The organism is Kitasatospora sp. NPDC001132 (assembly GCF_053598415.1).
On sequence record NZ_JBSFKF010000048.1, the window covers coordinates 1 to 50,697 of the forward strand.

Here is a 50,697-nt window from a genome sequence, read left to right on the forward strand (position 1 = left end):
CTGATCACCCGCGGCGCGCTGACCACCTTCTCGATCGCCAACGACGTGGCCAAGTACTTCGCGATCATCCCCGCGATGTTCGCCGGGGTCTACCCCGGCCTGAGCCACCTCAACATCATGGGCCTGCACAGCCCCCAGTCCGCGATCACCTCGGCGATCGTCTTCAACGCCCTGATCATCATCGGCCTGATCCCGCTCGCCCTGCGCGGCGTGCGCTACCGGCCCTCCTCGGCCTCCGCCCTGCTGCGCCGCAACCTCGCCCTCTACGGCGCGGGCGGTCTGGTCCTGCCGTTCGTCGGCATCAAACTCATCGACCTGGTCACCCAGTTCCTCTACTAGCCGTGCCCGTCGGACACGGTCCGACGGGCGGCCGTGAAGGAGAGTTCCCATGAGGACGTGGCTCCGGCTCCACGCGACGGCCCTGCGCCTGCTGCTGGTCTTCACCGTGCTCTGCGGTCTGGCGTACCCGCTGCTGCTGACGGGGTTCGCCCAGCTCGCCCTCTCCCACCAGGCCAACGGCTCGAAGGTCCGGCTGAACGGGCAGGCGGTCGGCTCCGCCCTGCTCGGCCAGGCCTTCGACCTGCCGAAGCGGAACCCGAACGACCCGAAGGAGCAGCCGCAACCGGACCCCAGGTGGTTCCAGCCCCGCCCGTCGGCGGCGGGCACCGGCTACGACCCGAGCGCCTCGGGCGCCTCCAACCTCGGCCCGAACAGCGGCGTCCTGCTGAAGGCCGTCGAGGACCGCCGCGCCGCTGTCGCCGCGTTCGACGGCGTCGACCCGGAGCTGGTCCCGCCGGACGCGGTCACGGCCAGTGGGTCGGGCCTCGACCCCCACATCTCCCCGGCCTACGCCGAGGAGCAGGTCAACCGTGTCGCCCGGGCCCGCGGCCTGGCACCGGAACTGGTCCGCCGGCTGGTGGACGAGCACCGGCAGGACCGCACCTTGGTCTTCCTGGGGCAGCAGCGGGTGAACGTCGTCACCCTCAACCTCGCCCTCGCCCGGATCGATTGACCGGCGGGCCCCGAAGCGAGGCCATGCGGTGGGCCATCGGACCACATCCGGCCCGCCGACCGGGTTCGGCCCCGCCCGCGGCCGGTGCAAGGTGTACCTGGGCGCCGCGCCAGGCGCCGGCAAGACCTTCCGTCCGGCTGCTGGAGGAGGGACGGCGGCGCTGACGGCGCTGTTCCGGCAGGTTCAGGGCATCGGGACGGCGTGCAAGCAGGGGTGGTGGCCGACGTATTCCGCGGGCGCGGACAGCACGGTCGCTACCTCGTCTTCGATCCGCAGCCGCCACTGACCCGCGGCGTCCGTCCAGACGTGGCCTCCTCCCGGAGCGACATCGTTGCTCAGGTGCACCAGGAGCACCAGGGGGCGGCCGTGCGCGCCGACCGGTCCGGGCAGGGTCACCGCGTAGCGCTGGTGAACGGGCATGGCCACCGCCTCCTCGCCTGCGCGGGCGCCCGAACACCGCCCACGGCCCTCGGAGAGGTGCCCGGCCGTCCAGGCGCGGGCCGCGCGCCCGTTGATCACGCTCACCTCACCGGGCAGCCAGACCTGTTCGCGCCCGCACACCTCGCACGGGGGAGGCGGGGCTACGGACGCACACCGGCGCTTCTGGCCGCCCATATCCCCACCGTACGCCGCGACCGGGTCCGGTCCCGGAGGAGAAGGTCCCGTGCCGACCCTCGGGGGGAGTTCAGGAGCGGCACGGGACGGTCCGGGTGCTGTCGATCAGGTCTGGATCTCCTTGCGTTCCCCGCTGTGGCCGATGGCGATCTTGCGGGGCTTGGCCTTCTGGGCGACCGGGATCTTGAGCGTCAGCACGCCGGCGTCGTAGTCGGCGGTGATCCCTTCGGGGTCGAGGGTGTCGGAGAGCATGACCTGCCGGGAGAACACGCCGAGGGGGCGCTCCGTGAGCTCCCATTTCACGCTCTCGCCCTCGTGGCGGGGGCGGCGCTCGGCCTTGACGGTCAGCATGTTCCGCTCGACGTCGATGTCGATCGCCTCCGGGTCCACCCCGGGCAGGTCGAAGCAGATCACGTACTCGTCGCCGGCGCGGTAGGCGTCCAGCGGCATCGGGGTCGGCCGCGACCAGGTGCCGGTCGTGTTGAGGAACTGCTGGGTCAGCCGGTCCAGTTCGCGGAACGGGTCAGTGCGCATCAGCATCGCGGAACACCTCCACGGATCGATGGGTGCCAGTGCGCTTCACCTGATATTTGTTGTAGCACGTCGTCCACCCAATGACAAGTGGCGCCTGTCGTCCATAGGATGACGCCGTGGGTGAGAAGCTCCTGGCCCGCATGCGGCCCCTCCTCGAAGCCGCCCACCCAGACCCTCGGGGCATGGCCTCGCGTACGGCGGGTCCTGCTCACTGGCTGGTTCAGCTTTAGGAACTGGCCGACTCGCTCGGCGCCTGGCTGCGCGGGCTGGACGGGGCCCGGATCGAGCTCGACACCCGGCTGTCGAGCGAGGACTGGCGCCTGCCCGCGACCCCGGCCCAGCTCCGCGCGCAACTGAGCCGGCTCGACGTCGTCCTCATCACCCGGCTGCACGGCCTCGTCCTGACTCTGGAGGCGGGGGTTCCGGCTCTGGCGGTCGACCCTCCGGTCGCAGGACCCGGCTGTGCTCCGCGGGCGGAGGCGGGTGCCGTGTGGGATCGACGCCCGGGGCACGCTGGACGGCGCAGGCTGGGAGGCCGCCGGCCGGAGCCACCGCGCCGCCTCGGGGCGCCGCGGACCTGACCGGCGGACGCTCCGCGGCCGGGCGCCCGTCTGCCGGCCGGTCTCAGCCGACGTAGCGCCGTGCCCGCGAGGCGCGCTGCGGGCCCTCCAACAGTCGCAGCCCGTGCTCGACCCGGTCCGGCAGCAGACGGCGCTCGCGGAGCACCCAGGGCAGTCCGGCGGCGGCGTCGGCGAAGGCGCGGACCGAGACGGCGTCCCGCGGCACGGTGCACGCCAGTCGCGCGGTGCGCAGCAGCGCCCGCCCGGCCGGTCGCCGTAACCAGCTGAACCACAGCGTGTTGCGGATGCCGTGGCGCCGCCGCAGGGTTGCGTCCCGGGCCGCGGAGGGGCGGTGGTGGACGGTCAGCTCGTCCGCGTACACCAGCCACCAGCCGGCCGCGGCGAGATCGGCGGCCAGCAGCTCCTCCTCGCCGCCGAGCCACAGGCGTGGCGAGAAGCCGCCCGCCGCCCGGAAGGCGGTGGCCCGGACCACCGTCGCGCCGGCCAGGAACGAGGCGAGCACCGGCCGGTGCAGGCCGGGCGGCCCGGGAACCGGCGAGTCGCGCAGTTCCGCCACGATCGGGTCCTCGACCAGGGGCCGGCCCGGGAGGTCCACGACGATCCGCGCGGTCACCGTGGCGACCGACGGACGGGCGTCGAGCAGGTCCGCGGCCCGACCCAGCGCCCCCGGTTCCCACCAGGTGTCGTCGTCGCAGAACGCCAGGTACCGCCAGTCGGCTGTGCGGGCGGCGAGGTTGCGGCCGCAGGCCCCGAGGTTGCGGCCCGGCTGGAGCAGCCGCACCCCGGGGAACCGGTCGAGCACGGCCCCGGCGGTGCCGTCCGCCGAGCCGTTGTCGACCACGACCACCGGCGGCCGCTCCGGGAGCGCGGACAGCCGGGCCAGCGTGTGCAGCACCTCGTCGCGGCGGTTGTGGGTGATCACCACGACGCCGATCCGGGCGGCGGGCGCCGTCACCGGTCCGGCTCCGTTCGGGTCGTCCCGCCGCCCAGGAGCAGGAGGGCCTCCTCCAGCTCCGGCGGCAGCGCCCGGCGCTGCAGCGCGGCCGCCGGCAGCCGGGGCAGGGCCGACAGCAGCGCGCTGGCCGCTTGGCGGTCACCCCCGGCTGCCCTGACCAGCGCATGGGTCTCCCTGATCACATGCGGCCAAGGCCGGCGCAACCAGCAGGTCAGCAGGTCGTTGCGGCGCACCCGGGCGTTCCGGCCCGGGCGGGGGTCGTCGCCGGGCTCGTGGTGAGCCACCACCTGCGGGCAGTGTGCGACGCCCCAGCCGGCCGCGGTCAGGTCCAAGGCCAGCAGCGTCTCCTCACCGCCGAAGTGGAGTAGCCGGTGGAACCCGCCGACGCCCAGGAACGCACGTCGACGCACCACGCTGGCGCAGGCGAGGAACCCGAGGACCGAAGGGCCCGGCAGGTCGGCCCCGGTGCCGAGCGGGGAGGCGGCCAGCAACCGGTCGATCGGATCGCGCTGCGCGGACGGGCCCACCTCGGTGGCCGCCGCGAGCAGGCCCAGCCGCGGATGGCGGTCGAAGAGGGACTCCGCGGCGGCCAGCGCCCCGGGGCGCCACCAGGAGTCGTCGTCGCTGAACGCGACGTAGGGGGTGTCGAGCCGGGCCACGCCGAGGTTGCGCGCCACCGCGCCCAGGTTGTGGCGCAGCCGCCCGACGGTGATCCCGGGGTGCCGCCCGCGCACGGCCGCGGCCGTGCCGTCCCGGGAGGCGTTGTCCAGGACGACGATCCTCGGCCGCTCGGGCAGGGCGGTGAGCCGGTCGAGGGTGTGGAGCAGGCGGTCGCGGCGGTCACGGGTGATGATGACCAGGCCGACCCGGCTCCCCGCCGCCGTCACGGCTCGCCCCGCCCGGCCGCGGTGGACGTCCGCTCCGGCAGGTGCCGCAGCGCCTCCAGTACCGAGCCGTGGCCCGGGGCCGCGATCCCGTGTTCGATCACCGGGGTCGGGGTCCGTCCGCGGTCCCGGAAGAGCCGGTCGGACCCGGTGACGTGGACGAGCGTCAGGTCGTCCCGGTCGGCCACCGGGTGCCGGGTGTCCGGCACGTCCCCGGGCGGGCAGTTGTGTTCGAGGTACACCGCAGGCATGTCGCGGCCCGGACGGCGCCCGGTCCAGCGTGCGGCCGGCTCCTCCTCGTGCGGACGCTGCGGCACCACCGGGTCGATCGGTGCCTCGCGGAACCGCTCGGGTGGCAGCTCCACGCCGGACGCCGGCCAGTCGACGGTTCGGGCGCGGCCGAGGCCGTCCGGCCCGCGGTCGGCGGTGGCGGGTACCAGGTACGTGTGCGGCCCCTGCACGAATGCGGTGGTCCACGAGCCGTGCACGTGCCAGAGCAGGATGTTCACGGTGTCACCTTCTCCTCGGTGCCGCGGGACCGGTCCTGCACGCTGCCGGAACGGGCCCGCGGCCGGGCCGACGGTGCGCCGGCGGATTGCGGGGGCCGGCCGTCAAGGCCGCCCGGAAGGTCATCCGGTGCTATCGGGGGCGGTGGAGCGCGGGGCGAGCGGTACGGGCGGAGGGTCCGGCAGCGGGCCGCAGGGCGTCGCGCGGGCGCCGCCGGCGGCACTGGTCCAGGCCGGCACGTGTCGGTGGCGCAGTGAGCCGCGGGCCCAGTGCCAGACGGCGGCGGGCGGGATCAGCGCGCTGGTGGCGAGCATCGCGCGGACCTCGGCGCCGGTGCGCGGGCCGGGCGCGATGCGGGCGGTGGCGAACTCCGCGGTGCCCAGCAGCCAGGCGGCGGCGAGCAGGCCGGCGGCCTTGGGACGCCGGGCGAGTCCGGCGGTGACCGCGGCGGCCGCCGCCGCGGTCACCGCCAGGTGCCGGGGCAGCCGGCCGCGGGCGGCCTCGGCCCGCTGCCACCAGTCGCGGCCGTGCAGACGGGTCATCAGCACGTCGTCGGCGTTGCCGGCCTGGAGGCGCAGTGAGACCCAAGGGTCGGCGGGTCGCACCGGATGGGTGGTGGTCCGCTGCCCGGTGGTGAGCCGCCAGCCCCGGTCGAGCAGCCGGAGCGCGAGGTCCGCGTCCTCCCGGAACGCCCGGCGGAACCGCTCGTCGAACCCACCGACCTCGGCCAGCGCCGCCCGGCGGAGGGCCATGTCGGCGGTGATCCAGCGGGCGGTGGCCAGGCCCGCGGTGGTGCGCTCCCAGTCCGTCGGTCGTCGGCCGGCCGGGGCGGGGACCACGATCCGCCCCTGCACGCCGGCCGTCCGCGGATCCGCCGCGCAGAGGTCGGCGACCAGGTCGGAGGCCCAGGTCGGACCGGGCACGGTGTCGTCGTCCAGGAACGCGATCCACGGCTCCGGGGCGTTGCGCCACCCCGCGTTGCGCGCGGCGGCCGGGCCGTTGCCGCAGCCCGGCACGACGGCCAGCCGGTCCCGGAGGGCGGCGGGCACCTCGACCGGCAGCGGCCGGCAGTCGCTCAGCGGGCGGTCGTCCACCAGCACGACGCGGGCCGGCAGCGGTCCCGCGCCGGCGGCCAGCGCGGCCAGGCAGGTGGTCAGGGACGGACGCCCCAGGGTCGGGACGACCACCGCGTAGTCGATCCGGTTCACCGCCGCGCCCCCTTGCCGCCCGCCGCGAACAACGCCTCGCGCCGGACCGCGGAGGGCCCCGGAGCCAGGAGGTCCACGGGTGAGGACCCGAAGCACTCCGGCGCGTCCCGGATGTCGTCGGCCATCGGGCGGCCCGCCGTGTCGAGGCTGGTGTCGACCACCACCGGCAGGCCGGTCAGCAGCTCGGACTCCTCCGGCTCCCGGGCGGAGGAAGGTAGCGGCCGCTTGCCGCGCTTGCGGCGGCTGAACCGCTCTTCCCCGGCCGCCGCGCCGGTGGTGCCGTCGACGAGAAGGGCGGCGGCGGGGTCGTGGAAGACGGCGTCGATGCCGAGGACACGCATGGTTCCACGCCTTTGCTCGGGAGACCGGGTCTCTGTGCGCTGCCGGTCGGATGACAGCTGCGGCCTCTGCCAGAGCTTCACGGCTCCCCTGGGGAACCGCGACCCGGGCGGGCGCCGAAGCTGTCACCGACCGTTCCGGCCGGGGTCTCCCGGCCGGCGCGACGGCACCAGCCGCTGCCGCGGGCGGCGGGCCGATGGCTCACGCCGGCGGTGTTGCGGCGCCGCTCGGAACGGCGGCGCCGACGGATACGACCGTTCGAGTGCGGCCGAGACGGAGGGAGCCGGAATGGGTCAGGGGCGCCCGGGGCGCGCTGGCCTCCGCCGGGCTGGTCACGGCCGCGGTGGTGGCCGCCGCGGTGCTGGTCCTGCTCCTGCGCCGACCCGCCCGGGCCCCGTAGCTCGCCCGCGCCCCGGCACAGTGCATGGAACGCCGCTTTTCGGGCACACGGATGCGTCGGAAGGAAGGCACCGACCGTCCTGGAGGCTCCCATGACCGAGATCAGCCCCGTCGAACTGCAGAAGGCGCTCAAGGGCGCCCACTACCCTTCCAGCCGTGACGAGCTGGTGCGCTGCGCCCAGGACAACGGCGCGGAGCAGATGATCATGGATGAGCTGGAGCACCTGCCGTCCGGCGAGTTCGACAACCCCAGCGACGTCCAGAAGGCCGTGTTCCCGACCGGCTGACCCGGCGGGACCCGAGACGACGAACCCGTGCCGCCACCCCACCGGGTGGCGGCACGGACGGTGCCCGTCTGCCCCGCGGCCTCGATGCGAAGCCGCACGGCCCCGGTGCCGAAGCCGCCCTCACCCGCCCGACCACCCCCGTGCCCCGGCCACCGCGATGGCGTGGCCGTGGGGATCGGCGGACTCCGGGTGGACGCTCAGGCGTGGGGCGTCAGGCGGGCGGCGGTCTCGATCATGAGGGCGTGGACGAAGGACTGGGGGAGGTTGCCGCGCAGCTGGCGCTGGGCGACGTCGAACTCCTCCGCGTACAGGCCCGGCGGTCCGCAGGCGGCGCGGTTGCGTTCGAACCAGCGCAGCGCCTCCTTCTCGTTGCCCTGCTGGTGGTGGGCGAGGGCGACGAGGAACCCGCACAGCAGAAACGCTCCCTCCGCGTCCCGAAGGGGCCGGCTGTCGTGCCGGAAGCGGTAGCAGTAGTGGTCCTCGCACAAGTCGGCCAGGACGGCGTCCAGAGTGGCGCGGGTGCGGGGGTCGTCGGCCGGGATCGCGCCGCGGAGCGCGGGCAGGAGCAGGGCGGCGTCCACGCCCGTCCTGGACGGCGAGCGCTGCCAGCGACCGGTGGGGTGCAGGCAGTCGCGGTCGGCCTCGGCGACGATCCGGTCGGCCAGCGCCTCCCAGTTCGCAGCCCGGCCGCTGCCGGACGCGGGCTCGACGCCGGCGAGGGCGCGCAGTCCGGCCGTGCAGGTCAGCCGGCTGTGGGTCCAGCGGTCGGAGTCCAGTTCCCAGATCCCGGCGTCCTGCTCCCGGTGGCGGGTGGCGATGGCGTCGGCGGCCACCTGCGCGGCGCGCCGGCCGTCGGTGTCGAGCCGGTCCCGGCGGGCGGCAGCCGCGAGCAACAGCAGGCTCTCGCCGAAGCCGTCGAGCTGGAACTGGCGGTTGACCCGATTGCCGACGACGTCGAACCCGCCGGGGTAGCCGGGCAGGTCCAGGGTGCGCGGGTCCGGGACGGGACCGCCGGTGACGGTGTAGGCGGGCGCGAGGCGCGGGCCGTGTTCGAGGAGGCGGGCGGTGACGAAGCGCACCGAGTCGTCCAGCAGGTCGTCGGCGCCAGCGGCGGCCGCGGCCTGGCCGACGTAGGCCTGGTCGCGGATCCACACGTACCGGTAGTCGTAGTTGCGGCCCTGCTCCGCCCGCTCCGGCAGGCTCGTGGTCGCCGCGGCCACGGTCCCGCCGGCCGGCCCGGTCAGGCCGCGCAGCACCGCGTACGCGTGCCGCGTGTCCCGCCCGCCCAGCGCCCCGGTCAGGTCGGGGACGTCCTTCGTCCAGGCACCCTTGGTCGCCCGCCACAGCCGCGCGGGCTCCTGCGGTTCCTCCAGCGGCCGTTCGCAGATCTCCAGGACGAGGTCGTGCCGCTCGCCGGGCTCCAGGTGCAGCCGGGCCGTGAGGCGGGGGCACGGCCGGGAGTCCTCGCTCTTCGCGTCCGGCAGCCCGGTCAGCCGCAGGTGCAGGCCTGCGGCGCGTGCTGTCCAGTACCCGTCCTCGTCGCGTCGGACCTTCCGCAGCCGGTGCTCGCCGAAGCCGGCCGCCACCTGGAGGCTCACCGTCACCTCGGCCGGGCCGTCCACGGCGGTGATCTGGCGCAGCAGGACGGCGCGGTCCGTGCGGCCGGGGTAGGCGAGGGCCTCGCGGCACTCCACGATCCCGCCGGTGGTGACCCAGCGGCTGCGCCAGATCAGGGTGCCGGCCTCGTAGTAGCCGCCCCACACGAAGCTGCCGGTGGGGGTGACGCTGAACCAGCCGGGGCCGCCGATGAGGGCGGCGAGGACGGCGTCGCTGTCCCACCGGGGCGCGCACATCCACACGATGTCACCGCGCGGGCCCACCAGGGCGCCGCGGTGGCCGTCGGCGAGCAGGGCGTAGTCGCGTAGCGCGTGCGGGTCCGGTGCGCTGTTCTTGGGCACTCGGGTCTTTCCCTCCGGTCCGGGGTGGGGGCGGTGGCGCGCGGGCCTAGGGTCGCGCCGCCGCACTCGCGGTGGCGTGGCTCTCGAGCATGCGCGTCGGTGGGGAGGTCGAGGACCACACGTGCAGGCCCTCGCCGGTCGGGGGCGTCGAGGTGCTCACGACTCGCCGGCCGCGCGCTGGAGGGCCGTGCGGGCGAACTGCAGGAAGTCGGCTGCGGCCAGCGCGGACAGGGTGGCGGTGGTCAGGCGCGTGGCCTTGGGCGCGAAGAGGGTTCCGGCGGTGATGCCGGTGGCGATCCACAGGCCGGTGCAGAAGGGGCAGCTGAGCAGTTCGCCGATCGCCTTGCGGGCGCCGGTGCCGCGTACCGCCTCTTCCAGTTCAGCCGGCCCCGAGGTGCCCTCGAAGTGGGTGAACGGTACCCGAAGGGGGCTGGTGACCGGGTCCTTGGCGATCAGGCGGCCCAGCTGATGGGTCGCCAGGGCGTTCAACGCGACGTCCCACGGGCGCGGAGCGGGCAGGTCGCGGCCGGTGGCCCGGGCCGTGAGGGACAGACCCGCGACGGTGGCGGCGTAGGCGCCCATCAGGCCGGCGTAGGCGGCCAGCGGCCGGTCGGCATCCCCGGCGTAGGCGCCGGTTTCGCGGTGCATTCGATCGTGCAGCGAGGCCCAGGGGGCATGGGGTGGCTTCGGCGACTTCACGGCGTCCTCCTCAGACGGTGGCGAGCGGTCAGCAGGCCCTTGCGGCAACGGCTGTCAGGGCGCCAGCGATGGTGGCGGTCAGGAGCCGTCCGGCCGCAGGGTGGGTCTGCGGGCGGGCGACGGCCTTCTCGGGGCGGTCGGCGGGCACCGGGTCGTCGAGTGCGAGGGCTTCGGCCAGGTGCACGGTCCGGCGGCCGGTGTCGGCCTGGTCGAGCTCCTGCACGTCGGCCGGAATGACCAGCGCGGTCACCGTGCGCCGGGTGGTGGCCACCCGCACGGCCCGGTCCAGCACGTTCGGCAGCTGCTCGGGGACGGTGACCAAGGTAGTCGGCAACCTTCATCGTCTGCTCTCCTGGTCCGCGCTGCGTTCGTCGCCTGCTCGGCCAACCGCCGGCGGCGGGCCGAAACCCCCTTCGCTCGTCGACTGCCGGAGGGACCGGTGGGTTCCCGGGCCGTGGCGGCAGTATCGCGAAGGCCCGCGCGTGGGGCGGGCAGGCGTGCCCGAAGGCGCACGACCAGTAACCTGCCCGGGGCACGCGGTGGCCCGGGCCCGGCCGGGAGTGAGTTCCGCGGGAACGCCGAACCTCACGCGACGGAGCCGGTCGGCACGTCCACCGCCGCGATCGGTGACCAGGCGGTCGGCGCCGTCCGCCACTCAGATCGTCGGGGGCCGCGATGGCGCCGGGGTGGGACGCGGCGTCGCGCAGGCTGAGACAGCGCGGGACGCGCAGGCCCCATTCGATGGATCGTGAGGGTGGCGGCGAGACGGGCTGGGCTTCGATCCGGCTGAAATGCGGTCATTCGTGTGGCGGAGCGTGGCGCGCGTCGGCTTGCGTGAACAGGGCCGCGCCCGATTCCCTGACGCGACGTCTGCCAGTGTCCGCTCGCGGGCAGCTACTTCGGGAGCTAGTGTGCTTGCACGAATCATGTCCATCGCGGCCGCAGCCGTGACTCTCGTCGCGGTCCAGCCGGGCCTCGCCGTCGCGGCGGCCGACCCCAGCACGACAGTCACGTTCACCGTCACGTCCGGCGCTTTGACGCTGTCGGTGCCGGCCAGCGCCAACCTCGGCTCGGGAGCGCCCGGCACCGTCGTCAGCGCGCCGATCGGGCCCTGTACCGTCAGCGACGATCGCGCCCTCGCCTCGGCCTCCTGGACGGTGACCGCGGCGGAGACGGACTTCACGAACGGTGCGTCGACGCTACCCGCCACCGACGCCACCTACACGGTCGGGGCGGTGACGACGACCGGTACCATCACCGTCACTCCGACGAACGTGACGCTGAGCAACACCGCGCAGACGGTGCTCACCGGGACCAGCGGTGTCGGAGACAACACCGCGTCCTGGAACCCGACGATCTCCGTCAACGTGCCCGCCAGCGCCGTCTCCGGGACCTACACCGGAACGCTGACCCAGTCCGTTGCCTGATGGAATGAAGGGGGCGCGCCGGTGCGGGGTTCTGCTGCTGGCGCTGGCCCTCGTACAGGCGGCCGGGGTGGTGCCGGCAGCGGGGCGTGCGGCTCCCGGGTTGTCCTCCCCCCGGGATCCGGCAGCGGGGAAGACCATCGGCATCAAGCTGCTCGACGCTCCGGAAAGCCGCCGCGCGGATCCCAGGGCGCACGCCTACATCGTCGACCACGTCGCGCCCGGCTCGACCATCGAGCGGCGGGTGGAGGTCACCAACGAGTCGTCCACGCCGATGCACGTCAACGTCTACGCCGCGGCGGCCACCATCGCGAAGGGTGAGTTCACCTTCGCGCCGGAGCGCACCCCCAACGAGCTGACCGGCTGGACGTCACTCGACACGGCGGACCTCGAGCTGGCGGCCTCCGAAACGGTGCGGGTGCGCACCACCATCCGGGTGCCCGGGGACGCCGCCGCCGGGGAGCGGTACGGCGTCATCTGGGCGCAGACGGACACCCCCACGGACCGCTCGCACAATGTGACGTTCCAGGGCCGGGTGGGCGTCCGCATGTACATCGACGTCGGTCCCGGTGGTGAGCCACCCTCGGACTTCGAGATCGAGTGGCTCCGTCCGGCCCGAGCCCGCGACGGGCGGGGGGAGGTTCACGCCCGGATCCACAACACGGGGGGCCGCGCCCTGGACATCGGCGGGGCACTCTCCGTCTTCGACGGCTCGGGCGGACTGCGCGCCGGACCGTTCCCGGCCAGGACGGGCACCACCCTGGCTCCGGGTGACGCTGCGGAGGTGGTCGTCCCGTTGGACGCACAGCTGCCGGACAGCCCCTCGACCGTGGAACTCACGCTCAGGAGCGGCCTGGTCGAGCACACCACGCGCGCCACCGTCACCTTCCCGACGACTCCCGGTAGCACGGGAGCAGTCGTTGCGTCGGCCGCCCAGCAAGTGCCCTTCCCCTCCTCTGTGGTCGCCGGGCTTTCGGCCCTCGTCGCCGCCCTGTGCCTTCTGCTCTTCAAGTTCCTCCGGCGCCGCCGGTGACCACGTCGACCGAGCCCCGCCCCCGCACCCGGCTGATCCGCTCCGTGGGTGACGCATGAGGGCCGTCATGGAGCGCGCCACCGCTCCTTTCGCGCCGGCATCATCCTCGCCGGCGCTCTGCGGCGCACCACGGGCCCACCCGCTGTGTTCGTCGGGTTGTCCGTCGGGTCTCGTGTGCTCGCCGCGATCACCACCGTGTTGTGTTCGCGAGCCCACTCACCGAAGTACAGAGTGAGATTCAGATCACGAACAGTAACGGCTTGTTGTCGTCGGTTTGGAAGCGGAGATGTCGGTGTTCAGGCATGGGAGAGGGCGGGCTGAAACAAGCCGCGGCCCGGGAGGTACGGGCGGCATGTTTCGACGGTGGCTGAGGGTACGGGTCCGCAAGACGGGGGCGGTCATGATGGCCGGGACGGCCGTCCTGGCGATCGTCCTGGCCACAGTCTGGACCGCCACGGTCCAGCGCGCCTCCGTCGCCCAGGTCGACGGCCGCGCGGTGCCGGTGATCGACACCGCCGCCACCGGCCTCACCGAATCCAGTGGCAGCGCCACCACTGACCCCGGCGGCACCGACATCGCCGCCGCCACCGGCAGTACCGGCCTCACGTTCACGGTACTCGGCCCCTCCCTGACCATCGCCAAGAGTCACGCGGACGCCTTCGTCCGGGGCGAGGACGGCGTCTACACCATCACTGTGGGTAACGCCGCAGCGGCCGGCCCGACCGATGGCACCACGGTCACCGTCCACGACACCCTCCCCGCAGGTCTTCGGGCCGACCGGATCACCGGGAAGGGATGGCACTGCGTTCTGGCCACCCTCACCTGTACCCGCAGCGACGTCCTGCCTGCCGGGCACGACTACCCGCCGATCACGCTGAAGGTCGACGTCTCCTGCGACGCCCCTGCGCAGGTCACCAACACGGCTACCGTCACCGGAGGCGGTGACACCACCATCCACACCGCCAACGACACCACCGCGATCAAGCACCACGGGCACCACGGGCACGACGGGCACGACGGCGACGGGCACGACGGGGGTCATGACCACTGCGATCGCCACGACCCTTGAACTCAGCCCGGGTTGGCGTAGCGGAAGGCGTGCCGGTCCTCCGCCTCCCCGTCCTCGAACGTTCCGGGGCACACGGTGCCGGCCGGCGGCGCAGCAGTGTGCACCGGCACGTTCCACCGCTCGCCGCTCACCCGAGGGCCTGACGTGCCAGCGAGAGGACGGCCTGGTCCAAGTCCGGTTCCCCGGGTAGCGGCGTCACCTCGGTGTCGCAGAACACGACCGGGATGCCGCGCCGCTGGGCGTGTTCCGCGACCACGTCGACGGCGGCGGCCTTCAGCTCCACCAGGTACAGGTCCGCCTCCGTGTCCGCGAGTTCTGCCCGCAGGCGCCTGCGGTCCGCCAGGGCGCTCGTGGCGTGGACGACCCGGGCCTCGTGCCTGGTCCGCAGGTGGTCGACCATCCCGGGCAGGACGTGCGGCGCGGCGGTGGTGAAGAACGCCACGCGATGCCCGGCCACGTCCGAGACCGGTCGCGGGCGCAGCGCGGTGGCGATCAGCGGTACGTCCCGGATCCGGTGGATGGCGGTGCGTACGGCGCTGGTGTCGAGGTGGGGGTCGGGCAGGGTGAGGACGACCAGGTCGGAGACGAGGATCCGGTAGGCGCCGAGGTAGCCGAGGACGCGGTCGGGATCCTGGTCGGCGCCGACGACCAGGATCCGTCGGCGTACGTCGACCGGGGGCAGGATGGTGCCGCTGCCCTCGAAAATGACGAGGTCGGGTGCGAGTTTCGCGGCCAGTTCGGCCGCCGCTTCGACGTTGGAGGCGAACGGGGTGGCGGCGAAACCGCCGCCGCAGCGCCGGGCCCCCACCGTGGGGACGTGGGCGAGGACCGCGTCCTCGATGTAGTCGGAGGCGGCATGGTGGCCGGTGCGGGACCGGGCGAGCAGGTCGGCGAGGCCCGGTTCGGCGGTGACCACCTCGGGATCCGCGGGGCCGCCGCGGCCCATGGCGACGACCACCACGTTCCACCGCCCGGCCAGCAGGCGCGCGACGTGCCCGCTGACGGCGGTCTTGCCGATCCGTTTGCCGGTGCCGGCGATGCCGAGGGACGGCAGCGCGAACGGCGCGAGCCGCGGGGGCTCGAAGCAGAAGTCCGCCCCGACGTACGGGACGCCGCAGGCCATCGCGCGCGCCGCGTACGCCATCCGCTCCGGGCCGCCGACCACCGGCTCGTCCGACAGGTCGAGGACCAGGTCGGCCCCGCACGCGGACACCGCCTGCGTCAGGCTCCCGGTCATCAGCGGCACGCCGAAGTCCGGCGCCTGCCGCAGCTTCTCCGTCCCGCCGGCGAGCAGGGCACCCACCATCCGGCACGGCAACATCCGCAGGGTCTCCCGGACCACGTCGGGGTAGTGCTCCCCGTCGACCAGGGCGAGCACGCGCCGTCCCGTCAGCGGCACGGGCGGTCTGCCGGTCACCGCCCGGCTCCGTACCGGACGCGGTAGGCCGTGATCACCTTCGCGATCACCGGAGACCTGTGCGCCTGGTCGAGCTGCGCCGCGGTCGCGCCGAGGATCGTGTCGCTCGTCTCGGTGGCCGGCCGGGACCGGATCTCCTCGTCCCGGACGTCGTCGGTGAACAGCAGAAGCCGGTTTTGCTGCATTTCCCTACTCCCGTCGTCAGGAATCCGGGAAGAGGTGCGGATACCTGGTGGTGTGACGGCTCGGGCGAAGCTCGGCGCATCTACGGAAGCGTCGCGCCGCGCACCCTGCTTCACCATCTGCGCGCGGAGAGGGACTCGACCATGCGGGATAGCCCGTTCGGGGAGAGGGCGGGCATCAAGAAGGTCGAGGCGCACGTACGCGGCCTGACCGTCGTCGGCGTCATCAACCCGCACTTCCAGCCGATTTCCCGGCCGACCGCCTCGAACCGGCCGGCCGTACCGGCGCCTGGATCGGTCGTGCGGCAACCGCGTGATCTACTGGTGTCACCTTCCATCCTCTCCATCCGATGGGCGAAGGGCGCGTCTCATGCGAGGGCAGGAACCGAGGCAGACCGAGCCGTCGGGCGCGGCGCCCGAGGTCGGCGACCTCGGCGGGTACGTGGTCGAGGACAGCGGACGGATCGTCGCGGTCAACGACCGTGCCCTCGGGCTGCTGCGGATGGACCGCGCGGACGTGGTCGGTCGCGACCACCACGAGCTGCTGCACCGCCAGCCGGACGGCAGCACGCTCCCGCGGGCGCAGTGCCCGCTCATGGACGCCATCCTGTCCCGCGCCGCGTGCAGTGGCGCGAGCGTGTGGTTCGTGTGCGGTGACGGTGCGCTGGTGCCGGTGCGGTGGACCGCCACCCCCTACCGGACGGCCGGCGGTCCGGCGACCCTGGTGCTGTTCCATCTCCGCCCGGCCGACACGGCCTCCGACGAGCCCGGGCAGCTGTCCGAACTCGAGCGGCTCGCCCTGCTCGCCGAGACCACCACCTCGTTGACGTCGACGATGAACGAGGAGGAGATGGTCGACCGGCTGGCAGACCTGGTGCTGCCGCGCCTGGCCGACTGGATGGTGATCGACCTCATCGACGACACCGGCGACATCTGGCGCACCCGTGTGGTCGAGCACCGGGACGGCCGCCCGGCCCGGCACCCGGAGCTGGAAGGGCCGATACCCGCGGTGTCACCGCAGTCCCCGATGCCGCTGTCACGCGCCCTGCGCGGCACCGCCGCCTCCCTGGCCGGCCCGCAGGTCTACCAGGGCCGACCCGACTCCGGAATCGCCGTCGTCCAGCACGAACTGTTCGCCGCCACGGGCATGCGCTCGGCAGCCGTCGCCCCCGTCCGCGGTGCCAAGGAGGTCCTCGGCGCGCTCACGCTGGGACGCGGCGACGGCCGGGTGCGGTTCGCCACCCGCGACCTCTCGCTGCTGGAGGACATCACCCGCCGGGCCGGTGTGGCGATCTCCAACTCACGCCTGTACCAACGCCAGCGACGGGTCGCCGAGACCATGCAGCGCCACCTGCTGCCCCACCTCCCCGACCTGCCCGGAGTCGAACTGCACGCCAGCTACCTGTCCGCGCCGGACGCCTCCCAGGTCGGCGGCGACTGGTACGACGTCTTCACCCTTCCCGGCGACGCCACTGTCCTGGTCATCGGCGACGTCGTGGGCCACGACCTGGAGGCCGCCGCGGGCATGGCCCAGCTGCGCAACATGCTCCGCGCCCTCGCCTGGTCCCACCAGGGGCCGCCCAGCGGCGTGGTCGACCAGCTCGACCACGCCATGGGCCGCGTCACCGACCGGCTGATGGCCACCCTCGTCCTGGGGCGCCTGACTCCGCACCCGGAGGGCGGTTGGATCTGGACCTGGACCAACGCGGGCCACCCCCCGCCCCTGGTCGTCACCCACGACGGCCGCGCCGACTTCCTCCGGGCGCCGCACAGCCTGCTCCTGGGCACCGGTACCACGGCCACCCGCGGCAACGCCTCCGTCCGGCTACCGCCCGGCTCCACCCTCCTGCTCTACACCGACGGCCTCATCGAGTCCCGGGCCCACGGCATCGACCCCGGCCTCGACCGGCTCCGCCGCCACGCCGCGGCGCTCGCCCACCACCGGCTCGAACCGTTCTGCGAACGGCTCCTCGAACGCGTCCGGCCCTCGGACAACGACGACGACGTCGCCGTCCTGGCCCTGCGCGTTCCCCGCCGTGACAACCGCTGATGGGGCGTCCCGGGCCGGTGCCCGGGTTTCCGCCCACACCGTCGCCGCCGTCGGGTGGTGACCTCTCGCGGCTTCTTCCCGAACGACGAGCTGTGCAGCCGCCGTTCATCCTGCGCCGACTCCTGGCCGGCGGCCGCCCGGCCACGCGCGTCGTCCTGGTGCTGCCGGGTGTCGTCGTTGATTCCCGTCACTGAAGCCCCCGCTGATCGACAGTCTGATTCCGGCTTGATGTATCGAGCCGATACATCGCGACGGTAGGTACCGGAGTGCTTCGGCACAAGGTCCACCTCTGCTGACCGACGATCACGGTCGACATTCGGAGGGGATCGGGGCGTAGAATTGAACGCGTTCAGAACGCTGGGCTACGCTGGGTTCCGAGGAACCGAGGCAAGAGGGGGAACCCATGAAGGTCGTCATTCCCGGTGGATCCGGTGAGCTCGGGACGCTGCTCGACCGGCGCCTGACCGCCGCCGGGCACCAGGTCGTCGTGCTCAGCCGCAGGCCCGCCGGACCCCGGCAGGTCGGCTGGGACGGACGGACCCTCGGCGCCTGGGCGGCCGAGATCGACGGCGCCGACGTCGTGCTCAACCTCGCCGGGCGCAGCGTCAACTGCCGCTACACCGAGGCGAACCGGCAGGAGATGATGGACTCCCGGGTGCAGTCGACCCGGATCGTCGGCGAGGCCGTCGCAGCCGCCCGCCGCCCGCCCTCGTGCTGGCTCCAGATGAGCACCGCCACCGTCTACGCCCACCGCCACGACGCCCCCAACGACGAGCGGGACGGCCTGATCGGCGGCAGCGAGCCCGACGCCCCGGCCGCCTGGCGGTACAGCATCGACGTCGCCCGGGCCTGGGAGCGCACCCTGGCCGAGGCCGACACCCCGCACACCCGCCGGGTCGCGCTGCGCACCGCCGCCGTCCTCGGCCCCGAGCGCGGCGGCTCGCTCGACGCGCTCTCCTGGCTGGCCCGGCTCGGCGTCGGCGGGCCGGTCGCGGGTGGCGCCCAGTACGTCTCCTGGCTCCACGAGCGGGACTTCGCCCGCGCCGTCGAGTTCCTGATCGCCCGCGAGGACCTCACCGGTCCGGTCAACCTCGCCGCCCCGAACCCGCTGCCCCAGCGCGAGTTCATGCGCGAGCTGCGCACCGCCTGGGGCATGCCGTTGGCCCTGCCCGCCACCCGCTGGATGGCCGAACTGGGGGCCTTCGCGCTGCGCTCCGACACCGAGCTGCTGCTGAAGAGCCGCCGCGTCGTCCCGACCCGCCTGCTCGACGCGGGCTTCGCCTTCGACCACCCGAGCTGGCCGGAGGCCGCCCGCGACCTCGTCCGGCGGCTGCGCGGGCGGTAGGGCGCTCGGCGGCCGCCGTGTGGCGGGTTCGTCACGGGGCCGTCACAGCTCCCCGTCGGCGCTTGCCCGGGCCCGGTGATCCCCGGGACCGTGGAGGCACACGCACGGTCGATCAGGGGGCGGGATGCGAACGGTACGGCTGTCGTTCATGCGGCAGTGGGGAGGCAACATCGGGATCGGCTGCGTCCTGGCGGTGGCGACGATGCTCGCGTTCGGCCTGTCCGGTGCCACCGGCGCCGGGACGGCCACCCTGATCGGCGTGCTGATCGGTGGCGCGGCGGCCGTCGGGGTGCCGCACACCTTCCGGCTACGGGAGGACGAGCAGGGCCTCACCCTGGTCCGGCTGCTGGTCGCGCGCCGCTACGCCTGGTCGGAGATCAGCGGCCTGGCCATGGAGTTCGGCGAGGAGATCGAGACCAGCGGCCACCACGTGACCCTGCGCCTGCGCCTGGTGGATCCGCCGGGCCGGTTCTGGGGCCCGCAGCTCGGCCGGATCGACGTCACCGAGGACGACCGGCCACGCGGCGTCGAACCGCGCGCCCTGGCCGAGCTGTTCGCGGTCTTCGGCCGGCACGGAGTGCCCGTCGACCAGCCGGAGTTCGCGAACGCCGTGCTCCACGCCTACGGCCTGCCGCCGCTGCCGCCCGAGCCGGTGCGGCAGGTGCCGGACGGGCCGGTGCCCACGGCGGGGGAGGCGTACGCACACGCCCCGGACATCGCGGAGGAGGAGAAGGACCTGGCCGCCCACCGGAGCACCGTCAAGAGCCCGCCCCGCAAGCGTCGCGAGTACCTGCTGCGCGCCGCCGCCCTGGCCGACCGCATCGCCCTGGCGGGTGGCGACGCCGAGCCGCACCAGGTGGTGCGGGCGCGGATAGCGGCCGGGGAGCTGACCGAACACAACCGCGTCACCGCCGACGGCGACGGCGCGCGCGAGTACGTCCGCCAGCAGTACCTGGACTGGCGCCGGACCACCGCCGAGCCGCGGCGGGGCGGGGGGACGGCTCGCTGACGGGCCGGGTGCTCCGGGCGGCCCGTCGGACCACCCGCGCGCCGACGCCCGGCACCCCTTGAAGGTCAGCACGGCTCGAAGGTCAGCCCGGCTCCGGCGGCCCGGACCGTGCCCCGCGTGCGAGCCCCCTCGCCGCCGCACCGAGCAGTACGGCGCCGCCGACGGCGAGCAGGCCGTGGTGCTGGGAGGCCCACAGCTGGGTGCTGCGCTCGTGGGCCTCGTCGTCGAAGCGGCCGTGGGCGCCGTGGTCGTCGGAAGTGTCCGACGGTGTCCAGAGGTTGGCGAGGCCGTCGGCCTGCCGGGGGCCGTCCTCCTGCTGGGCGTCGATGCCGGTGCGCGCGAGGTAGCGGTCGAGCAGGCCGGGGGCGAGCGCGTTGGCGACCAGGGTGCCGACGGTGCTGCCGCCCACCCAGTACTCCCGCCGCCCGGGGTGGTCGGCGGCGAACCGCACGGCGCGGGCGGCGAGTTCGGGCTGGTACACGGGTGCGACGGGGCGGGCGCGGCCGCGCAGCCGGTTGAGCACCCAGTCGAACTGCGGGGTGTTGACGGCGGGCATCTGGACCATCGTCACCCGTACCGCCGTTCCGCTGGCGAGCAGTTCGCAGCGCAGGGCCTCGTGCCAGCCCTGGATGGCGTGCTTGGCGCCGCTGTAGGCGGTCTGCAGGGGGATGCCCCGGTAGGCGATCGCCGAGCCGACCTGCACGATCGTGCCGTGGTCGCGCGGCAGCATCCGGCGCAGCGCGGCGCGGGTGGCGTTGACGTACCCGAGGTAGGTGACGTCGGTGACCCGGCGGAACTCGGCCGGGCTGATCTCGGTGAAGGGCGCGAAGACCGAGGCGAAGGCGTCGTTGACCCAGACGTCGATCGGCCCGAACTCGGCCTCGGCACGGGCGGCGACGGCCTCGCAGGCCTGCGGGTCGGCCACGTCGGCCAGCACGGTGCGCACCGGCGAGCCGGCGGCCTGGGCCTCGGCCGAGGCGGCGCGCAGTCCGGCCAGGCCCCGGGCGACCAGCACCAGCCGGTCGCCCCCGGTGGCGAAGGCGCGGACGCAGGCCCGGCCGATCCCGGCGGTCGCGCCGGTGATGACGACGGTGCGGGGTTCGGAGCGGCTGAGGATCCTCATGGTGGGCGTCTGGCCGAACCGTCCCCGCCGAAACCCGACGGACGGGAGCCGGGGTCGGGATCGTCCTCCGGCGGCCCGGTGCACCGGTCGTCGTGCCGGTGCAGGTGCCGGATGGGGATCAGCAGCCAGCAGCAGACGAACCAGAACATGACCGCCGCGGTGATCCAGCCCGCCACCGCCGATCCGGTGGCCGTCCGCAGCAGGAGCAGCAGGGCGGAGCCGATGGTCAGCGCGAGCAGCAGCAGGCCGACGTCCACCAGCCTGGCCGCGGCGTTCACCAGCTCGGGTTTCAGCCGGTGGCCGGCGAAGATCCGGTGGTAGGCCACCGGGGCCGCCAGCGAGCCGGTCGCCAGTGCCCCGAGGACGACGGTGACCACGTACAGTCCCCGGTCGAAGCCGCCGAGCTGGGCGAAGCGCGGCATGAAGACGACGCTCAGCAGGAACCCGAACAACACTTGGGAGCCGGTCTGGGCGACCCGCACCTCCTGGAGCAGGTCGGTCCAGCGCCGGTCCGCCCGTTCGTCGGGGGTCTCCCGCCGTCCCGTCCGGTGACGGGCCGGGCGGGTCTCGCGGTCGGTGCCCGGTGCCGTCACGGTGATCGCCTCGCCTCCTGTTCGTCGGCGCGTCTAGCCGCAGCCGGGCCGGTCAAACGCGGGTCGAGCGGGTGGCCGGTCGGAGGGACCGGCCCGACTTTTCCTCCGCGCGGCGTTTCCGGGCCCCCGCAGCGGTTAGCCGCGCTGCGGGGGGCCGGGCCGTGAAGGAGCGAAGGAGGAACGCTGTGTCCCCGAAGGTTTCCGACCAGATCCTGGAACGACTGCGCGACTGGGACGTCGAGTACGTCTTCGGTTACCCCGGCGACGGCATCAACGGGCTGCTCGCGGCCTGGGGTCGGGCCGACAACCGTCCGGTGTTCATCCAGGCCCGGCACGAGGAGATGGCCGCCTTCGAGGCCGTCGGCTACGCCAAGTTCTCCGGGCGCACCGGGGTGTGCGCGGCGACGTCGGGGCCGGGCGCGATCCATCTGCTCAACGGGCTGTACGACGCCAAGCTGGACCACGTTCCGGTGGTCGCGGTCGTCGGGCAGACCGACCGCAGCGCGATGGGCGGCTCCTACCAGCAGGAGGTGGACCTGCTCAGCCTGTACAAGGACGTCGCCGCCGAGTACTGCCAGATGGTGACCGTCCCCGAGCAGCTGCCCAACGTGCTGGACCGGGCGATGCGCACCGCCGCCGCCCGGCGCACGGTGACCGCCGTGATCGTGCCCGCCGACGTCCAGGAGCTGGACTACAGCCCGCCCGAGCACGCGTTCAAGATGGTGCCCTCCAGCCTGGGCGATCCGCGGTGGACGGTCGTGCCGCAGGAGGAGGAACTGCACCGTGCCGCCGAGGTGCTGAACTCCGGGCGCAAGGTCGCGATGCTGGTCGGCCAGGGCGCCCGTGGCGCCCGCCGACAGGTCGAGGAGGTCGCCGAACTGCTCGGCGCGGGCGTGGCCAAGGCGCTGCTCGGCAAGGACGTGCTGCCCGACGTGCTGCCGTACGTCACCGGGTCGATCGGTCTGCTGGGCACCCGCCCCTCGTACGAGCTGATGCGGGACTGCGACACCCTGCTCACCGTCGGCTCCAGCTTCCCGTACACCCAGTTCCTGCCCGAGTTCGAGCAGGCGAGGGGCGTGCAGATCGACCTCGACCCGTTCATGGTCGGGCTGCGCTACCCGTACGAGGTCAACCTCGTCGGCGACGCCGCCCGCACCCTGGACGCGCTGCTGCCGCTGCTGGTCCGCAAGGAGGACCGGCACTGGCAGCGCACGGTGTGCGACAACACCGAGCGCTGGTGGGAGGTGATGGAGCGGCGGGCCGAGGTCGAGGCCGACCCGATCAACCCCGAGTACGCGGTCCACGCCCTGGACCACCTGCTGCCCGACGACGCCATGGTGGCCGCCGACTCCGGCTCCGCCGCCAACTGGTACGCCCGCCACCTGCGCTTCCGCGGCCGGATGCGCGGCTCGCTGTCCGGCACCCTGGCCACCATGGGCCCGGGCGTGCCGTACGCGATCGGCGCCAAGTTCGCCCACCCGGACCGGCCCGCGATCGCCATCGTCGGCGACGGCGCGATGCAGATGAACGGCCTCGCCGAACTGATCACCGTCTCCAAGTACTGGCAGCGGTGGGACGACCCGCGCCTGGTGGTGGCGGTGCTCAACAACCGCGACCTCAACCAGGTCACCTGGGAGATGCGGGCGATGCAGGGCGCGCCGAGCTTCCTGCCCTCGCAGCAGCTCCCGGACGTCGACTACGCCGGCTTCGCCCGCGGCCTCGGCCTCGGCGGCGAGCGCGCCGACCAGCCCGGGCAGGTGCCCGACGGCTGGCAGCGCGCCCTGGCCGCCGACCGGCCGTACGTGCTGGAGCTGGTCACCGACCCGGCCGTCCCGCCGATCCCGCCGCACGCCACCTGGGACCAGATCCAGGCCGCCGCCGAGTCCGTGCTGCGCGGCGACGCCGACCGCGCCGCGATGGTCCGCCAGGGCTTCCGGGCCAAGCTCCAGGAGCTCCTGCCCTCCTTCGGAGGCCGCCATGGGCGTCACTGACCCGGCCAGGCGCGGCATCGACCTCGCGGTGCGCAACATCCGCACCGGCCGCTTCCAGCGCTCGCTGGCCCTGGCCACCGCAGGCGGTTCGGTGATCACCGCCGCCGAGATCTACCTGGAGCACGACCGGGCCGGCTTCGGCAACCGCGTCATGTGGTGGCCGGTGTGGCTGGGCCCGGTCGGCGCGGCCGCCGGGGTGGCCGGGGCGTGCAGCCCGCGCGCGGCGCACACACTGCTGCCGGTCGCCTCCGCCGCGATCACCGCCAACGGTCTGCAGGGCACCTGGCTGCACGTGCGGGGAATCGCCGAGAAGCCCGGCGGCTGGGCGATGGCCCGCTACAACGTGGAGATGGGCCCGCCGCTGTTCGCGCCGCTGCTGATGAGCCTGGTCGGAGGGATGGGCCTGCTCGCCGCCGTCCTGCGCCGGGAGTCCCGCGATGCCTGAACCCCGACGCGAGCCGCGCTTCCCCGGGTACGACGTGCTCGGCCAGGCCCGTCACTGGGACCGCGAAACGGCCGCCGTGGTATTCGGCCGCACCGGCCCGCTCCCGCCGCTGCGCTTCTTCACCCCCGCGGAGGAGGCCACCGCCCGTGCCCTGCTCGACCAGCTGCTCGACCACCCGGCGGTCCCGCTGCTCGGGATGATCGACGCCCGCCTCGCCGAGCGGCAGACCGACGGCTGGCACTACGGCGACATGCCCGAGGACGACGAGGCCTGGCGGCAGACCCTGCATGCCCTGGACGAGGACTCGGACGGCTCCTTCGCCGACCTCACCGAAGTCCAGCAGCGGGCACTGATCGGCCGGGTCCAGGCGATGGGGGACGTGCGCTGGCACGGTCTGCCCGCGCGGCACGTGTGGAGCCTGTGGACCCGCTACGCCTGCACCGCCTACTACGCCACCCCCACCGCCTGGAACGAGATCGGCTTCGGCGGCCCCGCCCACCCCCGCGGCTACCTGCGCCTCGGCGTCGGCCTGCGCGAGCCCTGGGAGGTTCCCGACGCCCACTCCCGGCCGCCCCGCCCGCCCGACCAGCGTCCGCCGGGCCCGGTGCCGCCCGCCACCGACCCCGGCCGGCACTCCCGGCTGCGCGCCGCCGCCGAGACCGTACGGGCCAACGCCGCCGCCGAACGCGAGGTCCGCCGCACCAACGCCTCCGCCTGGCTGCTGCCGCCCGACGGCCACGGCTTCGACCGCTCCCTGGTACGCGACATGCGCCGCTACGGCGACACGGACGAGGTCGACCTGCTGATCGTCGGCTGCGGCGCGGGCGGCGCCACCCTCGCCCAGCGGATGGCCCGCCGGGGCTGGAGCGTCGTCGTGCTGGAGGCCGGGCCGTTCTGGGACCCGCCGGCCGACTGGGTCAGCGACGAGGCCGGCTCCCAGCACCTCTACTGGACCGAGCCGCGAGTGATCACCGGCACCGACCCGGTGCCGCTGGGCTCCAACAACTCCGGCCGCGGGGTGGGCGGTTCGATGGTCCACTTCGCCGGATACGCGCCGCGCTTCCACCCGTCCGACTTCCACACCCACGCCGTCGACGGCGTCGGTGCCGACTGGCCGATCGACTACACGGACCTGCGGGAGTCCTACCGCCGGCTGGAGTACGAGCTGCCCGTCGCCGGCCAGTACTGGCCCTGGGGCGAACCCCACCCCTACCCCCACCCGCCGCACCCCGTCGGCGGCAACGGCGAGATCTTCCTGCGCGGCGCCGCCGCCCTCGGCATCCAAGCCCGGGTCGGCCCCGTCGCCATCACCAACGGCCGCTTCGGCCGCCGCCCGCACTGCATCTACCGGGGCTTCTGCCTCCAGGGCTGCAAGGTCAACGCCAAAGCCTCCCCGCTGATCACCCACGTCCCCGACGCCCTCGTGCACGGCGCCGAGATCCGCGCCGACTGCACGGCCGCCGCCGTCGAACTCGACCACGACGGCCTCGCCCGAGGCGTCCGCTACTTCCACCACGGCCGCGAACACCTCCAGCGCGCCCGCACCGTCGCCGTCGCCGGATACGCCATCGAGACCCCGCGCCTGCTGCTCAACTCCGCCTGCCCGCGCTTCCCCGACGGCCTGTGCAACGAGCACGACCTGGTCGGTCGCTACGTCATGGTGCAGGGCGCCCCGCAGACCTCCGGCCGCTTCGAAGAGGAGATCCGCGCCTACAAGGCCCCGCCGCCCGAGGTCTCCACCGAGCAGTACTACGAGACCGACCCGCACCAGCCGTACAAGCGCGGCTTCACCATCCAGAACATCTCCCCACTGCCCATCACCTGGGCCGAACACGTCGTCGCCCAGGGCCACTGGGGCGCCGACCTGCGCACCTACCTCTCCGACTACGTCCACTGGGCCACCCTCGGCGCCATGGCCGAACTGCTGCCCCAGCCGGACAACCGGGTCACCCTCGCCGAGGAGACCGACCGCCGCGGACTGCCCGTCGCCGAGTTCTCCTTCTCCCAGTGCGACAACGACCGGATGCTGATCCGGGCCGCCCGCGAGGTGATGGAGTCCATCCTGCGCGCCGCCGGGGCGAGCGAGGTCATCACCATCGACCGCTACGCCCACTTGGTCGGCGGCTGCCGGATGGCGGCCGACCACCTGGGCGGGGTGGTGGACCACCGGCTGCGCACCTTCGCCGTCCCCAACCTGCTGATCACCGACGGCAGCGTGCTCCCCACCCAGGGCAGCGCCAACCCGGCGCTCACCATCATGGCCCTGGTCGACCGCGCCGCCACGCTGCTCGCGGCCGGGCAGCGCTCCGGACTGCGAGCACCGTCATGACCGAGGTCGAACGGATCGACGTCAGCGTCTACACCGTCCCCACCGACGCCCCCGAGGCGGACGGCACCATCTCCTGGGACAGCACCACCCTCGTCCTCGCCGCAGTCGTCGCCGGCCCGCACACCGGCCTCGGCTGGACGTACGGCGCCCCCGCGACCGCCGCCGTGATCGCCGGCGAACTCGCCCCACTGATCACCGGCCGCGACCCCCACGACACCAGCGGCGCCCACGAGGCGATGAACCGCGCGGTGCGCAACACCGGCCGCCCCGGCCTCGTCGCGGGCGCGATCTCGGCCGTCGACCTCGCCCTGTGGGACCTGCGCGGCCACCTGCTCGGCCTGCCGCTGGCCCGGCTGCTCGGCGCCGCCGCCCGCCCGGTGGCCGTGTACGGCAGCGGAGGCTTCACCACGTACACCGGCGAGCAGCAGGAACGCCAACTGCGGGAGTGGACCGCAGAGCAGGGCATCCCCCGGGTCAAGATCAAGATCGGCGAGTCGTGGGGCACCCGGGAACGGCGCGACCTGAAACGGGTGCGCGCCGCCCGCGCCACCATCGGCGACCGCGCCGAGCTGTACACCGACGCCAACGGCGGCTACCGGCGCAAACAGGCCGTCCGGATCGGCACCGCACTCGCCGACCAGGGCGTCACCTGGTTCGAGGAGCCCGTCTCCTCCGACGACCTCACCGGCCTGCGCACGGTCCGTGACGCCGTCACCCCCGACGTCACGGCCGGAGAGTACGGCTACGACCTCGCCTACTTCGCCCGGATGATCCCCACCGTGGACTGCCTCCAGGCCGACGCCACCCGCTGCGGCGGCCTCACCGGCTGGCTGCGCACCGCGGCCCTCGCCCAGGCCCACGGCCTCGACGTCTCCGCCCACTGCGCACCCCACCTGCACGCCCACGCCGCCGCGGCCGTCCCCAACTGCCGCCACCTCGAATGGTTCCACGACCACGTCCGGATCGAACGACTGCTCTTCGACGGCACCCTCGACCCCACCGGCGGCACCGTCACCCCCGGCGCCGACGGCGCCCCAGGGCACGGGCTGCGCCTGGCGGCCGCCCGGGCCGCCGAGTACCGGGCCGGCTGAACCGTCTGACCGAACCGTTTGACCGAACCGGAAGGAGGAAGCCGTGACCACCACCCCGGCAGCGCTCTTCGACGTCGACGGCACCCTGCTCGACACCGCCTACTTCCACGCCCTCGCCTGGTGGGAGGCTCTGCGGCAGTACGACCGCACCGTCCCCACCGCCCGGGCGCACCGGGCCGTCGGCATGGGCGCCGACCAGATCCTCGACCACCTGCTCGGCACCGACCGCGACCACGGCGACGACGAGGCGATCACCGCCGCCCACGACGCCCTGTACGCCAGCCACTGGCCGGCGATCCAGCCGCTGCCGCGCGCCGCCGAGCTGCTGCGGGCCTGCGCCGGCCGGGGCTGGCGGGTCGTCCTCGCCAGCTCCGCCTCCGAGCGGGAGCTCACGGTGCTGCGCCGAGCCCTCGACGCGGACGACGCGATCGCCGCGGCCACCTCCGCCAAGGACGTGGCCGCGACCAAACCGGCGCCCGACCTGGTCCGGGCCGCCCTGGAGCGCGCCGGCAGCGGGCCCGAACACGCGGTGTTCGTCGGAGACACCGTCTGGGACGTCATGGCGGCGAACCGGGCCCGGGTGGCGTGCGTCGCCGTGGAGAGCGGAGGCTTCGCCGCCCAGGAACTCCTCGGCGCCGGCGCCGCCGAGATCCACCGCGACAGCGGTGAACTGCTGGCCGACCTCGACCGCAGCCTGCTCGCGCGGCCGGTGGGCTGAGCCGCGCCGCGGCCGTCACCCGCCGGGCGGCCCGGCCGGGCGGGCCGCGCACTCCAGCAGCATGGCGTGCACGGCGTCCGGTTGGCGCCACCGCCGGGCGATGGTCGCGGCGGCGGTGCGCACCGGCGGGCGGGCGGAGGGGTCCGGCCGGACGTGCTCGGCGGCGGCCGCGTACAGTAGCAGGGCCTCGCCGAAGACGTCCGGCTGGAACTGCGCTCAAGCCACCTGAGGCAGGATCTGCTCGCGGTAGAAGTCGAAGAACCCCTCCTGCTCCTGGCCGATCTGGCCGACGTACACCTCGTCGAAGCCTGCGCCGACGTAGGCGCGCAGCCGGTCGGCGTGCTGCCGCGGATCGTCGCCGCAGACCACCGAGCGGGCCACCATCTCCTCGGTCACCAGCTCGGTGGCCTGCTCGAAGTGGCGGGGCGTGGGCAGCACCTGGGCGAGTTCGCCGGGCAGCAGTTCCGTCGGCCAGAGCCGGTGGACGGTCTTGACCGCCCGCTCACGCTCCTCCGACCAGCACACCTTCACCCCGCCGAGCACCGGCCCGGTGCCGCCGGCCGCACGGTAGCGGCCGACAAGTTCGGTGTCCGGGCTCATGGTGACCAGGCCGTCCGCGAACTCCGCGGCCCGTTCGGCCGCCTTCGGGCCGAAGGCCGAGACGTAGACCGGCAGCCGTTGTCCGGTCGGGGCGGTGTAGAGCCGGGCGTTCTCCACCGTGTAGTGCGTGCCGCGGTGGGACACCATGCCGCCGGTGAACAGCTCCCGCATCACCTCGACGGCCTCCTCCAGCATCTCCGCACGCACCGCGAACGGCGGCCAGCGGTCGCCCAGGACGTGCTCGTTGAGTGCCTCGCCGGTGCCGACGCCGAGCCGCAGTCCGCCCGCGAGCTGCACGTCCGCGGTGGCCGCGGCCTGCGCCGTCACTGCGGGGTGCAGCCGTACCGTGGGGCAGGTGACCAGGGTGGTCACCGGCAGCCGGACCACCTGTGACAGCGCGCCGATCACTCCCCAGACGAAGGGGGCGTTGCCCTGGGCGTCGTTCCACGGGTGGTAGTGGTCGGAGATCGCCAGCCGGGTGAAACCGGCCCGCTCCGCCAGCCGGGCCTGATCGACCAGCTGGGCGGGGGTGAACTCCTCGCAGGACAGGAAGTAGCCGAACGCGGTCATGGCAGCCTCGGTTCGTCGGTCGGCCTGTGCCGGAGCGGCTTTCCGGACGGGGCGCCGCGAAACCCGGGCGGCGCGCGCGAGTGGAGGCCCCGGCGGTCGGGGGGCCGGTTGGCCCCGGCCTCACGGGGTAGGCGTGCGGCATGGAGGACATCGGACCCCCGCCCGAGGACCCTGTCGCCGCCGACGCGGACTCCCTCGACCTGTGCGACCAGTGCGGACGCGCCGTCGCCCGCACCGAGCTGCTCGGCGCCCTGGTGCCGGACTCCTCCGCCCTGCACTCCACCGAGCCCGAACTGGACGGCAAGCGGGTCGTCCTGGCCTGTTGCCCGGAGCACCTGAGCACCCTGATCGCGGACTACCGCCACCGCCCCTTCGTTCCGGAGGAGCAGTGGGCCGCCAAGGTCTGCCGCACCCTCGCCGAGTGCGACGAACCCGTGCCACTGAGCGTGGTCGCCCGCCTGAGCGGCCTCTCCGAGCGCCAGGCCGTGGAGGGCGTGGAGTGGCACAACGCCCGCGCCCGGGAGTGGCGGCGGCGCTACGGCGGCCGGGGCGGCGAGTGACCGGACGGCGCTTTGCCCTGCCGGAAGGCACTCGCGTTCGTGCGGACGACAGGGCCCCCGCCGGTCGGTGCGATGATGGCGCGCATGACGGACTCGGACACCCAGGGTGACGGCGTGCACCTGGACGACCTGCTGCGGGACGCCACCGGTACCGGAGCACTGTGGCGGTTGACGGGCGCCGAGCGCCAGCTCGACGCCAACGTGGTGCGGCTGCGGCCGGGCGCCTCCGTGGCCGACCACGTGGAACCCGACCTGGACGTCCTGGTGCTGGGCATCGAGGGGGAGGGCACGCTGCGCTGCGAGGGCGTCGCGTATGACCTGCGCCCGGGCGACCTGCGGATGCTGCCGCACGGCGCCGCCCGGGGCGTGGCCGCCGGGCCCGCGGGCGTCGTCTACCTGACGGTGCACCGCCGGCGCCCGGGGATGACCATCCGCCCTCGGCCCTGAGGCTCGGGCCTGCCACTCGGCCCGGTGGCTCGGCCCTGTGGCTCGGCCCGTGCGTGGTCCCGGCAGCCGCCAGTGCCCCTACGGCTCCAGTAGGTGGTCCAGCACCCGGCCGAAGACCAGCCGCCCCGCCCGGGCGAGGAAGGGGTCGAGCAGCCCGGGCAGGCCGGCGACCGTCAGCTCCTCCGTCCAGACCGCCGCACTGCCGCCGCCCACCGCCCGCACCCGCAGCTCGGCCCAGCCCCGCACCGGCCGGCCGCGCTTCACCAGCCGACACAGCCCGTCCCGACCGGGGCCCGGGCCGGATCCGGGGCCTGAACCGGGGACGACCAGCTCGGCGATCTCCATCGGATCGTCGAAGAGCAGCGGCCCGAGCGCAGTCCGGGCCAGGACGACGTCACCCACCTCCCGGCCGCTGCCCCGGACCACGGAGACCCGGGTGAACGGCACCTGCTCCCCGTGCCGGGGCCAGGCCGTCAGCCGCTCCCAGCACTCGGCGGGCGGCAGCGGTGTACGGCGGATCAGGACGAAGCGGGCCATGGCCGCCACCCTAACCGCGTCGCACAAGGGGGGACGCGCACCGGGGCCAGTATCGGCACCATCGCTCGCGACCTCGTCCTCCGACCGGCCGCCCGGGACTTCCCCGGACGGCCGACCAGGTGCGAGTCCGATGCTTTCCAGAACTCGGGCGTGCGGGTCGAGCGGGGTTCCGGGCGCCCCGGCGGGGGCTTCCGGGCAGCAGGAAGCGGCGGGGCGGCCCCGGGACTGGGGCCGCCCCGCCGCGTACGGGGTCGGGGGTTACCGGGTGGCTCCGTTGGGGGCTTCCGGCTGAGCCTGCCCGTTCGTGCCGTGTCCGTTCGGACTGTGCCCGTTGGCGCTCGACCCGTTGCGGGCGGCGAGCGCGCCCGGCCCCGGCAGGTGGGCCTGCTGGTCCGGCGGGTAGAACTGCCGGGCCCAGTGCCGCATCGCGCCGATCGGCCCGTCGCCCTGGGCGAGCCGGGGCGGGGAGACGTACCGCTTGGTGGACCAGATCGGGAAGTCCGCCGAGGTGAACTCCAGGTTCCGCTTGAACATCGGGCCCGCCAGCATCCCGGTGACCGCCCGGCTGACGATCCGGGCGACGGCCGGCGGCAGCCCGGACGGCTCCGACATGACGAAGCGGCCCGCCTGCCGCAGCTGCATCCGGCCGGGCGCGACCTGGGTGGCCATGACCAGCGAGCAGATCTGCAGGCCGAGCGAGGGCGTGTGGACGTCGGTGTGGAGGGCGGTGAGGCCGTACCCGTCCACCTCGACGTGGACCTCCCGCATCCCGAGCAGCGGGAAGGTCTCCCGGACCAGCATCGAGATGTGGAAGCCGGTGCCGTCGAACTCCACCGGCGCCGCCAGCTCGCCCTGCGGCCAGCCGTGCAGGGTGATGAAGTGCCCCAGGTCGAAGGAGTTCTCCATGACGTCCTGGGCGTGGCCGGGCATCTCGAAGGAGGCGTAGCGCAGCGGCTGCCGCCCGTCGCCGATCCGGTGCCAGGCGGGGATCTCCCAGTCCGGCTCCCGGCCGTCGTGGTGGCGCCAGACGAAGACCGACTCGTTGACCTCGCGCACCGGCAGCTGCGCCAGCGCCGCCTTGGGCGGCTGGGTGCCGTACCCGGTGCGCACGCAGCGGCCCTCGGCGTCGAAGGCGAACCTGTGGAAGGGGCAGACCAGGTCGTTGCCCTCGACCGAGGCCAGGCCGAGGTGGGCGCCGAGGTGCGGGCAGTACGGGCGGATCGCGCGGATGCGGCCGTTGCGCAGCCGGTACAGCACGACGTCCTCGCCCGCGAGCCGGCGGGTGAGGACGGTGCCGGGCTTGAGCTCGGCGGAGAAGGCGAGTGCGGACCAGCCGTCGGGATAGGGCAGCGCCGGTGGCAGGGCGATGTCGGCCGCGGTCGGACGGCTGCTGACGGGGTGGACGTGCTTGGACACGCGCATGAAGACTCCTGTCGGTCTGCCCGGCGCCGCCCCTCCCAGGCGATTAGCGCTCGAACAGAATGGAATTCAGATGCTATCCATGGATCGGGAGAACGTGCACGGACAACCTTCCTGATCTGCAAGAAGTCTGATGATCTGTTAGGCATAGTTGCCATTAGAAAATTCGATGAATTCAGGCCGATTGACCGGCCGTCCGCCTCGTGCGGGCGGGCGCGCGAGCGTCCCCCGACCAGGTGCTCGCTGCCGCCGTCGGGGCCGTCGGGCCGGACCGGTGCGCTGGGGTGTGCGCCGGTGCGCCGGGTCGGTGCGTTCGGCCAATTCACTTGGTGAGACACGGAGTTGGCGATCCGGCCGGGTGTGGTGGAGCATGGGCCGGGCCCGGTCTGTTGCGGTGCGCCTGCGCCGCGGCCGAGGCGCGCACAGCTGCTGGGGGAGGAGGCGGTCCGGTGACTCCGGTGGAACGTCCGTTTCTGGTCCGGGGTAAGGCGGTACCCCTGGCCAGATACCTGGCGGAGGAGGACATCGAGGGCCTGGTGGCCTGCTCGTGCATCGGGAACGAAGTCAGCATCGAGCTCGGGGACACCAGGATCCTGGTGAGCCTGGTCGACGTCGCCGACGTGTTGCGGCTCAACTTCCACATGGTCCAGGACGGCCCGGCCAAGCCCCGCTCCTGGTCGCGCCGGCTGCCCGCCGGTACCGCTCCGCGCGAGATAGCGTCCCGGATAGCGCTGGACGTGCGGACCCTGCAACGCGAACTGGCGCCGCTGCGCCGACGCCCGCCCCGGCCGACACCGACACCGACACCGACACCTGCGCCCGCACCGACGTCCACACCTGCGCCCACATCGACGTCCGTGCAGCACCGTCCGAACTGACCCGCCCGACGTGACACGGACCGGCCGGCCCGGGTCCGGCAGTGCCCCACTGTCGGCCCCGGGCCCTGTGCTGCTCCCGCCGGGCGGGTCAGCGGCCCTGCGGGGCACGGCAGTTGATCCACACCATCCGGAGCGCCTCCTCCCACTTGTCGCGCGTAGAAACGTTCTTCCGGCGTATGCCTGGCCGTTGCCCGGTGCAGACGGTAGGGATCTGGTGGCGCTGCTACAACCGCAGCGCCCGACCTTTCTTGTCCGTGCTCACACACCGCCGGGTCGCGAGTCCGGACGGTGGTCAGGAGGAAGCCTCATGGGGAGCACCCCGAACCCCCGGATCAGCCCGAGAGCACCACGAGTCCGGCGCCGGACGCTGGCGGCGGCCTCCGCCGCGGCCGTGGTGGCGGCACTGGTGGCGCTGCCCGGCGGCGTCGCGCAGGCGGTGTCGTCCGACATCGTGATCAGCCAGGTGTACGGCGGTGGCGGCAACTCCGGCGCCCCGTACGCCAACGACTTCGTCGAGCTGTACAACCGCGGCACCACGCCGGTGTCCGTCACCGGCTGGACGGTGCAGTATGCCTCGGCCACCGGCTCCGGCTGGTCGAAGACCACCCTCTCCGGCACGATCGCGCCGGGCCGCTACTTCCTCGTCCAGGAGGCCGCCGGCGCCGGTACGGGCGCCGCCCTGCCGACGGCGGACGCCACCGGGACGCTCGCCATGTCCGCGACCTCCGGCAAGGTCGCCCTCGTCACCAACGGCACCGCGCTGACCTGCTCCACGGGCTGCGCGAGCCAGTCCGGCGTGAGGGACTTCGTCGGCTACGGCACCAGCGCCGGCTCCGCCGAGGGCTCGCCGACCGGCAACCTGTCGAACAGTACCGCCGCCCTGCGCGCGGGCGGCGGCGCCACCGACACCGACAACAACGCGACGGACTTCGCGATCGGTGCGCCCGTGCCGCGCAACTCCTCCTCCAACGGCGGGGGCGGCACCCCGGGCGGCACCCGGATCCACGACGTCCAGGGCGCCGCCCGCGTCTCCCCGCTGGCCGGCAGCGCCGTCAGCGCGGTGCCCGGCGTGGTGACGGCCGTGGGCCCCAACGGCTTCTGGTACCAGGACCCGCAGCCCGACAACGACCCCGCCACGAGCGAGGGCATCTACGTCTACACCGCCGGCGCGCCCTCGGTCGCGGTCGGGGACTCGGTCGCGGTCAGTGCCACCGTCAGCCAGTACCGACCGGGCGGCACCGGCGGCACCAACAACCTGTCGATCACCGAACTGACCGCGCCCAGCGTCAGCGTGGTCGCCCACAACGCGCCGCTGCCCGCCGCCACCCTGGTCGGCCAGGGCGGGCGGATACCCCCGTCCTCGGTCATCTCCAGCGTCACCTCCGGCGACGCCGAGACCGCCGGGAACTTCCAGCCCGCCACCGACGGCCTGGACTTCTGGGAGTCCCTGGAGGGCATGCGGGTCGAGATCGACAACGCGGCCGTGGTCGGCCCGACCAACGCCTACGGCGAGGTCCCCGTCGTCCCGCAGGGCAGCGGCACCCGCACCAACCGGGGCGGCATCCTGCTGCAGGCGAACGACGGCAACCCGGAGCGGGTCGTCCTCGGGAAGGCGCTCGCGCCGACCCCGACCGCCAACGTCGGCGACACCCTGAGCGGCGCCACCGTCGGCGTCCTCGACTACGCCTTCGGCAACTTCACCCTCCAGGTCACCGCGACCCCGGCGGTCACCCCCGGCGGCAGCGCCCCGGAGACCACCGCCGCGCCGACGGCCGGCCAGCTCGCCGTGGCCACCTTCAACGTGGAGAACCTCGCCCCGTCCGACCCGCAGAGCAAGTTCGACGGCCTCGCGGCGGGCATCGTCACCAACCTGCGCTCGCCCGACCTGGTCGCGCTGGAGGAGATCCAGGACAACAGCGGTGCCACCAGCGACGGCACGGTGAGCGCGACCCAGACCCTGGCCAAGCTCACCGCGGCCATCACCGCGGCCGGCGGCCCCTCCTACTCCTACCGCGAGATCGACCCGGTGGACGGCCAGGACGGCGGGCAGCCCGGCGGCAACATCCGTCAGGTGTTCCTGTTCCGCACCGACCGCGGCCTCTCCTTCACCGACCGCCCCGGCGCCGGTTCCACCACCGCCGACTCCGTGGTGAACGCGGGAGGCACGCCGCAGCTGGCCTACTCGCCCGGCCGGATCGACCCGACCAGCGCGGCGTTCAACTCCAGCCGCAAGCCGCTGGCGGGCGAGTTCCGTTGGAACGGCAAGCCGGTCTTCGTGATCGCCAACCACTTCAACTCCAAGGGCGGCGACCAGCCCCTGTTCGGCCGTTACCAGCAGCCGGCCCACCCCTCGGAGAGCCAGCGCCACGACCAGGCGACCGTGGTGAAGAACTTCACCGACCAGATCCTGGCGGTGGACCCGAAGGCCTCGGTCGTCGTGCTCGGCGACCTCAACGATTTCGAGTTCTCCCAGACCGCCGACATCCTCACCGCCGGCGGCTCGCTCACCGACCTGCCGCGCACCCTGCCGCTGCCCGAGCGCTACACCTACGTGTACGAGGGCAACTCGCAGGTGCTGGACCACATCCTGATCTCCAGCGCGCTCGCGGCCACCTCGTACAGCTACGACATCGTGCACATCAACAGCGAGTTCAGCACCCAGCTCAGCGACCACGACCCGCAGGTGGTGCGCATCCCGCTGCCGTAACGGTTCTTCGAAGGAGCCGGGGGAGAGGCCGGACATCCGTCACCGTCCGTGACACATGCCTGGAAACGGCGATGGGAGCAGGAAGCCGGCCTGGCCGACTTCCTGCTCCCGCCCTTCGGGGCGCGACCGCTCAGCCGAGCAGTCAGCGCAGCAGTCAGCCGAGCAGGAGGAACTTCGTGGAGGTGGCGCCCCGGTAGGTGCTGCAGTCGTAGTTCTGGGTGGTCGTGCTGTAAGTGAAGCCGCTGGGGACGTCACAGGCCCAGAGTCCGCTGTACGGCTTGCGGAGGTGGAAGGCGTTGGACTGGCCGCCGCCCGTGGTCATGTTGCAGGTGGTGCCCCAGACGAGGTAGTCGTAGGTGAACTCCGGAGTGCCCACGCAGGCGACCATGCCGTCGACCGGCTTGCGCAGGTGGAACTGGTTGGACTGCACGCCCGATATCTGGCTGCAGGCGCTGCCCCAGGTGACGGCGTCGTAGACGAAGCCGGGCGCGCTCTTGCAGGCCGTCAGGCCGTCGTACGGGGTCCGCAGGTGGAACTGCGGTGAGTTCCAGCTGCCGCCGCCGCTACAGCTGCGGTTCATCGACACCTGGTCGTAGACGTACCCGGCGGGGACGTCGCAGGCCCAGGAGCCGTCGAGACCGGTGGTGGAGGCGTTCGCGGAGGGCGCGGTGACCGCACCGCCCGTGAGCAGCAGGGCGAGGGCGGCCAGTGCGGCGAGCAACAGGCGGACGGGGCGGGCGTGTGCGGTGGGCATGGTTCTCCCAGGGTGGTGGCCGGACACGAGGTGCGGCGCGGGAACATCGGGACATGCGGTACCGGGCGGGTGGGCAAACGGAGTTGCGGCCCGCCGAAGGTTCTAGCACGGCTCCGTCACGGCTGCCCCACGAATCCGCCAAGTCATGTGGATCCCGCGGAAGTTCGGCCGGAGCCCCGCCGCCGACACCGTCGGGGCGGGGTGACCGGTCGGGCGCCGACCGGCCGCGGCCGTCGCCACTGGTGCGCGGCACGCTCGGTGCTGCAACGGTGCTTAGCGCGCCACCAGCCAGGACAGGCTCGCGGTCAGCTTCGCGCGCAGCGCCGGGTCCGCGACGGCCGGGGTCGGGTCGGTGGCGACGGCGGTGAGGGCGTGCGGCCGGGAGCGCGGCCCGGTCAGCTTGAGCTCGGCCAGGTCCAGCGAGGTGCGGTCGGCGAGCCGGGGCAGCTCCCGCCCGTCCAGGTACCAGCGCAGCCGGGTGCCGGGCACCGGGAGGTCGACGGTGAGGCGGTCGGCGGCGGTGAGCCGGCTACCGGCGGGGGTGGGGCTGGTGAGCGGCGTGGCGTGGCGGTAGAAGCCCGCGATCATCGCCTCGCGCCCGGGCAGGTTGAACTCCCGTCCGAGCGAGCGCATGATCGAGTTCTCGGTCGGCCGGTAGAGCCCGGTGGGGTAGTAGCCGCCGCCCTCGTAGGTGCCGACCGTGCCGCCGTCCGGCGAGGCCTGGCCCAGCCAGCGCGCCCACTTGGCGCCCTGCTGTCGCATCCGCTCGGCGGTCAGCGTGCTGATGTTGGCCTCGGCGGGCTCGTCGCCCTGGTACGTCCCCTGACCCTCGTACGCGTACTCGTCGGCCAGCTTGCCCAGCGAGTGCCCGATCTCGTGCACCGCGATCTGCCCGGACCTGGCGTTGCCGCCCGCCACGGTGGCGATCCCCTCGTAGCCGACCGGGGACTTGACGTCGTTGTAGCCGGCGCCGCCGTACTTCGTGGTGTTGGCCACCACGAGCACCAGGTCCGCCTGCGGGGCCCTGGCCGCGTACGACTCGACGGCCTTCTCGTCCACGCAGAGCAGTCGCTCCACGCCGTCGCACCAGAAGTACGAGCCCAGCGCGGTGTGCCGCACCGTCGCCTGGTCGGGATCGCCGGTGACCCCGGACTCGGGTGAGACGGCCGACACCGCCCAGACGTTGAACAGCCCGCGGTAGGCCGCGTACGGTTCGACGGCGGTCAGCTCGCGCCACTTGGCGGTCGCGTCCGCGCGGAACTTCTCCTGCTCCTGCGCGGTGTAGCCGTCGCCGACCACCACGACGTCCAGCTTGGCGGCCGGCTCCCCGTTGTGGACCAGTGCCGTCACCTCGCCGTCGCCGTGGACGGGTGCGACGCCCTGGGGGCGGTCGGCGAGGTAGGGGGAGCCGGTCGGGGCCTGGGCGCGGGAGATGCCGCCGTCCTCGGCGAACACCTCCACCTGGTGGACCGGGCGTGGCTCCACCTGGTGGACCGGCTGCGGCCCGTCCGCCGGACGGCCCCAGGCGGGTGCGGCCCCGAGGGCCGTCCCCGCGAGTACGGCGGCGAGCAGGGCGGTGGTGGTCCTGGTGGTGGTGCGGTGCACGGGTGTCCTCCCGGGAAGCGGTCTGTGGCCTGCACCCTTCCCATGCCGAGAACCTGACAATCATGCATCAGTTCGACAGGTCGGCCCAGTGGTGGAGGTGGTCGCGCCCGGGGCGTCGGCCGGGGTCGGGGCGGGGCCTCAGCGTCCCCGAGGGCCGGCCTCCACCGGCGCGCGCAGGGCGTCCTCGACCAGCCTGCTCTCGGCCCGGGCCACCCGGACGACGTCCTTCTCGCTGTCGGCCTGGACGCCCGACAGCGAGAGCGCGACGCTGCGCCTGCCGTCGGCGGTGACACCGACGGAGCTGATCCAGCCGGCGTCGCCGCCCTCGTGGCCCCAGTACTCCCCGCCACCGGGCAGTCGGCGAGAGAAGAGCCCCAGTCCGGCGCGGGCACACGGCATGAACCGCTCGAACGCCGGGCTGACCGCGACGGTCTGCTTCATCTGCGCCAGCTGCGCTGGCGCCAGGAGCCGGCCGCCGAGCAGGGCGCCGAAGAACCGGTTGAGATCGGCGGTGGTGGAGACGAGCCCGGCCTCCCCGTTGGTGCCCGGGCCGACCTGCTCGGTGACGTCCACGAGCGGCTCACCGGCCCGGAACCTCTGGTACGTCTCGGCGTGCGGCTGGGGCAGGGTGGGTGACGTGCCGGGCCGGAAGGTGTGGTCGAGTCCGAGCGGCCGGACGATCCGCTCCCCGACCTCCTCGTACCAGGGGCGCCCGGTGACCTTCTCGATGGCCAGCCCGAGCAGGACGTAACCGGTGTTGCTGTAGTTCCAGCCGGTGTCGGGCTGGAAGTCCGGACTGTGGCTCATCGCCCGGGCGACGATCTGCTCGGGCGTGTACGAGTCGTTCCGGTGCTTCCGGAAGTCCTCCGCCGAGGTGTAGTCCGGATAGTCGTCGTGGATGCCGCTGGTGTGCTGGAGCAGTTGGCGGACGGTGATCACGCGACCGTCGTTGCCGTTCCCGGACACCACACCGGGCAGCCACCGTTCGATCGGGTCGTCCAGGGAGAGCCTGTTCTCGCCGACGAGCTGCAGGGTCACGGTGGCCACGAAGGTCTTGGTGATGCTGGCGATCCGGAAGTACCCGTCCGGGGAGACCGGCTGTCGTCCCGTCAGGTCGGCGATCCCGCTGGTGACGGTCAGGGTCGGTCCGTCGGAGGTGGCCACACGGGCCTGTACGCCCGTGGCGCCGACCGCGGTGATCGCGTCGGCGTCGTGCTGGAGCCGTTGCCGTTGCCGGAGCCGGTCATGGTCGTCGCACGTCCGGGTGGCCGTCGCGTCGGGCGTGGCCATCGCTTCGGGCGTACCGGCGGAGAGGGCCAGGGCCACGACGGCGGCCAGCGTGAGGTTCCGGCGGGCCGGTCGGCGGCGTCGCCGTGGGGCGCGGATCGGTGAACTCGCCGTGTTCGCCGTGTTCGTCGTGCTCGCCACGTTCGTCATGTTCGTCATGGGCGTTGACGCTAGGTCCGGAGGAGACGGGCGGACGATACCGCTCGCCGGTCGGAAAAGAGGGTGGTGGGCTGTAATGCCGGGCCCGGTTCCCATGGTCCAGACTCGTGGGAATGAACGACCAAGGGGCCGGTCGGCTCTCGACGACGTGGCGTGGGCTGGGCTACCTGCTGGGTAGCCTGTGCACCGCCGCGCTCGCCGTGCTCGCACTGCCCGTACTCGCCGTCCCGGCAGCGGCCCGCGCCTGGGCGTCCTGGCACCGCCGCCGCGCCGACCGGCTGCTGCGCTCCGCGCGTCCCGGCGCCGTCCGCGTCGGTCCGTGGCGGGTCCTCGGATGGCTCTGCACCTGGATCGTGACCAGCGTGGCCTTCGGGCTCGTCGTGGTGCTGTGCGCGGGCAACGCGGTGACCACCGCCGTCACGGTGCCCTTGTGGTGGGCCCTGCCCGCGGGCACCCCCGCGGGCGGGTTCGCCGCCGGCGTCCCCCTGACCGGATGGGGGACGGCGCTGACCCTGGGCACCGCGCAAGCCGTCGCCTTCGCGGCGCTGACGTACTGGCTGGTCCCCCCGCTGGCACGCCTGCACGCCCGGACCTGCCTGGCCATGCTGTCCCCCTCGACCGCCGAGCGGCTGGAGCAGCGGGTGGAGACGCTGACCGAGACCCGGGCGGAGGCCATGAACGCCCACGGCGCGGAACTCCGCCGGATCGAACGGGACCTGCACGACGGCACCCAGGCCCGGCTGGTGGCCCTCGTGATGCGGCTGGGCGTGGCCCGCGAACTGCTGGACGACGACCCCCGCCTGGTGGCCCGACTCCTGGCGGAAGCCCACGAGAACGCCGAGGAGGCCATGACGGAACTCCGCGCCGTGATCCGGACGATCCACCCGCCGATCCTCGCCGACCGCGGCCTCGCCGGGGCACTGACCGCGCTGGCCGCCCGCTCGGCGATCGACACCACCCTCGACCTCGAAGGCCTCGAAGGCCTCGACGACCTCGACGACCTCGCCGCCCACGGCACCGCCGCCCCCGCCGCGGTCGAGGCCGTCGCCTACTACATGATCGCCGAGGCGCTCACCAACGCCGCCAAGCACAGCCGGGCCACCCGCAGCACCGTCCGCGTCGCACGCGACGGCGACGGGCTGGCGATCGAGGTCACCGACGACGGCATCGGCGGCGCCGACGAGACGCTGGGCACCGGCATCGCCGGAATTCGCCACCGCGTCCTGGCGTTCGACGGCACCTTCCGCCTCCACAGCCCGGCCGGCGGCCCGACCACGATCACCGTGAGCCTGCCATGCGGGTCGTGATCGCCGAGGACAACGTCCTGCTGTCCAGCGGGCTGGAACTCCTGCTGACCGCCAAGGGCTTCGAGGTCGTCGCGATCACCGAGGACGCCCCCGGCTTCGCCGCCGCCGTCGCCGAACACCGCCCGGACGTCACCATCGTCGACGTCCGGCTCCCACCGACCTTCCGCGACGAGGGCATCCACGCCGCCATCCGCGCCCGCCGCCTGCACCCCGGGCTGCCCGTGCTCGTCCTCTCCCAGTACGTCGAGCAGCAGTACGCCGGCGAGCTGATCTCCGACGGCCGCGGCGGCGTCGGCTACCTCCTCAAGGACCGGGTCGGCCGGGTCAGTCAGTTCACCGACGCACTGCGGCGGGTCGCGGCCGGCGAGACCGTCATGGACCCCGAGGTGATCGGGCAACTCCTCACCCGCCCCGCCCACGACCCGATCGCCGCCCTCACACCACGCGAACGCGAAGTCCTCGCCCTGATGGCCGAGGGCCAGGACAACACCACGATCGCCGACCGCCTCGTCATCACCGACAACGCCGTCCACAAGCACATCGGCCACATCTTCGCCAAGCTCGGCCTCTCGCCGGCCGACAGCGGCCACCGCCGCGTCCTCGCCGTCCTCAGCTACCTCAGCCGCCACTGAGGAGGCCGCGGGGGGACCGTACGCCGTCCCGCCGTCCGGCAGTTGATAACGTGACCGCCGTGACGGACGAGGTGGAAGAACTGTTCCTGACCCCCGGCGAGCGGGCCCGGGGAGTCGGCGTCGACAGCGTGATGTTCACGATGGACTGGACCGGCGAGGACCACCCGGGCGGGCTGGCGGCGTTCGCGGCCGACCGGGTACGGGCCTTCGGCGCCGAGCCGACCGGCGTCGACACGGAAGCCGTCGACTGCGTGGCCGTCGACCGCGTGGCCGAGAACGACCCGACGCTGCGCCGCGGCGATCTCCCGGTCCGTCGGCTCGACCACCTGGCCGCCGTGCTGGCGGAGCTCGGCTTCACCCTCGCGGTGTGGGACAACGGCACCGACACCTACGAGCTCCTGATCGCCCCCACCGGCGAGCGGGAGCCGACCGGACTGCTGTACCAGGGCCTGCCGGTACGGCCCTGGGGCTCGGAACCCGAAGCGGCCCTGGTCAGCCTGAACTGCCCGAACTGCTCGCAGATGCTGGTCTGGGAACTACCCCCGACCGAGAACCTGGCCGACGAGCACTGCGACTGCGGAACCGCCCTGTTCGACGCCACCGGCAGTCCGCTGCCCGGCGTGAGGCTGCACGACTGAGTCGGCGGCTTCGCGCGGTGAAAATCCCGTCGCGGAAACGTCCTCGCGTTGATGGGATGGAGGCATGACCTCCCCTCACACCGGAGCGGCCGGCATCCTCGTATCCGTTCACGTCCGCGATCTGACGCCCGCCGACCTGCCGGACTGCACCTGGTCCGGGTCCGCGGTCCATCTACGCCAGGTCGCCCGGGAGTTGGCCCGGGCGGAGGCCGGCGAGGTGGACTACCTGGCCGTCTGCACCGCGGCCGGCCTGCCCGTGGCGATCGGTGGCGTCGACTACCGCGTCGCCCCGGGCGCGGGCACGCTCTGGCAGCTGGCCGTGCTCCCGGCCCTCCAGTCCTGCGGCCTCGGCTCGTTGCTCGTCCGGGCCGCGGAGGACCGCATCCGGGCGCGGGGTCTGCGGCGCGCCGAACTCGGCGTGGAGGACGACAACCCGCGGGCCCGCGCGCTCTACGAGCGGCTCGGGTACACGGCTTTCGACCGGAAGCCCGATGCCTGGGACGAGGAGGCGCCCGACGGCTCGATCCGCAGGCACGAGACCATGTGCACGCTCCTGCGCAAGGACCTGACGTAGGGGCTCATTCCCCGCCGCAACCGCCTCCGCAGCTGCTCCCGCAACTGCTTCCGCAGCCTGAGTGGCCGCCGCCGTGGCCCCCGCCGCCGTCGCTCCCGTTCCAGCCTCCGCCGCTGTCCCCGCCTCCGCTCGTGTAGCGGGACTTACGGCCCGCGTTGTCGCGGCGCCGCATCCAGGCGACGATCCTGAAGACGATCACGACGATGGCGACGATGACGATGAAGCCCATGAAGTTCATCCGAGTGCTCCCCCCATGACATGCCGTACGGGATGTGTCGTGGACGGCGGCTGAACGGCCTTCGCGGGAGGCGGGATCAGCCGTGCCAGGGCGTTCCGATACCGGCGGCGGTACTTCATTGTGCTCGTCGGGACTGACACCGAAACTCCGAGGCGGCCGGAGTAATGACCACCTAAAGATCGGGGAGACGCTGCCGAAACACCGTGGCTGGTGAGCTGGGTACCGCAGACGGCCACAAGGGGCGTCTACGGAAGGACAGAGACCATGAACCTCAGCTGGAACCTTCGCCACAAGACCACCCTCGTCCTGGGTGGCGGGGCACTCACCGCGCTCGCGGTGTGCGGCGTCGCCGCCGCGCAGGGCCCGGACGGCGGCAGCGAGCCCTCCGGTGGCGCGGGCACGTACGCGACCATGGACAAGGACGGCCACCGGACCTTCAGCGACACCGACCCCTCCGCGGGCAAGGAGAGCGCCCCCGCCCAGCCCTCCGGCGGCGCGGGCACGTACGCTACGGTGAGCAAGGACGGCCACGTGACCTTCAGTGACACCGACCCCTCCGCGGGCAGGGACCGCGCCCCCGCCCAGCCGGCACAGAAGTAGGGCGTTTCCGGTCCCTGGGGTTGTCGGCGTTCGGATCCACGACCACAGCCCCGGTGACAACGCGCTGACGCCGGGCGGCGCCACCTCCCGTCCGGGGAGGTGGCGCCACCCGTGCGACGTACCGCACTGCGGGCCGACTGACAGCGACGACACCGCGGCACACTGCCGACTGGGGCCGCCGCCGACTCGGGCCGCCGCGACTGCCCTGGTCGCCCTGGTCGCCTTGGCAGCCTTCGCCGCTCCGGCCGCCGCCGCGGCGCTCCTGGCGGGCCGGGCGGGTGTCGGGGGTGTGTCCTGGTCCGGTGAGAGATGGAGGGTTGCGGGATGCGGGTGCTGGTGGCCGAGGACGAGCCGGTCCTGGCGAGGATGTTGGGCACGGGGCTGCGTCGTGAGGGCATGGCGGTGGACGTGGTGCTCGACGGGGAAGCGGCGCGTGATCTGACGGAGTTGACCGACTACGACGTTCTCGTCCTGGATCGCGACCTTCCGGGTGTGCACGGTGACACACTGTGCCGCTCGCTGGTCGCCTCCGGCGCACGGACCAGGATCCTGATGCTCACGGCCGCCGGAACGCTGCACGACCGGGTCCGCGGCCTGGGCCTGGGGGCGGACGACTACCTGTGCAAGCCGTTCGAGTTCCCCGAGCTCGTCGCCCGCGTCCAGGCACTGGGCCGCCGGATCGCCCCCGTCACGCCGCCACGCCTGCGGCGCGCCGGCATCACCCTGGACACCGTCCGTCACCGCGCCGAACGCGACGGCCGCACGCTGTCCCTCACTGCGAAGGAGTTCGGGGTGCTGCGCGTGCTGATGGAGGCCGACGGGGGAGTGGTCAGCGCGGAGGAGCTGCTGGAACGGGTCTGGGACGCGTACGCGGATCCGTTCACCGGGGCCATCCGCGTCACCATGAGCAGGCTCCGCGGCAAACTCGGCGCCCCCGACCCGATCCGCACCCTCCCCGGCACCGGCTACGCACTGTGCTGAGACACCGCACCATCCGCACCCGCATCGCCGTCGTCTTCGGGACCGCCTTCCTCGGCCTCGGTGCCCTCCTGCTGACCGCCGTCTACCTGCTCACCCGGCACGGCACCGACGCTCTCGCCACGCGGATCGCGCACTCGGTCGGCCAGCCCGCCGCCATGGCGCCGGCCCAACCCACCACCGACCACCCCTCGCCGGGAACGACGGTGTTCAGCGCGGACGGGGCCATCGCCACCACGGTCAGCCGGCAGGTCACCGACGCCGCGGCCCAGCAGCAGCTCCTCTGGTCCCTCGCGGCGCTGGCCGTGGCCGCCGTCCTGGCCGCCCTGGTCGGCTGGTGGACCGCCGCCCGCCTCCTGCGTCCCGTACACCGGATGACCACCACCGTCCGCCGCATCAGCGCGGCCAACCTCCACCAGCGCCTGGAGACCGCCACCCCCCACGACGAGATCACCGCCCTCGCCGACACCTTCAACGCCCTCCTGGACCGCCTGCAGACCTCCTTCGACGCCCAGAGCCGCTTCATCGCCAACGCCTCCCACGAACTGCGCACCCCACTCGCGATCCAACGCAGCCTGATCCAGGTCGCACTCCACGATCCCGAACCGGCCGAACTCGACCAGATCCGCGACGACCTGCTCGACGCCAACCGCCGCAGCGAAAGACTCATCGACGCCCTGCTCCTGCTCGCCCAAGGCCGACACGGCCCCGAAACCCGCGAAAGCGTCGACTGGACCGCACTCGTCACCCGCGAGAGCGACGCCGCCGCCGACGCCGCACAGAGCGCACAGGTCACCATCCACCTCACCCGACGGCCCGCCACCACCCACGGCGACCCGGTGCTGCTCGCCCACCTGGCCCGCAACCTGATCACCAACGCCGTCACCCACAACCACCCCGGCGGCACCGTCCACATCCATGTCGACGAGGACGGACTCCGGATCCACAACACCGGACCGTGCCTGGACGACGCGACCGTCGCCGAACTGCTCGAACCCTTCCGACGCGGCCCCCGCCCCCGGCTGAACACCCCCGCCGGCGGAGCCGGCCTGGGCCTGTCCATCGTCCAGGCCATCGCCACCGCCCACCACGCCACCCTCACCGTGCGAGCCAACCCCGACGGCGGCCTCACCACCCACATCCGCCTGCCCGGTCGGACTGCCGCTGTCGCATAGACGATCAGCTGCGCGGGCCCTGCGTAGTGCCGGCCGGGTGGGATGTCCATGCCCGTCAGGATCCGTCCGACCCGGGAATCGGAGATCCCGTGTCCTGCTGGGGAGTCGGCGATCGGCCTCACCGGCCGTCGCGCCGGCCCGCCCGAGGACTGCGGTGGGATCTGGGGCCACGACCACCTCGTCGAGATTCTTGCCGACCCCGACCCCGGCCACGAAGAACACGAGGAACGCCTCGAATGGTTCGGCCGTGAGTCGGCCGACGAGATTCGACCCCGCCACCTTCGATCTGAACGAGTCCAACACCGCGCTCGCAGACCACGCGACCGTGCTGCTCCCGAACCGAGACCTGGCCCCTGCCTGTCCTGATCGCCCCGGCCACCACCGGCTTCACCGCGCGGCAGTACGAGACGTTCAGACCGGGGGAGCCGGTCTCGGCACCGGGGGGCCGTGACGACGGCCTCTGCCGCCGGCCCGCCCCTTCCGGTACCCGACCGCATCCCGTCGGGCGGGTACCTGTTGTGGTGTGTGCGCCGTTGCGGCTGTGTCGGGGAGCGCTGGGCTTGTTCGGGTTCGTCGGTTACGCGGGGCGCCGGTTCGGTTACGAGATCTGCGTGACTGCTGGGGGATAAGAGAATCGAGGCGGTGTCAGGTTTCCGGGTGAACCCGCAGGACCTGCGGGACGCGTCGACGGCCGATACGCCGTGGCGAAGGGGATCAGCCAGGACTGGTCGCAGGAGAGCAACCCCGCGAGCGCGGGGGCCGATACCTCCTGACCTGCAGCGATTCTCCTCAGAGGGCGCCGATTCTCAGCGACGGGTGAAAACCGACCGCTGAACGGCGGATCAACGGTGACCCACCTCGCGGTCGTCTGATCATCTTGATCTTCATTGAGGATCAGGAGGAGAGGGTGACGCCGCCCGCCGCCCGCCGCACACCCGCACTCCACCGGCACGCCGGGACTGTCACCGGCCGACCCGCTCCGCCCCGGCCCGGCCCGTCCGACCGGACCGGTCACCGGGGCCGACCCGAAGCCCCTGCCTCTGCTCCTGCTCCTGGTCCTGCTCCTGCTCCTGCTACCGCCGCGCGACGGTGAAGGCCTGCTCCACGATCGCCTGCGGGAACCGCCCGCGCAGCTGGGCGGCGAGGCGGGCGGCGTGCTCCTGCCGGTTCTTGCGCTCGGCCTTGACGAGGTCGACGGCCAGCCGTACGGCGGGCAGCGCCGCGGCGAGCCTGAGCTGCTGCTCCGGGCCCTTGGTGCCCGTGCTGAGGAAGTGTGCCAGGTGTGGGCCGAAGCGTCCGGTCAGCCTGCGCAACTCGCGGGGCGCTTCCGGGAGTTCCGGTTCCGGGTTGCCGGGGCTGCACCACTCGTGCCAGGTCGTGGACGCCTTGAACGCCGGCGGCTCGTCGAACCACTGCCAGGCCAGGACGGGGCCGAGGCCGGTCACCGGAAGCCCCGTGGTCCGAAAGCGCCGCTCGGGGCGGACGGTGAACTCCGCTCCGTCGTCCGCGCGGAAGACCGTGGCCAGCTGCCACGCGCAGCAGGAACGGCGGATCTGCGCGGTGACGATGAAGCGTTCGGACTCGTCCGGGGCCAGCCGTATGTGGGTCCGGTCCAGGAACGGGCGGGCGCCGACCCGTTGACGGGTGAACTCGTCCACCTCCCAGAGCACCGGGCGCTCCTGGTCGAGGTCGAGTTCCAGCTCGGGAACGCTACGGGACCCGGCGGGCTGCAGGTGGACCATCGCCCCGCGGAACGGCTCGACGCGGTCGAGGACCTCGGCCCGCAGGTCGCGCAGGGTGAGGTGGGCGTCCGAACGGTTGGTCACGGTGACGGACAGCACGGTGCTCTCGAAGTCCGCACCGCCGTGCCCGCGTGCCCAGCCGAGTACGTCCTCCTCGCCCTTGAGCTGTCCCGGTAACCGCACCGGAAGGTCGGTCACCTCCGCATCCGCGGGGATCACCACCCACTGGGTGACCGGATCGCAGTACTCGGCCAGGACCTCCACCGTGCCGGCGCCCGGCGGCCGCACCGGTCGCGCCGCCGAGTGGACGTGCACACCGCCGTTCACGGTACCGGCCTGCACCACCGAGCCGACGACAGCGGACCCTCCGGCGAAGAGGTTCTCCACACGGTCCCGGGCCTCGGAGACGCCGTCGGCGCGCCCGCCGTCGCCAGCACCTCGCCACACCAGTACCACCTCGAGCGTCTTCGCCTGCTCTCCGGCCACGGCATCGGCTGGCCGGTGTAGGGGTACGACAAGCAGCCGCTCACCCGGGGGAAGTCCCCGACGTCCAGTCCGCCGCGGTCTCGCACTTCGGCCTCCTCGCCGACTTCCGAGCCGCCGTCGCGGCCGGCGGCCTGCCGTCGCTCACCTTCCTGGGCCTCGGGGGGCGACTTCGGCTCGCGTGTGGCCACGCGCCACGCATCATCGGGGACGGTCGCCCGGCCGCGCCGCGGTTGGTCGTCTCGCCGCTGCTGTGTCCGCTCCACGAGACCGTGCCAGCGCCTTTCGCGCCCGACGTCGGCGGCGGCACCCTGCGCTTCCGCGTCGCTGGCGACCCCGCCGATGCCGCGGCGGATCGGCTGACCCTCACCTCATCCGCGCGAGCCGGCCCGGATCGTCGCCGGCCGCAGTGCCGAGGGTGGCCGTCGCTTGCACTGCGTGGTCGCTCTCGCTCTCTACGGCGGAACCGACCGGGACGCCTACCCGTTTCCGGGCGGCTTCCATCCCTGTCCGCGGGCCCGTCGGCTCATCGCGGGCCTTTCGCCGAGCGTGTCCTCACCCCCGGGGCGGGCGCCGGCGCGGTGAGGCCCCGGCCGGTTGGTGGGTGTGGAAAGCCCGCTGGTGGGGGGAGGGTGCACAGGTCCAATACGCCGCTCAGCAATTGGCCTCGGTGGTCCCGCACACCGAGCGTCCACGATCGGCAGGACCGACCACGCGCCCCGTGGCCCCCGACAGTGCGTTCGCCCGTGAGATGGTTGATGTCATGGCAGATGGCGCGACTCCGGGCAGCGAGGTTGTACGCGAGGTAGTACTCGAGACGACTCGCCTGCTACTCAGACCTTGGCGGGTGGCCGAGGCCGTCGTCCAGCGTGAGCTGTGGACCGAACGTGATCCACGAGTGCCGCCGCACCGCCGAATCAACGCGGACGGACACCCCACGGTTGCGGAGCTCGAGGATTCGATCCGCACCAACCAGCTGTGGTCGATCGGGTTGCTGGCGGTCGAGCGGAAGGCCTCTCGTGACGTCATCGGCTACTGCGGGCTGGTCGACAACGGGCGAGGATCGACCGGGGAACCGGAACTGGCGTTCGAGCTGCTACGCCGAGTGTGGCGTCAGGGATACGCGACTGAGGCATCGTTGGCGGTTCTGGAATGGGCGAGGTCATCTGGATACGAACGCCTCTGGGCCACGGTCTGGGACTGGAACACCGCTTCTCGCCGTGTGCTGGCCAAGGTGGGGTTCACCGAGACCGAGCGGAAGGAAGTGGACGCGGCGTACGGGACCACCCTGTTCACCACGAGACGGCTCTGACACACCCGAGGGTTGGCCTTGCGGACCGCTCCGGGCAGTGCCGGCAGGCGTCAACCTTCCCATCCCGTCAGCGGAAGCGGATGCGCCACGCGGTCGATGCCGGGGCGCTGGGGACGGAACAACGCGACTGCCGCCGGGCCTGCGGGGAGTGGGTGGCACCGAGAATGTAGACGGCCGTTGACCCTCGGCGGTCCTGGGAGTGGATCATTGACTCCCTTGACGCCCCGCTGGGCGTGGGTGGAGTCCGTGCGGCCGGCTGATCCGTTCCTTGTGCGGCCTGAGGTGTGCCCGCACCGGCCGTACGTCCCAAGGAACTTGCTTGACCTGTTTGCCTGGACGAATCGAGAGTGGCGCCATGACGACGATCACCACCCCTGTCACCGAGGGCCTCCTTCGCGGCCACCTCGACGTCGAACACACCCACCGCGGCCTGTTGCCGCACCGCCTGCCCGCCGGTGCCCGCCGGCGGATCCCGGATGAGCAGCTCGCGATGGCCGAGTCGCAGCCTTCCGGTGTGCGGTTGGCCTTTCGTACCCGTGCCACCGCCGTCACCCTGCACGCCGTCCCCACCAAGCGGGCCTATCCGGGTGTCCCGGACGTCCCGGACGGCGTCTACGACCTGCTGGTGGACGGCCGACTGGCCGGGCAGGCCGGTGTTCCCGGAGGGAACGTGCGCACCGTCGACCTCGCCACCGGCCGCGTCGAACTGACCGAAGGGCCGCCCGGCAGCGCCCGGTTCACCGGCCTGCCGGGGCGGGACAAGACCGTCGAGATCTGGCTTCCGCACACGGAGACCACCGAGCTGATCGCCCTGGAAACCGATGCCCCGATCGAGCCGCTCCCGGCCGGCACCCGCAGGCGCTGGGTGCACCACGGCAGTTCGATCAGCCATGGCTCCAACGCCGAGCATCCGACGGGTACATGGCCTGCCCTGGTGGCCAACGGCGCGGGTCTGGACCTCGTCAACCTGGGCTTCGGCGGCGGCGCGCTGCTCGACCCGTTCACCGCGCGTGCCATCCGTGACACCCCGGCGGATCTGATCAGCCTCAAACTCGGCATCAACGTGGTGAACGCCGACGTGATGCGGCTGCGTGCCTTCACCCCGGCGGTGCACGGCTTCCTGGACACGGTCCGGGAGGGTCACCCGACCACACCGCTGCTGGTCGTCTCCCCGCTGCTGTGTCCGCTCCATGAGACGGTGCCTGGCCCGCTCGTGCCCGACTTCAGCGGCGGCACCCTGCGCTTCCGAGCCATGGGCGACCCCGCCGATGTCGCGGCGGGTCGGCTGACCCTTACCGTCATCCGTGCCGAACTGGCCCGTATCGTCGCCGACCGCAGAGCCGAGGGCGACCACCACCTGCACCACCTGGACGGTCTCGACCTCTTCGGTGAGCACGACCAGGAAGCCCACCCGCTGCCCGACGGCCTCCACCCTTCTCCGCGGGCCCACCGGCTCATCGCGGAGCGTTTCACCGAACTCGCCATCGCCCCAGGGCGGGCGCTGGCGCGGTGAGGGTTCGCGGCCGGTTGGTGGGTTGGTGGGTGGGTGAAGGCCCGCCCCCTCAGCCCTTGGTCCCGCCCCCGGGGCGGGGGTGGGTCGCGTGGGTTGTGGGGCGGGCCTTCGTGGTACGGAAAAAGGGGTGGCGCGCCGTCGGATGGGGCGCGGGGTGGGTCAGTTGAGGACGGCGAGTGCGGCGT

General features: G+C 73.3%; 48 protein-coding genes and 3 pseudogenes. 29 read left to right on the top strand and 22 right to left on the bottom strand.

Annotation, left to right across the window (positions count from 1 at the left end; all coding sequences use genetic code 11):
* Window positions 1–339, top strand: a pseudogene (locus tag ACWDBE_RS36365) (potassium-transporting ATPase subunit B); the annotation flags it as partial.
* Between the two features lie 49 nt (window positions 340–388).
* Complete coding sequence (gene kdpC, locus ACWDBE_RS36370) at window positions 389–1,012, top strand: K(+)-transporting ATPase subunit C (protein WP_449810086.1); 624 nt, start codon at window positions 389–391, stop codon at window positions 1,010–1,012.
* A 183-nt stretch (window positions 1,013–1,195) separates the two neighbouring features.
* Here kdpC and ACWDBE_RS36375 read toward each other — a convergent pair whose 3' ends face one another.
* From ACWDBE_RS36375 to ACWDBE_RS36405, 7 genes and pseudogenes are all read right to left on the bottom strand, one after another.
* Window positions 1,196–1,432, bottom strand: coding sequence for a DUF6296 family protein (locus ACWDBE_RS36375; protein WP_449810087.1), 237 nt, complete (start codon window positions 1,430–1,432; stop codon window positions 1,196–1,198).
* Window positions 1,433–1,732: 300 nt separating this feature from the next.
* Window positions 1,733–2,167: an Hsp20/alpha crystallin family protein gene (locus tag ACWDBE_RS36380; RefSeq protein WP_449810088.1), complete on the bottom strand. Its 435-nt coding sequence runs from the start codon at window positions 2,165–2,167 to the stop codon at window positions 1,733–1,735.
* Window positions 2,168–2,785: 618 nt separating this feature from the next.
* Window positions 2,786–3,697 carry a glycosyltransferase family 2 protein gene (locus ACWDBE_RS36385; protein ID WP_449810089.1) on the bottom strand — a complete coding sequence of 304 codons (912 nt, stop codon included), beginning with the start codon at window positions 3,695–3,697 and terminating at the stop codon, window positions 2,786–2,788.
* Window positions 3,694–4,584, bottom strand: a complete 891-nt coding sequence (locus ACWDBE_RS36390; protein ID WP_449810090.1) for a glycosyltransferase family 2 protein — start codon at window positions 4,582–4,584, stop codon at window positions 3,694–3,696. The genes ACWDBE_RS36385 and ACWDBE_RS36390 overlap by 4 nt, the downstream gene beginning before the upstream one ends.
* 68 nt (window positions 4,585–4,652) lie before the next feature.
* A pseudogene (locus ACWDBE_RS36395) lies at window positions 4,653–5,090 on the bottom strand (glycosyltransferase family 1 protein); the annotation flags it as partial.
* A gap of 120 nt (window positions 5,091–5,210) precedes the next feature.
* Window positions 5,211–6,296 (bottom strand): glycosyltransferase family 2 protein, encoded by a 1,086-nt coding sequence (locus ACWDBE_RS36400; RefSeq protein ID WP_449810091.1) that lies wholly within the window; start codon window positions 6,294–6,296, stop codon window positions 5,211–5,213.
* Window positions 6,293–6,511 (bottom strand): annotated as a pseudogene (locus ACWDBE_RS36405) (carbamoyltransferase C-terminal domain-containing protein); the annotation flags it as partial. The gene ACWDBE_RS36400 and the pseudogene ACWDBE_RS36405, both read right to left, overlap by 4 nt.
* 386 nt (window positions 6,512–6,897) lie before the next feature.
* Between ACWDBE_RS36405 and ACWDBE_RS36410 the strand changes: the two are divergent.
* Both ACWDBE_RS36410 and ACWDBE_RS36415 read left to right on the top strand, forming a co-directional pair.
* Window positions 6,898–7,035: a hypothetical protein gene (locus tag ACWDBE_RS36410; RefSeq protein WP_449810092.1), complete on the top strand. Its 138-nt coding sequence runs from the start codon at window positions 6,898–6,900 to the stop codon at window positions 7,033–7,035.
* 91 nt (window positions 7,036–7,126) lie between these two features.
* On the top strand, window positions 7,127–7,321 hold the full coding sequence (locus tag ACWDBE_RS36415; protein WP_449810093.1) for a DUF2795 domain-containing protein: 195 nt from the start codon (window positions 7,127–7,129) through the stop codon (window positions 7,319–7,321).
* Window positions 7,322–7,518: 197 nt separating this feature from the next.
* On the opposite strand, the gene ACWDBE_RS36420 is transcribed toward ACWDBE_RS36415, so the two are convergent.
* The 3 genes from ACWDBE_RS36420 to ACWDBE_RS36430 all read right to left on the bottom strand — a co-directional run bounded on the left by ACWDBE_RS36420 (window position 7,519) and on the right by ACWDBE_RS36430 (window position 10,300).
* On the bottom strand, window positions 7,519–9,279 hold the full coding sequence (locus ACWDBE_RS36420) for a glycoside hydrolase family 15 protein (RefSeq protein WP_449810094.1): 1,761 nt from the start codon (window positions 9,277–9,279) through the stop codon (window positions 7,519–7,521).
* 156 nt (window positions 9,280–9,435) lie between these two features.
* Window positions 9,436–9,978 carry a DUF1360 domain-containing protein gene (locus ACWDBE_RS36425; protein WP_449810095.1) on the bottom strand — a complete coding sequence of 181 codons (543 nt, stop codon included), beginning with the start codon at window positions 9,976–9,978 and terminating at the stop codon, window positions 9,436–9,438.
* 28 nt (window positions 9,979–10,006) lie between these two features.
* The gene (locus ACWDBE_RS36430; protein WP_449810096.1) at window positions 10,007–10,300 is read right to left on the bottom strand and encodes a hypothetical protein; all 294 of its coding nucleotides are present in this window, start codon (window positions 10,298–10,300) and stop codon (window positions 10,007–10,009) included.
* 604 nt (window positions 10,301–10,904) lie between these two features.
* Here ACWDBE_RS36430 and ACWDBE_RS36435 point away from each other — a divergent pair.
* From ACWDBE_RS36435 to ACWDBE_RS36445, 3 genes are all read left to right on the top strand, one after another.
* A complete protein-coding gene (locus ACWDBE_RS36435) occupies window positions 10,905–11,405 on the top strand; it encodes a hypothetical protein (protein ID WP_449810097.1) in 501 nt (166 codons plus the stop codon).
* A 4-nt stretch (window positions 11,406–11,409) separates the two neighbouring features.
* Complete coding sequence (locus ACWDBE_RS36440) at window positions 11,410–12,435, top strand: COG1470 family protein (RefSeq protein WP_449810098.1); 1,026 nt, start codon at window positions 11,410–11,412, stop codon at window positions 12,433–12,435.
* A 352-nt stretch (window positions 12,436–12,787) separates the two neighbouring features.
* Window positions 12,788–13,504 (top strand): hypothetical protein, encoded by a 717-nt coding sequence (locus tag ACWDBE_RS36445; protein WP_449810099.1) that lies wholly within the window; start codon window positions 12,788–12,790, stop codon window positions 13,502–13,504.
* A gap of 127 nt (window positions 13,505–13,631) precedes the next feature.
* Here ACWDBE_RS36445 and ACWDBE_RS36450 read toward each other — a convergent pair whose 3' ends face one another.
* Both ACWDBE_RS36450 and ACWDBE_RS36455 read right to left on the bottom strand, forming a co-directional pair.
* The gene (locus ACWDBE_RS36450) at window positions 13,632–14,921 is read right to left on the bottom strand and encodes a hypothetical protein (RefSeq protein WP_449810100.1); all 1,290 of its coding nucleotides are present in this window, start codon (window positions 14,919–14,921) and stop codon (window positions 13,632–13,634) included.
* Window positions 14,918–15,106, bottom strand: a complete 189-nt coding sequence (locus ACWDBE_RS36455; protein WP_449810101.1) for a hypothetical protein — start codon at window positions 15,104–15,106, stop codon at window positions 14,918–14,920. The genes ACWDBE_RS36450 and ACWDBE_RS36455 overlap by 4 nt, the downstream gene beginning before the upstream one ends.
* Before the next feature lie 367 nt (window positions 15,107–15,473).
* On the opposite strand from ACWDBE_RS36455, the gene ACWDBE_RS36460 reads away from it, so the two are divergent.
* The 3 genes from ACWDBE_RS36460 to ACWDBE_RS36470 all read left to right on the top strand — a co-directional run bounded on the left by ACWDBE_RS36460 (window position 15,474) and on the right by ACWDBE_RS36470 (window position 19,507).
* Window positions 15,474–17,153, top strand: a complete 1,680-nt coding sequence (locus ACWDBE_RS36460) for a SpoIIE family protein phosphatase (RefSeq protein WP_449810103.1) — start codon at window positions 15,474–15,476, stop codon at window positions 17,151–17,153.
* Between the two features lie 403 nt (window positions 17,154–17,556).
* Window positions 17,557–18,498, top strand: coding sequence for a TIGR01777 family oxidoreductase (locus ACWDBE_RS36465; protein WP_449810104.1), 942 nt, complete (start codon window positions 17,557–17,559; stop codon window positions 18,496–18,498).
* Between the two features lie 124 nt (window positions 18,499–18,622).
* Window positions 18,623–19,507: a hypothetical protein gene (locus tag ACWDBE_RS36470; RefSeq protein ID WP_449810105.1), complete on the top strand. Its 885-nt coding sequence runs from the start codon at window positions 18,623–18,625 to the stop codon at window positions 19,505–19,507.
* Between the two features lie 82 nt (window positions 19,508–19,589).
* Here the strand turns inward: ACWDBE_RS36470 and ACWDBE_RS36475 are convergent, their stop codons facing one another.
* Entirely contained in the window at window positions 19,590–20,630 is a 1,041-nt protein-coding gene (locus ACWDBE_RS36475; RefSeq protein WP_449810106.1) for an SDR family oxidoreductase, read from the bottom strand.
* Window positions 20,627–21,223 (bottom strand): DUF6328 family protein, encoded by a 597-nt coding sequence (locus tag ACWDBE_RS36480; RefSeq protein ID WP_449810107.1) that lies wholly within the window; start codon window positions 21,221–21,223, stop codon window positions 20,627–20,629. Before ACWDBE_RS36480 ends, ACWDBE_RS36475 begins: the two co-directional genes overlap by 4 nt.
* A gap of 185 nt (window positions 21,224–21,408) precedes the next feature.
* Between ACWDBE_RS36480 and ACWDBE_RS36485 the strand changes: the two genes are divergently transcribed.
* From ACWDBE_RS36485 to ACWDBE_RS36505, 5 genes are read left to right on the top strand one after another with little or no spacing between them, the layout of a single operon-like run.
* A complete protein-coding gene (locus tag ACWDBE_RS36485; protein ID WP_449810108.1) occupies window positions 21,409–23,214 on the top strand; it encodes a thiamine pyrophosphate-requiring protein in 1,806 nt (601 codons plus the stop codon).
* Window positions 23,201–23,659, top strand: a complete 459-nt coding sequence (locus tag ACWDBE_RS36490) for a hypothetical protein (RefSeq protein ID WP_449810109.1) — start codon at window positions 23,201–23,203, stop codon at window positions 23,657–23,659. The genes ACWDBE_RS36485 and ACWDBE_RS36490 overlap by 14 nt, the downstream gene beginning before the upstream one ends.
* A complete protein-coding gene (locus ACWDBE_RS36495; RefSeq protein ID WP_449810110.1) occupies window positions 23,652–25,988 on the top strand; it encodes a GMC family oxidoreductase in 2,337 nt (778 codons plus the stop codon). Before ACWDBE_RS36490 ends, ACWDBE_RS36495 begins: the two co-directional genes overlap by 8 nt.
* A complete protein-coding gene (locus ACWDBE_RS36500) occupies window positions 25,985–27,079 on the top strand; it encodes an enolase C-terminal domain-like protein (protein ID WP_449810111.1) in 1,095 nt (364 codons plus the stop codon). The genes ACWDBE_RS36495 and ACWDBE_RS36500 overlap by 4 nt, the downstream gene beginning before the upstream one ends.
* Before the next feature lie 43 nt (window positions 27,080–27,122).
* Window positions 27,123–27,797, top strand: coding sequence for an HAD family hydrolase (locus tag ACWDBE_RS36505; RefSeq protein ID WP_449810112.1), 675 nt, complete (start codon window positions 27,123–27,125; stop codon window positions 27,795–27,797).
* A gap of 216 nt (window positions 27,798–28,013) precedes the next feature.
* Here the strand turns inward: ACWDBE_RS36505 and ACWDBE_RS36510 are convergent, their stop codons facing one another.
* Window positions 28,014–28,967, bottom strand: coding sequence for a TIGR03557 family F420-dependent LLM class oxidoreductase (locus ACWDBE_RS36510; RefSeq protein WP_449810113.1), 954 nt, complete (start codon window positions 28,965–28,967; stop codon window positions 28,014–28,016).
* Window positions 28,968–29,107: 140 nt separating this feature from the next.
* On the opposite strand from ACWDBE_RS36510, the gene ACWDBE_RS36515 reads away from it, so the two are divergent.
* Both ACWDBE_RS36515 and ACWDBE_RS36520 read left to right on the top strand, forming a co-directional pair.
* A complete protein-coding gene (locus tag ACWDBE_RS36515) occupies window positions 29,108–29,527 on the top strand; it encodes a hypothetical protein (protein ID WP_449810114.1) in 420 nt (139 codons plus the stop codon).
* An 84-nt stretch (window positions 29,528–29,611) separates the two neighbouring features.
* Entirely contained in the window at window positions 29,612–29,974 is a 363-nt protein-coding gene (locus tag ACWDBE_RS36520; RefSeq protein WP_392877003.1) for a cupin domain-containing protein, read from the top strand.
* Window positions 29,975–30,052: 78 nt separating this feature from the next.
* On the opposite strand, the gene ACWDBE_RS36525 is transcribed toward ACWDBE_RS36520, so the two are convergent.
* Together ACWDBE_RS36525 and ACWDBE_RS36530 are read right to left on the bottom strand one after the other, a co-directional pair.
* On the bottom strand, window positions 30,053–30,511 hold the full coding sequence (locus ACWDBE_RS36525) for an SRPBCC family protein (protein ID WP_449810115.1): 459 nt from the start codon (window positions 30,509–30,511) through the stop codon (window positions 30,053–30,055).
* Between the two features lie 258 nt (window positions 30,512–30,769).
* On the bottom strand, window positions 30,770–31,933 hold the full coding sequence (locus tag ACWDBE_RS36530; RefSeq protein WP_449810116.1) for a Rieske 2Fe-2S domain-containing protein: 1,164 nt from the start codon (window positions 31,931–31,933) through the stop codon (window positions 30,770–30,772).
* 455 nt (window positions 31,934–32,388) lie between these two features.
* On the opposite strand from ACWDBE_RS36530, the gene ACWDBE_RS36535 reads away from it, so the two are divergent.
* The gene (locus ACWDBE_RS36535) at window positions 32,389–32,808 is read left to right on the top strand and encodes a hypothetical protein (RefSeq protein WP_449810117.1); all 420 of its coding nucleotides are present in this window, start codon (window positions 32,389–32,391) and stop codon (window positions 32,806–32,808) included.
* Window positions 32,809–33,115: 307 nt separating this feature from the next.
* The gene (locus ACWDBE_RS36540; protein WP_449810118.1) at window positions 33,116–35,515 is read left to right on the top strand and encodes a lamin tail domain-containing protein; all 2,400 of its coding nucleotides are present in this window, start codon (window positions 33,116–33,118) and stop codon (window positions 35,513–35,515) included.
* Window positions 35,516–35,669: 154 nt separating this feature from the next.
* Here the strand turns inward: ACWDBE_RS36540 and ACWDBE_RS36545 are convergent, their stop codons facing one another.
* The 3 genes from ACWDBE_RS36545 to ACWDBE_RS36555 all read right to left on the bottom strand — a co-directional run bounded on the left by ACWDBE_RS36545 (window position 35,670) and on the right by ACWDBE_RS36555 (window position 39,320).
* The gene (locus ACWDBE_RS36545) at window positions 35,670–36,269 is read right to left on the bottom strand and encodes a hypothetical protein (protein ID WP_449810119.1); all 600 of its coding nucleotides are present in this window, start codon (window positions 36,267–36,269) and stop codon (window positions 35,670–35,672) included.
* Window positions 36,270–36,542: 273 nt separating this feature from the next.
* Window positions 36,543–37,874: a M64 family metallopeptidase gene (locus tag ACWDBE_RS36550; RefSeq protein ID WP_449810120.1), complete on the bottom strand. Its 1,332-nt coding sequence runs from the start codon at window positions 37,872–37,874 to the stop codon at window positions 36,543–36,545.
* Window positions 37,875–38,012: 138 nt separating this feature from the next.
* Window positions 38,013–39,320, bottom strand: coding sequence for a serine hydrolase domain-containing protein (locus tag ACWDBE_RS36555; RefSeq protein ID WP_449810121.1), 1,308 nt, complete (start codon window positions 39,318–39,320; stop codon window positions 38,013–38,015).
* A gap of 113 nt (window positions 39,321–39,433) precedes the next feature.
* On the opposite strand from ACWDBE_RS36555, the gene ACWDBE_RS36560 reads away from it, so the two are divergent.
* From ACWDBE_RS36560 to ACWDBE_RS36575, 4 genes are all read left to right on the top strand, one after another.
* Entirely contained in the window at window positions 39,434–40,627 is a 1,194-nt protein-coding gene (locus ACWDBE_RS36560) for a histidine kinase (RefSeq protein WP_449810122.1), read from the top strand.
* Window positions 40,615–41,259 (top strand): LuxR C-terminal-related transcriptional regulator, encoded by a 645-nt coding sequence (locus ACWDBE_RS36565; RefSeq protein WP_449810123.1) that lies wholly within the window; start codon window positions 40,615–40,617, stop codon window positions 41,257–41,259. Before ACWDBE_RS36560 ends, ACWDBE_RS36565 begins: the two co-directional genes overlap by 13 nt.
* Before the next feature lie 59 nt (window positions 41,260–41,318).
* A complete protein-coding gene (locus tag ACWDBE_RS36570) occupies window positions 41,319–41,897 on the top strand; it encodes a hypothetical protein (RefSeq protein WP_449810124.1) in 579 nt (192 codons plus the stop codon).
* A gap of 64 nt (window positions 41,898–41,961) precedes the next feature.
* Complete coding sequence (locus tag ACWDBE_RS36575; RefSeq protein ID WP_449810125.1) at window positions 41,962–42,471, top strand: GNAT family N-acetyltransferase; 510 nt, start codon at window positions 41,962–41,964, stop codon at window positions 42,469–42,471.
* A gap of 4 nt (window positions 42,472–42,475) precedes the next feature.
* On the opposite strand, the gene ACWDBE_RS36580 is transcribed toward ACWDBE_RS36575, so the two are convergent.
* Window positions 42,476–42,709 (bottom strand): hypothetical protein, encoded by a 234-nt coding sequence (locus ACWDBE_RS36580; RefSeq protein ID WP_449810126.1) that lies wholly within the window; start codon window positions 42,707–42,709, stop codon window positions 42,476–42,478.
* A gap of 264 nt (window positions 42,710–42,973) precedes the next feature.
* Here ACWDBE_RS36580 and ACWDBE_RS36585 point away from each other — a divergent pair, with 264 nt between their 5' ends.
* From ACWDBE_RS36585 to ACWDBE_RS36600, 4 genes are all read left to right on the top strand, one after another.
* Window positions 42,974–43,309 carry a hypothetical protein gene (locus tag ACWDBE_RS36585; RefSeq protein ID WP_449810127.1) on the top strand — a complete coding sequence of 112 codons (336 nt, stop codon included), beginning with the start codon at window positions 42,974–42,976 and terminating at the stop codon, window positions 43,307–43,309.
* 324 nt (window positions 43,310–43,633) lie between these two features.
* Entirely contained in the window at window positions 43,634–44,290 is a 657-nt protein-coding gene (locus ACWDBE_RS36590) for a response regulator transcription factor (RefSeq protein ID WP_449810128.1), read from the top strand.
* Window positions 44,284–45,462 carry a sensor histidine kinase gene (locus ACWDBE_RS36595; protein WP_449810129.1) on the top strand — a complete coding sequence of 393 codons (1,179 nt, stop codon included), beginning with the start codon at window positions 44,284–44,286 and terminating at the stop codon, window positions 45,460–45,462. Before ACWDBE_RS36590 ends, ACWDBE_RS36595 begins: the two co-directional genes overlap by 7 nt.
* A 48-nt stretch (window positions 45,463–45,510) precedes the next feature.
* The gene (locus tag ACWDBE_RS36600; RefSeq protein ID WP_449810130.1) at window positions 45,511–45,828 is read left to right on the top strand and encodes an IS1096 element passenger TnpR family protein; all 318 of its coding nucleotides are present in this window, start codon (window positions 45,511–45,513) and stop codon (window positions 45,826–45,828) included.
* Window positions 45,829–46,535: 707 nt separating this feature from the next.
* Here the strand turns inward: ACWDBE_RS36600 and ACWDBE_RS36605 are convergent.
* On the bottom strand, window positions 46,536–47,651 hold the full coding sequence (locus ACWDBE_RS36605; protein WP_449810131.1) for a hypothetical protein: 1,116 nt from the start codon (window positions 47,649–47,651) through the stop codon (window positions 46,536–46,538).
* Window positions 47,652–48,450: 799 nt separating this feature from the next.
* On the opposite strand from ACWDBE_RS36605, the gene ACWDBE_RS36610 reads away from it, so the two are divergent.
* Both ACWDBE_RS36610 and ACWDBE_RS36615 read left to right on the top strand, forming a co-directional pair.
* Window positions 48,451–48,999, top strand: a complete 549-nt coding sequence (locus ACWDBE_RS36610; protein WP_449810133.1) for a GNAT family N-acetyltransferase — start codon at window positions 48,451–48,453, stop codon at window positions 48,997–48,999.
* Between the two features lie 355 nt (window positions 49,000–49,354).
* Window positions 49,355–50,512: a GDSL-type esterase/lipase family protein gene (locus ACWDBE_RS36615; protein WP_449810132.1), complete on the top strand. Its 1,158-nt coding sequence runs from the start codon at window positions 49,355–49,357 to the stop codon at window positions 50,510–50,512.
* The last annotated feature ends 185 nt before the right edge of the window (window positions 50,513–50,697 follow it).

What these genes read in the sequence shown, in the direction of transcription:
- kdpC (WP_449810086.1), top strand. Translation starts at nt 389, where the DNA reads ATGAGGACGTGGCTCCGGCTCCACGCGACGGCCCTGCGCCTGCTGCTG.
- ACWDBE_RS36375 (WP_449810087.1), bottom strand. Translation starts at nt 1,432, where the DNA reads ATGCCCGTTCACCAGCGCTACGCGGTGACCCTGCCCGGACCGGTCGGC.
- ACWDBE_RS36380 (WP_449810088.1), bottom strand. Translation starts at nt 2,167, where the DNA reads ATGCTGATGCGCACTGACCCGTTCCGCGAACTGGACCGGCTGACCCAG.
- ACWDBE_RS36415 (WP_449810093.1), top strand. Translation starts at nt 7,127, where the DNA reads ATGACCGAGATCAGCCCCGTCGAACTGCAGAAGGCGCTCAAGGGCGCC.
- ACWDBE_RS36435 (WP_449810097.1), top strand. Translation starts at nt 10,905, where the DNA reads ATGTCCATCGCGGCCGCAGCCGTGACTCTCGTCGCGGTCCAGCCGGGC.
- ACWDBE_RS36440 (WP_449810098.1), top strand. Translation starts at nt 11,410, where the DNA reads ATGAAGGGGGCGCGCCGGTGCGGGGTTCTGCTGCTGGCGCTGGCCCTC.
- ACWDBE_RS36445 (WP_449810099.1), top strand. Translation starts at nt 12,788, where the DNA reads ATGTTTCGACGGTGGCTGAGGGTACGGGTCCGCAAGACGGGGGCGGTC.
- ACWDBE_RS36455 (WP_449810101.1), bottom strand. Translation starts at nt 15,106, where the DNA reads ATGCAGCAAAACCGGCTTCTGCTGTTCACCGACGACGTCCGGGACGAG.
- ACWDBE_RS36460 (WP_449810103.1), top strand. Translation starts at nt 15,474, where the DNA reads ATGCGAGGGCAGGAACCGAGGCAGACCGAGCCGTCGGGCGCGGCGCCC.
- ACWDBE_RS36465 (WP_449810104.1), top strand. Translation starts at nt 17,557, where the DNA reads ATGAAGGTCGTCATTCCCGGTGGATCCGGTGAGCTCGGGACGCTGCTC.
- ACWDBE_RS36470 (WP_449810105.1), top strand. Translation starts at nt 18,623, where the DNA reads ATGCGAACGGTACGGCTGTCGTTCATGCGGCAGTGGGGAGGCAACATC.
- ACWDBE_RS36475 (WP_449810106.1), bottom strand. Translation starts at nt 20,630, where the DNA reads ATGAGGATCCTCAGCCGCTCCGAACCCCGCACCGTCGTCATCACCGGC.
- ACWDBE_RS36490 (WP_449810109.1), top strand. Translation starts at nt 23,201, where the DNA reads ATGGGCGTCACTGACCCGGCCAGGCGCGGCATCGACCTCGCGGTGCGC.
- ACWDBE_RS36495 (WP_449810110.1), top strand. Translation starts at nt 23,652, where the DNA reads ATGCCTGAACCCCGACGCGAGCCGCGCTTCCCCGGGTACGACGTGCTC.
- ACWDBE_RS36500 (WP_449810111.1), top strand. Translation starts at nt 25,985, where the DNA reads ATGACCGAGGTCGAACGGATCGACGTCAGCGTCTACACCGTCCCCACC.
- ACWDBE_RS36510 (WP_449810113.1), bottom strand. Translation starts at nt 28,967, where the DNA reads ATGACCGCGTTCGGCTACTTCCTGTCCTGCGAGGAGTTCACCCCCGCC.
- ACWDBE_RS36515 (WP_449810114.1), top strand. Translation starts at nt 29,108, where the DNA reads ATGGAGGACATCGGACCCCCGCCCGAGGACCCTGTCGCCGCCGACGCG.
- ACWDBE_RS36520 (WP_392877003.1), top strand. Translation starts at nt 29,612, where the DNA reads ATGACGGACTCGGACACCCAGGGTGACGGCGTGCACCTGGACGACCTG.
- ACWDBE_RS36525 (WP_449810115.1), bottom strand. Translation starts at nt 30,511, where the DNA reads ATGGCCCGCTTCGTCCTGATCCGCCGTACACCGCTGCCGCCCGCCGAG.
- ACWDBE_RS36530 (WP_449810116.1), bottom strand. Translation starts at nt 31,933, where the DNA reads ATGCGCGTGTCCAAGCACGTCCACCCCGTCAGCAGCCGTCCGACCGCG.
- ACWDBE_RS36540 (WP_449810118.1), top strand. Translation starts at nt 33,116, where the DNA reads ATGGGGAGCACCCCGAACCCCCGGATCAGCCCGAGAGCACCACGAGTC.
- ACWDBE_RS36545 (WP_449810119.1), bottom strand. Translation starts at nt 36,269, where the DNA reads ATGCCCACCGCACACGCCCGCCCCGTCCGCCTGTTGCTCGCCGCACTG.
- ACWDBE_RS36555 (WP_449810121.1), bottom strand. Translation starts at nt 39,320, where the DNA reads ATGACGAACATGACGAACGTGGCGAGCACGACGAACACGGCGAACACG.
- ACWDBE_RS36560 (WP_449810122.1), top strand. Translation starts at nt 39,434, where the DNA reads ATGAACGACCAAGGGGCCGGTCGGCTCTCGACGACGTGGCGTGGGCTG.
- ACWDBE_RS36565 (WP_449810123.1), top strand. Translation starts at nt 40,615, where the DNA reads ATGCGGGTCGTGATCGCCGAGGACAACGTCCTGCTGTCCAGCGGGCTG.
- ACWDBE_RS36575 (WP_449810125.1), top strand. Translation starts at nt 41,962, where the DNA reads ATGACCTCCCCTCACACCGGAGCGGCCGGCATCCTCGTATCCGTTCAC.
- ACWDBE_RS36580 (WP_449810126.1), bottom strand. Translation starts at nt 42,709, where the DNA reads ATGAACTTCATGGGCTTCATCGTCATCGTCGCCATCGTCGTGATCGTC.
- ACWDBE_RS36585 (WP_449810127.1), top strand. Translation starts at nt 42,974, where the DNA reads ATGAACCTCAGCTGGAACCTTCGCCACAAGACCACCCTCGTCCTGGGT.
- ACWDBE_RS36590 (WP_449810128.1), top strand. Translation starts at nt 43,634, where the DNA reads ATGCGGGTGCTGGTGGCCGAGGACGAGCCGGTCCTGGCGAGGATGTTG.
- ACWDBE_RS36600 (WP_449810130.1), top strand. Translation starts at nt 45,511, where the DNA reads ATGCCCGTCAGGATCCGTCCGACCCGGGAATCGGAGATCCCGTGTCCT.
- ACWDBE_RS36610 (WP_449810133.1), top strand. Translation starts at nt 48,451, where the DNA reads ATGGCAGATGGCGCGACTCCGGGCAGCGAGGTTGTACGCGAGGTAGTA.
- ACWDBE_RS36615 (WP_449810132.1), top strand. Translation starts at nt 49,355, where the DNA reads ATGACGACGATCACCACCCCTGTCACCGAGGGCCTCCTTCGCGGCCAC.